At 52.8% G+C, this 57671-nt stretch carries 36 protein-coding genes (2 of these 36 running past the window's edge); 5 read left to right on the top strand and 31 right to left on the bottom strand.

Annotation, left to right across the window (positions count from 1 at the left end):
* Together HMPREF9156_RS0105435 and dnaB are read right to left on the bottom strand one after the other, a co-directional pair.
* Nucleotides 1–1332, bottom strand: partial view of a Mur ligase family protein gene (locus HMPREF9156_RS0105435; RefSeq protein WP_007147767.1) — the 5' portion only. Its footprint begins 27 nt before the window's first position; 1332 of the gene's 1359 nt are visible here — the first part of the coding sequence; the start codon lies at nt 1330–1332; the stop codon falls past the left edge of the window.
* A gap of 5 nt (nt 1333–1337) precedes the next feature.
* Nucleotides 1338–2771, bottom strand: a complete 1434-nt coding sequence (gene dnaB / locus HMPREF9156_RS0105440; protein WP_007147768.1) for a replicative DNA helicase — start codon at nt 2769–2771, stop codon at nt 1338–1340.
* Nucleotides 2772–3291: 520 nt separating this feature from the next.
* Between dnaB and HMPREF9156_RS0105445 the strand changes: the two genes are divergently transcribed.
* Nucleotides 3292–6099 (top strand): phosphoenolpyruvate carboxylase, encoded by a 2808-nt coding sequence (locus tag HMPREF9156_RS0105445; protein ID WP_007147770.1) that lies wholly within the window; start codon nt 3292–3294, stop codon nt 6097–6099.
* 71 nt (nt 6100–6170) lie between these two features.
* Here the strand turns inward: HMPREF9156_RS0105445 and HMPREF9156_RS0105450 are convergent, their stop codons facing one another.
* From HMPREF9156_RS0105450 to HMPREF9156_RS0105505, 12 genes are all read right to left on the bottom strand, one after another.
* Nucleotides 6171–7337, bottom strand: a complete 1167-nt coding sequence (locus HMPREF9156_RS0105450; protein WP_231198074.1) for an arginase family protein — start codon at nt 7335–7337, stop codon at nt 6171–6173.
* 64 nt (nt 7338–7401) lie between these two features.
* Complete coding sequence (locus HMPREF9156_RS0105455) at nt 7402–9156, bottom strand: ABC transporter ATP-binding protein (RefSeq protein WP_007147772.1); 1755 nt, start codon at nt 9154–9156, stop codon at nt 7402–7404.
* Complete coding sequence (locus tag HMPREF9156_RS0105460; RefSeq protein WP_007147773.1) at nt 9153–10817, bottom strand: ABC transporter transmembrane domain-containing protein; 1665 nt, start codon at nt 10815–10817, stop codon at nt 9153–9155. Before HMPREF9156_RS0105460 ends, HMPREF9156_RS0105455 begins: the two co-directional genes overlap by 4 nt.
* Nucleotides 10818–10829: 12 nt before the next feature.
* Nucleotides 10830–12242: a PLP-dependent aminotransferase family protein gene (locus HMPREF9156_RS0105465; protein ID WP_007147774.1), complete on the bottom strand. Its 1413-nt coding sequence runs from the start codon at nt 12240–12242 to the stop codon at nt 10830–10832.
* On the bottom strand, nt 12235–13470 hold the full coding sequence (locus tag HMPREF9156_RS0105470; protein WP_007147775.1) for a type III PLP-dependent enzyme domain-containing protein: 1236 nt from the start codon (nt 13468–13470) through the stop codon (nt 12235–12237). Before HMPREF9156_RS0105470 ends, HMPREF9156_RS0105465 begins: the two co-directional genes overlap by 8 nt.
* 44 nt (nt 13471–13514) lie before the next feature.
* Nucleotides 13515–13712 (bottom strand): hypothetical protein, encoded by a 198-nt coding sequence (locus HMPREF9156_RS0105475; protein ID WP_007147776.1) that lies wholly within the window; start codon nt 13710–13712, stop codon nt 13515–13517.
* Nucleotides 13713–13785: 73 nt separating this feature from the next.
* Entirely contained in the window at nt 13786–16029 is a 2244-nt protein-coding gene (locus HMPREF9156_RS0105480) for a sortase B protein-sorting domain-containing protein (RefSeq protein WP_231198075.1), read from the bottom strand.
* A gap of 81 nt (nt 16030–16110) precedes the next feature.
* A complete protein-coding gene (locus tag HMPREF9156_RS0105485; protein ID WP_007147778.1) occupies nt 16111–18186 on the bottom strand; it encodes a glycosyltransferase in 2076 nt (691 codons plus the stop codon).
* 63 nt (nt 18187–18249) lie between these two features.
* Nucleotides 18250–19545, bottom strand: coding sequence for an ABC transporter ATP-binding protein (locus HMPREF9156_RS0105490; RefSeq protein ID WP_029246383.1), 1296 nt, complete (start codon nt 19543–19545; stop codon nt 18250–18252).
* A gap of 98 nt (nt 19546–19643) precedes the next feature.
* Nucleotides 19644–20492: an ABC transporter permease gene (locus tag HMPREF9156_RS0105495; protein ID WP_007147780.1), complete on the bottom strand. Its 849-nt coding sequence runs from the start codon at nt 20490–20492 to the stop codon at nt 19644–19646.
* Between the two features lie 87 nt (nt 20493–20579).
* Nucleotides 20580–22451, bottom strand: a complete 1872-nt coding sequence (locus HMPREF9156_RS0105500; RefSeq protein ID WP_007147781.1) for a glycosyltransferase family protein — start codon at nt 22449–22451, stop codon at nt 20580–20582.
* An 80-nt stretch (nt 22452–22531) separates the two neighbouring features.
* Nucleotides 22532–25441: an RICIN domain-containing protein gene (locus HMPREF9156_RS0105505; RefSeq protein ID WP_007147782.1), complete on the bottom strand. Its 2910-nt coding sequence runs from the start codon at nt 25439–25441 to the stop codon at nt 22532–22534.
* Between the two features lie 599 nt (nt 25442–26040).
* On the opposite strand from HMPREF9156_RS0105505, the gene HMPREF9156_RS0105520 reads away from it, so the two are divergent.
* Together HMPREF9156_RS0105520 and HMPREF9156_RS0105525 are read left to right on the top strand one after the other, a co-directional pair.
* A complete protein-coding gene (locus tag HMPREF9156_RS0105520; protein ID WP_007147784.1) occupies nt 26041–27939 on the top strand; it encodes a hypothetical protein in 1899 nt (632 codons plus the stop codon).
* Nucleotides 27940–28078: 139 nt separating this feature from the next.
* The gene (locus HMPREF9156_RS0105525; RefSeq protein ID WP_007147785.1) at nt 28079–29707 is read left to right on the top strand and encodes an amino acid permease; all 1629 of its coding nucleotides are present in this window, start codon (nt 28079–28081) and stop codon (nt 29705–29707) included.
* Here the strand turns inward: HMPREF9156_RS0105525 and HMPREF9156_RS0105530 are convergent.
* From HMPREF9156_RS0105530 to HMPREF9156_RS0105560, 7 genes are all read right to left on the bottom strand, one after another.
* Complete coding sequence (locus HMPREF9156_RS0105530; RefSeq protein ID WP_007147786.1) at nt 29683–30213, bottom strand: FMN-binding protein; 531 nt, start codon at nt 30211–30213, stop codon at nt 29683–29685. The two genes, HMPREF9156_RS0105525 and HMPREF9156_RS0105530, sit on opposite strands and share 25 nt — an antisense overlap.
* Nucleotides 30194–31039, bottom strand: coding sequence for an ABC transporter ATP-binding protein (locus HMPREF9156_RS06940; RefSeq protein ID WP_231198095.1), 846 nt, complete (start codon nt 31037–31039; stop codon nt 30194–30196). Before HMPREF9156_RS06940 ends, HMPREF9156_RS0105530 begins: the two co-directional genes overlap by 20 nt.
* Before the next feature lie 43 nt (nt 31040–31082).
* Nucleotides 31083–32282, bottom strand: coding sequence for an ABC transporter permease (locus HMPREF9156_RS0105540; RefSeq protein WP_193378064.1), 1200 nt, complete (start codon nt 32280–32282; stop codon nt 31083–31085).
* A gap of 93 nt (nt 32283–32375) precedes the next feature.
* Nucleotides 32376–33692 carry an ABC transporter permease gene (locus tag HMPREF9156_RS0105545; RefSeq protein WP_007147789.1) on the bottom strand — a complete coding sequence of 439 codons (1317 nt, stop codon included), beginning with the start codon at nt 33690–33692 and terminating at the stop codon, nt 32376–32378.
* A 17-nt stretch (nt 33693–33709) separates the two neighbouring features.
* The gene (locus tag HMPREF9156_RS0105550; RefSeq protein ID WP_007147790.1) at nt 33710–35083 is read right to left on the bottom strand and encodes a DUF2318 domain-containing protein; all 1374 of its coding nucleotides are present in this window, start codon (nt 35081–35083) and stop codon (nt 33710–33712) included.
* Nucleotides 35084–35125: 42 nt separating this feature from the next.
* Nucleotides 35126–35761 (bottom strand): iron transporter, encoded by a 636-nt coding sequence (locus HMPREF9156_RS0105555; protein WP_007147791.1) that lies wholly within the window; start codon nt 35759–35761, stop codon nt 35126–35128.
* Between the two features lie 39 nt (nt 35762–35800).
* On the bottom strand, nt 35801–37693 hold the full coding sequence (locus tag HMPREF9156_RS0105560) for an FTR1 family iron permease (RefSeq protein ID WP_017147555.1): 1893 nt from the start codon (nt 37691–37693) through the stop codon (nt 35801–35803).
* A 237-nt stretch (nt 37694–37930) separates the two neighbouring features.
* On the opposite strand from HMPREF9156_RS0105560, the gene HMPREF9156_RS0105565 reads away from it, so the two are divergent.
* A complete protein-coding gene (locus HMPREF9156_RS0105565; protein WP_007147793.1) occupies nt 37931–39193 on the top strand; it encodes an FAD:protein FMN transferase in 1263 nt (420 codons plus the stop codon).
* A gap of 28 nt (nt 39194–39221) precedes the next feature.
* Here HMPREF9156_RS0105565 and HMPREF9156_RS0105570 read toward each other — a convergent pair whose 3' ends face one another.
* From HMPREF9156_RS0105570 to HMPREF9156_RS0105585, 4 genes are all read right to left on the bottom strand, one after another.
* Entirely contained in the window at nt 39222–40730 is a 1509-nt protein-coding gene (locus HMPREF9156_RS0105570) for an amino acid permease (protein WP_007147794.1), read from the bottom strand.
* A 389-nt stretch (nt 40731–41119) separates the two neighbouring features.
* Nucleotides 41120–42718, bottom strand: coding sequence for an MFS transporter (locus tag HMPREF9156_RS0105575; protein ID WP_007147795.1), 1599 nt, complete (start codon nt 42716–42718; stop codon nt 41120–41122).
* A 34-nt stretch (nt 42719–42752) separates the two neighbouring features.
* A complete protein-coding gene (gtfA, locus tag HMPREF9156_RS0105580) occupies nt 42753–44264 on the bottom strand; it encodes a sucrose phosphorylase (RefSeq protein WP_007147796.1) in 1512 nt (503 codons plus the stop codon).
* A 337-nt stretch (nt 44265–44601) separates the two neighbouring features.
* A complete protein-coding gene (locus tag HMPREF9156_RS0105585; protein WP_007147797.1) occupies nt 44602–50367 on the bottom strand; it encodes a S8 family serine peptidase in 5766 nt (1921 codons plus the stop codon).
* 336 nt (nt 50368–50703) lie between these two features.
* On the opposite strand from HMPREF9156_RS0105585, the gene HMPREF9156_RS0105595 reads away from it, so the two are divergent.
* The gene (locus HMPREF9156_RS0105595) at nt 50704–51612 is read left to right on the top strand and encodes a peptidylprolyl isomerase PrsA (RefSeq protein WP_007147798.1); all 909 of its coding nucleotides are present in this window, start codon (nt 50704–50706) and stop codon (nt 51610–51612) included.
* Nucleotides 51613–51631: 19 nt separating this feature from the next.
* Here the strand turns inward: HMPREF9156_RS0105595 and HMPREF9156_RS0105600 are convergent, their stop codons facing one another.
* The 6 genes from HMPREF9156_RS0105600 to HMPREF9156_RS0105625 all read right to left on the bottom strand — a co-directional run.
* Nucleotides 51632–52099, bottom strand: a complete 468-nt coding sequence (locus HMPREF9156_RS0105600) for a hypothetical protein (RefSeq protein WP_017147557.1) — start codon at nt 52097–52099, stop codon at nt 51632–51634.
* Nucleotides 52100–52500: 401 nt separating this feature from the next.
* Complete coding sequence (locus tag HMPREF9156_RS0105605) at nt 52501–52941, bottom strand: SRPBCC family protein (protein WP_231198076.1); 441 nt, start codon at nt 52939–52941, stop codon at nt 52501–52503.
* 168 nt (nt 52942–53109) lie between these two features.
* On the bottom strand, nt 53110–54189 hold the full coding sequence (locus HMPREF9156_RS0105610; RefSeq protein WP_007147802.1) for a glycosyltransferase: 1080 nt from the start codon (nt 54187–54189) through the stop codon (nt 53110–53112).
* A 114-nt stretch (nt 54190–54303) separates the two neighbouring features.
* Nucleotides 54304–56160 (bottom strand): alpha-glucosidase, encoded by a 1857-nt coding sequence (locus tag HMPREF9156_RS0105615; RefSeq protein ID WP_007147803.1) that lies wholly within the window; start codon nt 56158–56160, stop codon nt 54304–54306.
* Between the two features lie 102 nt (nt 56161–56262).
* The gene (locus HMPREF9156_RS0105620; RefSeq protein ID WP_007147804.1) at nt 56263–57216 is read right to left on the bottom strand and encodes a carbohydrate ABC transporter permease; all 954 of its coding nucleotides are present in this window, start codon (nt 57214–57216) and stop codon (nt 56263–56265) included.
* On the bottom strand, nt 57216–57671 hold the final stretch of the coding sequence (locus tag HMPREF9156_RS0105625; protein WP_007147805.1) for a carbohydrate ABC transporter permease. The gene runs 495 nt beyond the window's last position; the window shows 456 of its 951 coding nt (coding positions 496–951); its start codon lies beyond the right edge, outside the window — the gene reads right to left on this strand; it ends in the stop codon at nt 57216–57218. The genes HMPREF9156_RS0105620 and HMPREF9156_RS0105625 overlap by 1 nt, the downstream gene beginning before the upstream one ends.

A 57671-nucleotide genomic window follows, 5' to 3' on the forward strand; every position in this document is an offset into this window, starting at 1 on the left:
GATCTGCGACAGCACTTTACGCGCGGCAAGCATGGCGGTATAGGTACAGTATATGTGGTGCGGCTTTTCAGGATCGGTTTTCACAAAATTGCGGACAGCACGGCTGATGGAACTGTCTGCCGGTGCGCTTGGCACCGAATCGTATGCCAGCCTCAGAGCCATATCATCGGCGCGGACTCCGGAAACTGCCGCAACACCGGTTTCCGCAAGGCTCGTAAAATCAACATCCCACAGCCAGCTCATATCACGCCCGTCCGCATACTCATCATTGATAATGATCATCGTCGCACTGCCTTCAGCAGGGAATGACTTAAGCGCAAGCCTGAAGCCCATAGGGTTCTTTACCAGGATCATTTCAACAGGCGTACTGCCGATATATACAGTCTCACCGCGGCCAAAAGCAGGGGTGACTGCAGCGAGTGCGTCCAGCATCTGCCCGCTGCCTGTATGGCTGCCGCGCAGCCGGTCAACATCAGACATCACAGCACGGGCCACTCCCAGCGCAGCGGCAGCATTATACAGGTTATACACACCTTCCAGCCGCAGCGTCCGTGTATACAAAACGTCCCCAATGGTATACGAGGCAGTATGGCCGTCTACTCCGGTGAGCACGACATCAGCCGGCAGGCTGTGCGCTGCGGGATAATGCTGCTGTACAGGATGTGCAGGCTCCGTATCCCCTGTATCGCCGGCACTGCGGCTGTCGCTGTCATGCATATCATCATCGCTGGGGAAAAAACCGGTAAGCGTATCAGACAGGCCAAAATAACTGATGCGGGTGCCGGAGGGAGCCTTTTCAGCAAGCGCAGAGATACGCGAATCTTCACGGTTCAGCACCAGGACCCTGCCTGTAGCACCGGCAGCATGGGCGAGCAGCCGTGCCGTAGTATCGATCTCCCCGAACCTGTCAAGCTGGTCCCGCATAACGTTCAGCAAAAGCGTATACTGCGGTTTTACCTGCTCAACGAAATGCACCGCATACGCTTCGTCCAGCTCAAGCACGGCAATATCGGCATTGACCTTCCCGCGCAGATCCACCCGGTCTATAAGGGCAGAAGCCACCCCCCGGGTAAAATTCGATCCTGTAGGGTTGGTGAAAACCTTAAGGCCCAAGTCCTTCAGCATAGAAGAGATGATACGGGTAGTTGTGGTTTTGCCGTTTGTCCCTGAAACAAGGACCACTCCGAAAGGCAGCTGTCCAAGCGTCCTGCGCAGGAAACCACGGTCTATCGACTCAATGACCTTACCGGGGAATGCGGTGCCGCCGCCGCGGAGGCGGGTCAGCGCCCGTACTGCTTTGCCGATAAGGGGGGTCAGGATCGTAACAGCCATCGTATTTACACCCCCTGCTGGTAATCCTTCGGCATATCATTGAATTTTGCATTCGCTCCCAGAAAAGCCAGCTGGAAAGTCCCGGTAGGGCCGTTACGGTGCTTCGCCATAATAATATCTGCTTCGCCCGGGCGGTCTTCCTTATTATAGAAATCCGGACGGTGGACGAGGAAAACCACATCGGCATCCTGTTCAATAGAGCCGGATTCACGCAGGTCAGCCAGCTGGGGGATCTTGTCCTGCCGCATTTCAGACCCGCGGTTGAGCTGGGAGAGGGCAACAACAGGCACACCCAGCTCTTTGGCTAGGAGCTTCAGCGCACGGGAGAACTCAGACACTTCCTGCTGCCTTGATTCGACCTTTTTCCCGGAACTCATAAGCTGGAGGTAATCGATAACAACAAGCTTGAGGTCTTCTGTCTGCTTGAGGCGCCGGCATTTAGCGCGGATCTCCATAAGGGACATATTAGGCGAATCATCAATGAACAGCGGCGCATCATGGAGTTTGTCAAAAGTGCTGTTGAGGGCCCCCCACCGTTCCGGCGTGATCTCGTCCGGCTTGCGCAAAGCGCTCAGGGGGATATTTGTTTCCGCAGAAAGGATACGCTGTGCGAGTTCGATCGAATTCATTTCAAGGGAGAATATTATAGTTGTCAGCCCCTGGCGCAGAGCCGCCGACCTGGCGAAATCAACCCCAAGCGTGGACTTGCCCATTGCAGGACGGCCGGCGACTACTATCATCTGCCCCGGCTGAAGCCCCTGGGTCAGATCGTCGATATCCCTGAACCCTGTTTTGACGCCCAGCGGGATATTCCCCTGCTGGATATCATCAAGCTGCTTGAGCGTTTCATCTGCAACACTGATAAATGACCTGTAATCCTGCCGGACATTGCCGTTGCCAAGCTCATATGCCTGGGCCTGGGCCAGGTTGACGATGTCTTCCGCCTGGGACCCGTCAGCAGAATATCCCAGCTGAGTGATCCTGGTACCGGCCTGGATAACTTCCCTCAGGATCGCCTGTTCGTGGATGATATTCGCGTAGAATGATGCGTTCGCTGCAGTAGGGACAGATTCAACCAGCTGGTGCACATACTCCGAGCCGCCGACCTTCTCTATCTCCCCATTGCGCGTAAGCTCATTGACTGTCGTAATGACATCAGCCGGCTGAGAGGAGCTGTATAGCTTGATAACAGTGTCAAAAATCATCTGGTTCTTAGGATCATAAAAATCCGAAGATACGATAAGCTCGCTGACTTCGCCGACCGCCTCCTTGCTCATCAGCATGCCGCCGAGCACCGCCATCTCTGCTGCAGGATCATGCGGAGGGACACGGTCAAAAAGGGAACTGCCGCTATCCCCTGGCGCATTAAAGCCGCCAGCCTGCGAGGCCTGCGCTGTGCGCGAAGCTGGGTAACTGGCATAATCCGGATTCTGAGACATATCTTGATTGTAATCGGAACATAGTAATTATAGAGGCCCTAGATATCCACATGTCCTTTTTGCCTGTGGAAACACACGTGGAATACATTCTTACTTATCCACATTCTGTGCGTTTCCCGGTGAATGAAATTAAGAGTTTTCCACATTTCGTGGATAACCAGGTGGAAAACCTGTTAACGACACGAAATTATTTCGGCGCGAAACCCGGTACAGCTATTTTCCTGTCCAGAGGTACATTAAACACCTATATGCATTATTTACGAGCTATGGGATACAAGGGGGATCCTCAGGGGATATTAAGGGATCACAGGGACGCATACTGAGACAGCGCCCAGGAAACGTAAGCCTCACCTCCTACAATAAGACCTAGCTATTCAGATCTAACAGTCGCTTTTACGGGCTTTGGGCCTGGGACGGCCGGCATGGTCCATGGCCATGGCACAGGAGCGCCGCAGCCCGCACACATGACGTGTGCACGCTGGCAGACAGGCAACCCGGAAAAGGCGTGAAAGGGGCCATTATGGCAGGATCAGATATCAGCACGAACGGGACAGATACAGGCGCAGATGCGCTGCGCAATGCAGATGAGCAGAGCCCTACCCGCCAGTTCGTTGCCGTTAATGCGCAGCTCGCGAGCGAGGAAGGATCGCTCCCCCCTGGGCTCCGCGAAGATATGGATCTCGTCCTCGATATGCTGCGGACTATTTTAGGCGAATACAACCCGCATATCCTTAAGATGTTTGATGCCCTGAGGGAAGATGTTATAGTGGCGAACGAGGAGCGCTTCCACAATGCTGCAGATTCCCCTGACTTCCATGATGCAGCGGTGCGGGGTATGAAAGAAGCTGTCTCCCTGATCGACGGCAGTTCTATGGAAGAGGCTCAGGCACTGGCACGGGCTTTCACCACATACTTCCACCTGGCGAACCTGTGCGAAGAGAACTACCGCGTCTCCGTACTGCTTACGCGCGAAAACACTGTTGAAACAGGGTCCCCCACCGACCCCATGAATGCCCTGTCGGTTGCATATAAACAGCTTATTGACGAAGTGGGCCCCGCCGGGGCAGGCGAGCTCCTGGAAAAGCTGGAATTCCATCCAGTCTTCACCGCCCACCCGACCGAGGCGCGCCGCAAGGCCGTAGAGGGGAAGATCCGCCGCATATCGAACCTTCTGGCGGTCCGCAGGCATACAGGCGGCTCCCTTCGCACAGAAAACGACCGTGAAATATACAGCGAAATCGATTCACTGTTCCGCACTTCCCCGATAGCTGCAAAAAAGCCGACCCCCGTAGAAGAAGCCGATACCATCCTTGATATTTTCGATAACACTTTGTTTGCTATGATCCCCAGAGTCTACCGCCGGTTTGACAACTGGATGCTCGGCAAGAAAGCAGGCACAGTCGCCTCCGTATGCCCCGCTTTCTTCCACCCCGGAAGCTGGATAGGCTCAGACCGCGACGGCAACCCCAATGTAACAGCAAAAGTCAGCCGGAAAGTTGCCGACAAATTCTACGGTCATATGGTGGAAACCCTTGCCGAGGCAACGTACACAGTGGGCCGGAACCTGACGCTCGAATCCCGGACCACACCGGCAAACGCACAGCTCCTTGCACTATGGAGCAGGCAAAAGGAGCTGAGTGAAAAACTGACCAGCCACGCAGAGCTTATCTCAAGCCGCGAGCCGCACCGAGCCTGCCTTTTTGTTATGGCCGACCGTCTGCGGGCAACCAAAGACCGCAATGCCGACCTTATGTACACAGGTTATGAGGAGTTCCTTGACGACCTGAAAACCGTGCAGAAATCCCTCGCCGAAGCCGGGGCAGTACGCAGCGCTTACGGACCGGTCCAAACACTTATCTGGCAGGTCGAAACCTTCGGATTCCATATGGTCGAAATGGAATTCCGCCAGCATTCCATTGTGCATACACGGGCCCTGGAGGATATCCGCGAGCACGGGCTGCACGGCGAGCGGGGGACGCTTGAGCCTATGACCCAGGAAGTGCTGAGCACATTCCGCGCACTGGGGGCGATCCAGAAACATAACGGCAGGAAAGCTGCCGGACGGTACATCATATCTTTCTGCAAAACTGCGCAGCATGTCAAAGATGTCTACGAGCTCAACCGCCTGGCTTTCGCCGACCCCAAGAATGCGCCGACCCTTGATGTTATCCCCCTGTTCGAGCAGCTGGAAGACCTGGAGAATTCCGTAGATGTACTCGAAGAGATCATCAGGATACCTGAAGTCAAAGCACGGCTGAAGGCGACAGACAACCGTATGGAAGTCATGCTCGGGTACTCGGATTCGTCAAAAGACGCCGGACCTACTTCAGCGACCCTTGCGCTCCACCGCGCGCAGGGGCGGATAGCCGAATGGGCAAAGGGCCACGGCATTGATATAACGCTTTTCCACGGGCGCGGCGGCGCTGTCGGGCGCGGCGGCGGGCCTGCGAACCGCGCAGTCCTTGCACAGCCGGCAGGCTCTGTAAACTGCCGGTTCAAAGTCACAGAACAGGGCGAAGTCATTTTTGCACGCTACGGGAACCCGATACTGGCAGCCCGGCACGTTGAGGCCATCGCATCAGCAACGCTTCTGCAGTCAGCCCCCAGCACCGAAAAGACCAATACTGACATGACCGGGAAATACGCCGGGATGGCGGACACCTTGGACCGTGCATCGCGTAAAAAATACGTAGGGCTGCTGAACTCGCAGGATTTCACACCATGGTTCTCCACTGTGACACCGCTGACCGAGATTGGCCTTCTCCCCATAGGCTCACGCCCTGCAAAACGCGGCCTCGGGGCCAAATCGCTTGACGACCTGCGCACGATCCCATGGGTGTTCTCATGGGCACAGGCACGCATCAACCTTGCCGCATGGTACGGGCTGGGGACGGCATGCGAGCGTTTCGGCAACCTCAGCGAGCTCCGCGAAGCCTACCGGCAGTGGCCGCTGTTCAGCACATTCATCGACAACATCGAAATGTCCCTTGCCAAGACAGACAGCCATATTGCGCATATGTATCTTGACCTGGGCGAACGCGAAGACCTGAAAAAAGAAGTCCTGGACGAAATGAGGCTGACACGGGAATGGGTGCTGCGTATTACGGGCGACGACTGGCCGCTGGAGCACCGGCATATCCTTGGGCAGGCCATCCGTATCCGCTCGCCGTATGTAGACGCCCTGTCCCTTGCACAGGTACGGGCCTTAAGGTCCCTGCGCCGCCAGGACAGTAAATCTGAGCTTAACGAATCCCAGACAGCAGATTATATATACCTGATCCTGTGCACAGTATCAGGCGTGGCGGCAGGGCTGCAGAACACGGGGTGATAATTGGCGAAAGTTAACTTTATTATCGCAGATAAATCATATTTATATAATCAATTATTTATATAGTACTCTTAGATATCGCTTCTTGCGGCGATATCCATTTCCCGGAGTAGGATATCCGCAGCAGCTAGAGCAGACAGCTCGTGATTATCTCCTATAAGCTCGACGATATCTACGCCAATGATTTTTCTGCCTAAACATACTCGTTGAAGGAGCTCTTCAAGCTCATTAATCGTTAAACCTCCTGGTAGAGGGGTGCCAGTTCCAGGAACTACCGATGGATCAAGAACGTCAACATCAACTGTAATATGCCATGGGATATCAAAATCAAGTTCACTTTGATACTGTTCTGCGGATAGATCTAGGCCACTTTTACCAGCCCATAAACGAATTTTTGAAGTCTCTTCAGGGTCTTCATCAATCATCTGCCGTACTCCAAATTGAGCTATTGTTTTTATCTCCTTTCTGCCAGCAATCCAGCTCATTACATTTCCATGATGCAAGTATGTCCGCCAGTCACCATCAAATATTGCGGATAAATAGTCGCTATGGGCATCAAAGTGTATGATTCCGAATTTATCATACCCACTTTCTATATACCCTTGAACAATCGCCCAAGTTATTGAATGATCTCCACCAAGTATAACCGGCTTCTTACCCTCTTTACATAAAGAAGAAACTATGGTCTTTAACCGATCAAAGACCTTCCCATTCCGAGTCTGTATCTGATCTCCAATATTACCAATATCAGCAACCCGTGTGTTCTCCAGAATCCTTCTTTTCTGAACAGGATCCCACATACCGTCCTTATCGTCATTCAATTTAAAGATACTTGTAGCTACTTTTCGTATCGTATCCGGAGCTGTTTTTGCGCCTTCCCGATTCGATACACCGGCATCATATTCAACGCCTAACGCAACCATATCTATAGATTCATCTTCAAGCACCTCACTAAAAGATTTAATCGGTGCATTAAAAAGACCTCTCATAAGGAAATCTTTTTCATACTTCTTATTACAATTAGCTAAAACGATAAGGGAAGATTCTATAAAAGAATGAACTACCGATTCAACAGTATCGCGTCGCTCTGGCTTTACTGATAACAACAATTTTTTAATTGAAATTGGAAAAGCAAATTGCGTAAGGATTGAATAAGCACCATGTCCTATGGTTATTTGTAACCCACTTTCGGGATTCCACAATATTACACGATTGTTATTAGTATCATTCTCGCGCACAATGAAGTCTGTATTAATACAATATAACTCTGAAGAATTCATTAATATCTTTCTCTAACTTTACTTACTGTTTGATATACTTCGCAAAATCACTGTCAGATGCCAATAATTCATAAGGGGAGCCTTGCTCAACAATATGATGATGGTCAAGGAGTACTATCCTATTACATCTCATCGCCGTCTGAAGGCGATGGGCAATCATGATCACAGTTTTCCCTTTCAGAACCTTCCTAAACATAGTTTCAGTACGTGCCATCTCCTCATAGGAAAACGTTGACATCGCTTCATCAAGAACGACAAAATCAGGATTTTCTAGTACGACACGTGCCAAGGCTATCTTCTGTTTATCTACAGAACCCAAGTCAAGATCATTTACATTATCATCCAAATGACTGCTATATTCTGAAGCATCCACGAGCATAAGCGCATTTCGTATTGCCACGTCATCTGCAGAGGAATTGATAAGATGTAAATTGAATCGCAGTGTTCCGCTAAAAATGTGTGATTCTTGTGCTACGAACATCACACGAGGCTGTCTCCCATATAGCTTTGGCGATAAATACGAAATCGAAATATAGCCACCGGCTGGGGGTATCAAGCCGCATAACGCCAAGGCTAACGTAGTTTTTCCAGCTCCCGATGGACCAACCAATGCTATACTCTCACCAGGCATTATTCGTATGCTGACATCTTTTATCACAGGATTACCTTTCTCATATTCAACATACAAGCTATCCACAGTAACCATACACCCGTCTGAAGTATCCTGAATACAATTCTCGGTATCCTCTGAACCATCTAAACTAATAGCACTCTTTGTTGTAGAAACGCCAGCCATACGGCGCATTGCAGCCCAAGCCAACTGAAGCTGGTCAGTCCAGTATAGAAGGTCATCCATAGGATCTACTACCAGCTGTGTGTTCATCGCTATCGCAACTACGATACCGATATTAGCTTGACCGTTAAGAACCATAGCTCCCCCAACTATTGCTACGAGCGCAAAAGGTAAGTAATAGCCAAGTTGTACCGCGGGAAACCACCACTGCTGAAGAGAGAGTGTATAGCGTTCAGCCTTAGAAACATTATGGGCACCCTCCCCCAAGGCATCCATAATACGTTTTGAATCATTAAGTAAATCAACTGTACGAGCAGATTCAATTGACTCGCTGGAAATGGAATCGAACCGTCCATGGTTGCGAAGCTCCTCCTCATAGGCATGCTGCGAACGCTTTACATACCACCTCGTTACCAGGAACAGAAGGGGCAGCCCTGCAAGTGAAATAAACGCAATCCGCCAATCCAGGAGGAATGAGGATGCTGCAGCAAACATCAAATACAGAACCGCGACTAAACTCTCCGGAAGTCCGATACGAACTGCTTCGGATACCGCATCAATATCATTTGTAGTACGGGCTATAACATCACCACGACCAGCCTGCTCAACCACTATTAGAGGAAGCCGTGTTACTCCATCAATAACATCATTACGCAGCCGCATAAAAATATTTTCTCCGAATCTCCATGAAGTACGTTGAGCGCACCAGGTCAGGAATGCCTGCATCGCCAATACCACACATAATATTGAGAACAGTACCCAAACATTTAACCTTACGGGTACTGCTACGTCGGTAAGAGTATCAATCAGCCACCCGAATAATATTGGCGAAAATACTCCTGCCCCAATAGCGAAAACATGAAGTACCACAAGTGCAGCAAGCCCGCCTTTATGCTCTTTCATTATTTTCAGTACATATCGCCATGTTTCTTGAGCACTGGCAACAGGTAACTGATGGCTGCGCACATTGTCATTAATACTCATATTTCCTCCAAATTTATAAACATCTCCCTATACTGCGGGTTTTTCATCAACTCCTGATGAGATCCGCTCATGAACAATGCATTATCACGTATCCAAAGCACTGTATCCGAATGCTGTATGTGAGCCGGACTATGGGTAGCCACAACTGTAATAGCATCCTTACGTTCGTTGTACAGCTGTTCTATAATATTCTTTTCTGTAACTGTATCTAAAGCACTGGTAGGCTCGACTAAAACAAGCACAGCAGGATTCGGCACCAAAGCTTTTGCAAGTAATAATCGCTGACGCTGTCCACCGGACAGGTTCCGCCCACCGTCAGTAATATAGTGGTCCAGCCCATCACTAAAACTGTCCATCAGTTCTCCCAGAGAGGAATTCTGCAAAACCCGAATTTTAACAGCATCAGGATATTCAGACCCTCCTAATATCTCGGACAAAGTCCCACTAACTAAGCTAGCATCGGTATCCAGCAAAGTTGCCTGTTCCCTGATCGCCTTCTCTGAATAAACGGAGTATGAAACACCATTTATCAAACCTCTACCCTCATTATCAGCTCCAGCTAGCCGCTCAGCAATACCGCTCATTTCAGACAATGCATCTGCGAAAAGTACAGTGTACCCAGGTGTTATGCGGATTCCAGTCTGAGGATCCATAACCGTTTTTACCTCAGGAATAACTGATACCCCTCTGTGCGGCTCCCGCCCCGAAGACAAAACACGCTGCTCACGCTCTAGGCCAACAGCCGCTGGAACAAACTGCTGCAAAGACGAAATTAACGCTGTCACAGGCTGCAGCAGATACGTGGCTAAACCATAGAACGATACAATCTGGCCAACATTCATCCAGCCATACTGCCACTGTAGCAAAGCTATACCAAGGACTGCCAGCAGTACTGATGCGGGGATAAGTTCACGCAGCCCGTCAATTAATGCCCTCGTATTAGCAACGTTAAGGCCTTTGCGCTTCATCTCTGTAGATAAATTATGATAGCTGGCGAGAAATACCTTGCGTCCATGCGTACCCAACAATACCCTGTGCCCGGTTGCAGCGTCTATAGCCATAGAAGTCATTGCTCCGGCAGTTTTTCTGTACTCGGCGAGGTGCTTACGCAGTTTATGAAGTACTTTGGGCAAGAACAGACATAGTATAGGGACTGCTATAAGAATAGATACCCCTACACGCCACGACTGCGTAAGTAGATAAACGCCCGCAACAGCATAAGTCCCAAGTCCGACAATAACAAACTCAATCGCGGAAAAACCGCTGGCTATCGCACTTATATCATCCTCAGCTACCTCAACAACGTCACCAGTGTTCAATCCCTTATCAAAAACACCTCTATACGAAATAACATGTTTAGTGACTCTCTCTTTATGCTGAGTCCTGATATCGATACCAATGCGCGTATCAAGGATATGCGCGCTTATAGAGGCCGTTATCCTTATCAGAACAGCAGCAACAAGAAAGGTACTTACCGAAATAAGCCCAACAGTATTATGCTCATTAACTGTATTAACAAGAATACCAAGCCCTACTGGAAGTGATGCCTCAGCCAATGATTGTATAAGAGACAGAAGAGTCAGCACAGAAAGAAGTATGCGGCGGCCTTTAGTGATCCCGACCAATTGCCTTAGTACTGCTGTAAATGAAAGATGCTCCATTATGTAAACTTCCTACAACTCTAGTTCTACCGGTTTAACCATTCGATAGTTTTCACGTAATCCTTGCATAGACTCAAAACTTGAAATCTCCTGAATCAAATTAATTATCTCGCGAAGAAAAACTCCCGCTCGTGAGCCTATAGCAATTTTCATAATGCATCTCAAATCTCTTTTAAATGGAATTACCGCATCATACCTATGTCCACGGAAACCAAAACTCCCACCAAACGTAAACTCAATATTACGTTGATGAGCCTCATAATAAAGTACACCAAGCAAAAACATATAATCCTCATAACCGTCATTCTGTAGCTTAAGGACAGAAAAAGGCGCATGATTGATACTTGCTGACTTCAAAAGAGCCGGGTGTGCTATAGATCGGAAAATGCCCTTCCCACAAAGGGGAGCTAAGGCCTCTGCAAACAATGAATTATTTTTAGCAACTAAAGCAACGTGAGTATTCAACCACTCCCTATTAAGGAAGAAAGAATTATCTAATATCACACACTCAAAAGGTGATAGCGCAGTACCATATATCGCCCTTACTTTTCTCAGATCTCCAGAAAAATCCCCTTTATCATGTAACTGATATACCTCAACTATACCGACATTGGCAAGTTCTAGACCAAACTGATCTTGTTTTAATCCTGAACGTACATCGCAAAGTATTCCCACTCCATACTCTCTGGCTTTTTTAAGTATTTTATATTTCCCCCATGACTCGGGAGTTAAAGTCGAATCTACTATAACATATGATGGGGCTCCAACTTCTCTCCAGAACGAAAGCAACGCACTATAATCAGTTCCTTCAAGTCCCCAGTTATAATGTATAGGTTCTATTAGTAAAATATCAATAGGTGAGTTTGGTATATCAGTTATAGAACTATAATGGGATACTTTCGCCTGATAATTTGATAAAAGCTCTCCGATCATTAATGTCTCAAAATAATCACCAACAATAGCTACCGCTGGAGATCGTTGATGAATTTGGCTAAAATTATAAACCATCAGATGTAGTAATGCATTGATAGCAGCGGTACCGCTGCTAAAAAGGATGCCGTCGCACAGTTCATCCGTCTGTGTACAATAATTTGTAGCAATTTTTTCCTCTAAAAATGCACAAGTAGCACTTCGAGCATAACTATAAGTTAGCTTCTGCCCCGATGGCAAGATAATAGCTTTCTCATCACTCGGTGTTTGCATATGCCCGCGAACACGTCTCTCTGAATCAATGTAAAATGCAGTACGTAGCTGAGCTGTTTGGCGAGAAAGAAAACTTTCATACTTTTTTGGTTGTCGTGTATCTTCGAAATCCATAAGTGTATTCTCTATATGTTCAAAAAGCTTGGGATCCCTATCCTTATTCTGCTGAATCACACGAAGCAGCAGATCATGTTCTAAAGCAAGTCCTATTTCATCACCCATTATACTTTCCTAAATCTGATAACCCATTACTACTTAGCGTAACTTCTTCCCCTGTATATAGATATACTGGTAAATCCCCAAGCATATTAAAATCTCTTTTATTTGTTAAAGTATACGCACCAAAATTTGTTACTACCAGCTTATCGCCGATACTAGTTTCTTCAGGAATATCAAGTGTCGGTGTGCGTAACACATTCTCGCCGCCGAAAAAATCATTCTCATATAAAGTATTACCTGCTAGAATAGCTGGTCGTGTGGGGTTGTCTTTAACTGATTGCCGTATCTTATCTAAACTGAATACTTTAGGAACATGCCATGGTGAAAAATTCCAAGCGGAGGAATCTACCTGTACTATGTCATATCCATAATACTTATGAGAATGCTCTATTGATTGAATAGTAGTTACTAAATAACCATGAGGTCCTGAGATAGCAGCACCGGGCTCAAATCTAAATTTGATTGAACGATTAATGTTATATGCTTTAACCAGCTCACTCACCTGTTTAAAAACGTAGCGAGCTTTTGCACGATTTACATATAAATCATAAAAGCCACCGCCAAAATCTATATACTGAATTGTACTGATTGATTTTGCTACCATAAGTGCATATTGTAACTCATATAAAAATCGAGGAGGCGCAAGCTGCCCAATATGAAAATGAATCCTAGTTACGGTTAAACTCCCTTGTTCGAGGAGTGAGTGTAAACGCGTATCTGCTACGTTAACGCCGAATCTACTATTATTGGCAAAAGTATCGTTCCCATCTAGCTCTTTAGGTAATTCCAGCCTCAATCGTAACCCAATATTTGATCCTGGAAAATTATTTACGATAAACTGTAGTTGATCTAATGAGCAAACATCCAGATCAGTTCCTTCTTCAAACATGGTAGAGATCTGGCTAACAACTGAGAAGCTAGGACCCGTGGCGGATATCTCTCTAAAATCATTCTTTCTTGCATAATCGTATTCTTTTGGAGAAGCAGTATCCGCCCCCAATCCCGCATCTACAAAAACCTTTAAAACCTCAGGAACATAGCAAGCTTTCAAAGCACAGTTCAACTTCGCATTTGGAATTAATGAAACATCTAGTTTATACTGTTCAATAGTATGTTTTATACCAGGTAAATCATAAATAAGAAACGGAGTTGGTAAAGAGTCCATAAATTGAAACATCTTTACTTTCGGCGGTGCAATGATTGGAACTTGCATACCATATTCTTCTTTCATATATCTCGTCATACATATCTAAAGATATGTATGACGAGATGGTTCTAATCTCCGAAATCTCCCATTCGACGTGGACGACTTCCACCCATAGCAGCAAAATCAGTTCTGATATCAACTGTACTTTCAGAGATAACGGCAAAATCACTTTCGATTTCCGAACTAAACTCTTCAAAAGTCAAAGTATCACTGGCTTTCAACTCTGCTAAAGCTGATTCCAGCTCTTTAACTGCATTCGGTGTCATTATACCCTCCTTTCTTAGTTTAGCTTTGCAACAAAGCTTAATACATTCGCGCGACAAATAAAATAAACGAATATTATTTCCGCTGCCTGCCGCTTTTATCGAAAATCAGCCCCGCGAATGCAGGCAGCACGAAATAGAGCGGAACGGGGTACCAGTACAGGGCAGCGGGCGATGCGATAAGCTGGAGCACAAACATAAGCAGGAACACCCATGCCGCCAGCGCCAGCCAGCGCCTGCGCGTCAGCAGGTACAGCCCTGCTGCCAGCGGGATCAGCGTTACATACAGCCCCATAGAACTGAAGAAAATATCGATCTGCTGCAGCACCCTGTCAGACAGCGCCTCGGGCTGTTTCTCAAGCGGCACATCGCACTGGCTCCCCTGGGCCTGGCATTCCAGAAGCCGTGCCCTGGCTTCATCAGAACTTTCAGCACGGTTTTTGAAATACTTCCCCGCGCAAAGCTGCCATTCACGTTTTGCGTCTGAAGCTCCCCGGTCGCCGTCCCTAAGCGGGGCAAGCGCGCGCTCGGCGAGCCCGGGATCATGCACTTCCCTCCCCCACTGGGCCATATATGCTTCATCGAACAGATATGCAGATGATGAAGGGTATACGAACGGTTTCTGGGTAGAGAACCATGGCTGCCACACGAATGCGTATGCTTTGGCGTATTCCTTGAAATTCCGCTTGTCCTTAAGCCCGATCCTGAGCCACAGTTTGATGAAATCCGCCCTGTGCTGCGAAACAATTTTGTATTTTATAGTGTACATCGTCTCATCTTCACGGGAAGGGTTATAAAACTCCACCGCATCAGACAGCTTCATATACGTATTGATCTCCCGGCGGTCGGAATCCGTCAGGCCGGCTGGGTTATACCTCCCTACCCTGGCAATCGGCTGGGAGAAAAAGCCGTACAGTTCCAGCGGCGGCCACTGGGCTGCCCCCGCCAGTTTCGCTGAGGCCGGATCCCAGATGCCAAGCACCGCAGCCATTGGGATAACCAGTGCGCACAAGGTTTGTATGATAGCACGGCGGGGGCGGCGTGGACGCAGTGCGCCTGCTGCAGCAACAGCATATCCGGGTTTGGCCTGCGCGGAGGCTGATGCATGGCTGTTGTTCTCTGCTGAGTTTCCGCTGCCTGCCGCTTTTACCCTGCGGCCGGGAGCCAGCACTGCAGCAATCAGAAAGATACCGGAAACTGCAAGTATTTCAATCCCTGTACGCTTGATCGCCAGGAAGAAAGCAGCGAGGATCATAAAAGATACCAGTACCGGCCAGCGCCTGAGCACCTGCCCGCGTGTCAGGCATGCTTCGATAAATATCAGCGCCAGCGGAGCCATAACGATCGCCCACAACGAATCTTTGCTCATAGTCGGTACGACCCCGGCAACGACATATCCTGTGGTGAAAAACACCATAGTGAGCCACAGTACGGCAGCAGGGACACCGCGCTTGCGCATGTAGCACAGCACCAGTGCGCATGCCAGGGAAAGGAAGGCTGTCTGGATTATGGTATACACCATCAGGCCATAAAAGACATTCCCCATCGCCTGGCCTATCCGCCAGAACAGGCCGAAGATAAAGGTCCCCATAAGAGGGTGGCGGGTATAATAGCCGTGGTACCCCTGCGACTGGAAATACTGCGCAAGCGTATCGTCGCGGAGGGCGCCCGGCCAATAGACCATAAGCCAGGGGATCCAGCTGACGGCTATTGCTGTCCAGAAAATAAGCAGATATTTTTTAGCGGCTGCGCCGAACGTTACAGGCTGCATACGTCCAAAAACATGTGCGGTAAACCGTGACAGCCGGCTCCCGCTATCCGGGAAGCTGCCGCCCCGGAGGTTGCTAACGCTATCGCTGCTGGTACCGCTGCTGGTACCGCCGCTGATGCCGGTGCTGCGGGTACCGCTGCCGCGGCGCTTCGTCCAATCCGCCCAGCGGAAAATAACCAGTGTCACCAGATACGCCGCGATACCGAAAACGACTCCGCGCTCAACCGCGACAGTCCTCAAATATGGCGCCGAAGAGCCCTCAAACTGTGCAAGGCCGTCAACTACGCAGCTCAGGCAGGCAAGACCGCCGGCAATAACACCGAAAACCAGCGCAGCCGGATCCGCAAGGAACCTGACCGTGCTGCCCAGTACGTTCAGTGCACGGCGGGTACCCAGTGCCGGTCCGGAGGCAGAAGCAGAGGGAGGGACGCAAGCAGCAGGGGCAGCATCAGCAGCCTGCACCTGTATATCCTGCCTGGTATCGCTGCCCTGCATTGCGGCTTCCGCGCGGCCCCCGACGGCCTGCCGGCTGGTGTGCTCAGTTTCCATAATTGCCTTAACCTGCTTTATTTCTTCCGTATCCTTCGACCCCTTCAGCCTCCCGGGCCCGCGCATCCCTGCCGGCTCCCGCTACTCCTGCTCAAAAATATGTTCCCATGAACTCAGAGACGCCATATCATAATCAGCATACTCCCGGGCAAGCTTTTTCCAGTTTTTCAGGATAGTGCGAGTAAGGCGGGCATTCTCCAGCATCCCCTGACGTGCACGCCTGTCATCGCGCCTGACCCACGCCACGGTATTGCCGTCAGGGGCTGTCAGAAGTGCCGAATCAAGGTCGCGCAGTGCTATGCCTGCCCAGGAAGCATCTTTTGCTGGGACGGCAATATCAGGACGGGAAGGATGCCCCTGCTTCCGCTTCGCACCGCCTGCAAACCCCGCTGCGGCACAGCGCCCGAGAAGCCCCAGGACAGCCTTATAATAATCCTTCATAGTCAGGCTTTCACGGCGTTTGCCGTGCGAAGCCATCTCCCCTGCCGGCTCAGGGAAATCCTCAAAACTGCTTTTCACCTGCGCATCATCAAACTGCGCACGCAGGGATTTCACCTCGTCAAGCTTCACAGGCAGGCTCCGGACAATATATTCCGGTCCTTTAAGGATATCTTTCAGGCCCATTGTATGCAGTGCGAGGGCAGAGTAGAGGAACCGCAGGCTGACGCTTGCATCCCACCGCAGATTCTCCAGAAGCATGCGCGGAGGATGGTCCGGGAAGCACAGCAGCGCAGATATCCACCGGTTACGCTGGATGAAATATTCTTCCCAGCCGCGCGTAGGGTCTTTATCGTGCCACGCCTGATGCCAGACTGCCACGCCGGGAAGGCATACAGTCGGGCAGCCGTGGCGCCTGGCCCGCAGGCAGAACTCGATATCATCAAATTTGATGAAGAACGGCTGGGACAGGCCGATCTCCCTAAGGACAGCTACAGGGATAAGGCACATCCACCATCCGTTATAATCGCTGTCCACCCGCTGATGCCGTTCAGGGGCGTCACGGAGAGGGCTGGCCGCAAAATCAAAATTATAATCAAGCCCGGCAGACGGCATATTCCACATGCGCGAAGAGTTGATGCGCTCACCCTGGGTATACAGTACGGTGCGGTTATCAAGATGGAACATCGCGCCGCCAACAAGCAGCGGCTTTACCGCGTAATCTTCAAACTGTACGGCGCGGAGGATAGATTCAGGCTCGCTGACGGCATCATCATCGGGAAGGAGCACATAATCGCTCCGGCCTGCTTTCACAGTTTCATACATGCCGCGCGAATAGCCGCCTGAACCGCCCAGGTTACGCTGGCAGATATAGGAGAGCTGGCCGCCCAGCTCAGCCGACACCTGCTCAAAACCGGGCTGGCTTTCCACACGGTCCGTCCCCTGGTCGACACAGTACACAGTGTCGATACGCCGGCGCAGTTCAGGGGCATTGGCAAGCGTCCGCAGCTGGTTAAGGCAGTATGGGGCGCGGTTGAAAGTCGTTATGGCGACTGACAGCGTCGTCTCGGCCTTTCCTCCCGACGGATGCACAGTTTTTGCCCCGCGTGGCACGGACCATCGAGCATCTGCTATGCTCACCGGGCTGTCTGAAGCCTCAACATCAAACCAGAAGTAGCCGCCGTCCATAAGCCCGGTCAGGGGTATCTCGGCGCTGATGTCACGGAAACCGTCGGCGGCATCAACAGCTATCTCCTCTGCAGCCGCATAGATAAGCCCGCGGCCGGTAGACTTGAACAGCCGGATGGTCCCGCTGCCCTGTACCCGAGCGGAAAAACGCACTTCCCGCACAGGCGTCCACCGGCGCCAGTATGCAGCAGGGAATGCATTGAAGAAAGTGCACAGTGAAGCATGCCCGCGCCGGCGTACGGTTATCTGCGTACGGCTGTTGACAGTGAAGGAATCGCATGTTACAGAATCGCCAATACCGCTGGTGCGCACAAGTTCCTGGAACTTACCCCGGGTCATGGCGCCCATATCCAGCTTCGGGAGCACGCCGGACGTTGCCAGCGCAGCTTCATTTATGCGGGGACGCGTGAAATCAATAGCGTAAAGGGGCATGACCTGCTGCCCGTCCTCAACAGGGAAGACTACACGGGATACTGCTTCCCAGCTGCCGCCTTTACTGCCGGCAGTTTTACCGCGCTTTCTGCGTACCATATTTCCACCTTACACCATCTGCCCATCCTGCGATGGGAATTACCCTCTTACTGAGTTGCTGAGTCACTGACGCTGGATATATTCGATCTGCGAAGGGTCTTCCGGGGTTATCCTCAGCACCCGGTCGCTCAGCAGCGCATAGTCGCTGTTCCGCTTATCACGGACCACAAAATCGCAGGCATTATCATCGATCGCCACGGCAACGAATTCCGCGGTATCAGGATCCTCCGCGCTGCCTTTCCACAGCGAAGTCACAAGCCTGAATTCGCCGTTGTTGAAAAGGTCCAGAGGCAGTTCGAACCGTACCGTATGATGCCCGTGCTGCAGGGCTTTCAGATTATGGTTGCCCGTATCATATGTTATGCCTCCGCGCCTTATATCATGCAGGGCGATAGCCAGGTAGAAATCACCGGGCTCGTCAAAACTGTATTCCACATCAAACCGGAAGATATCCGAGCTGCTGTTGACCATTGATGATACAGCAGAAGTCTTCAGGATGGGGCACCGCTCATTGAGCCCGTTCGCATACCCGCCGTTTTCCTTCCGCCTGCGACTGGCCTCAGCTTTTTCCGCCTCCAGGTTGGCAAGGGTATACTGCTTTGATACCGACTCCGGATCCCCAATCGACCTGACGGTACCATCAGAAATCATCATGGCACGGGTGCAGTATTTTGTTACCGAACCCATATCATGGGTCACCAGGATAACCGTTTTGCCCGGGTCCCGCTTGATCTCCGTAAAGAAATCGTCGCATTTGCGCTGGAATGCCTCGTCCCCCACAGCAAGCACCTCGTCAAGCACAAGGATATCCCCCTGGGCTTTGATGGCAACAGAGAACGCAAGCCTTACCTGCATGCCTGAAGAATAATTTTTAAGCTTCTGATCCATGAATTCTTCAAGCTCGGCGAATTCAACGATATCATCGTACATACGGTCAACTTCCCGGCGCGTGAAGCCCAGCAGCGCACCGTTCAGATATACATTTTCGCGTCCCGTCAGCTCAGGGTTGAAACCGACGCCAAGCTCAATGAACGGCACGAGTTTACCCGAAACCGAGACCTCACCCTTTTCCGGATAGTATATCTGGGAAATGATCTTAAGGAGCGTCGATTTCCCGCCGCCGTTACGCCCGACGATGCCGAAGAACTCGCCCTGGTGGACATCAAAACTGATATCTTTAAGGACTTCCTGCCGTGTATAGCCTTTGATGCCTTTTGTCCAGTTGATGAACGCCTGCTTGATGCCGGTCGCCTGCTCAGTAGGCAGTTTGAAAGATTTGGACACATGCTGTGCGGAAAGCACGACAGGAGCAGCCATATAGTCGCGCCTGGAAGCAGCTTCCCTGCTCTGCCCGTGCATATCCTTTTCCCCGGAACCTGCGGAATCCTGCTTATTATCAGCGGCCTCACTCTGGGCCGGCGGCACATGGAGGCCCTGCGGCTTACCCGGTTTACCCATTACATCACCTCCGCGAACTTGCGGCTGTTGCGCCTGAAAAGCCAGACAGCGAACCACAGCAGGACAGCTGTGAACACCAGGGGGAAGAATTTCCCGCACCAGCCGATAGCTGAATTGCCGTACATCGTCCATATTGTCTGCTGGTTCTCAGCATCTATGAGGTTATGCCTGATATCCTGTATCGACTGGGCAATAGGGTTCAGCAGTTCCAGTTTCGCAAAAACCTTCATTACCCCCCCCCTCTCCGAGACGAGGCTTAACGGGTAGATAATAGGCATGGCATAGAAAATAAGCTGCTGGAGCACTTCCCAGATATGCGCGATATCGCGGAAATAGGCATACATGGTCGCCATGATAAGCGTCATTGCCAGGGTCACAGCATACAGCTCGATAATATTCAGCGGCAGCAATAAAGCCCACCACGTAAAATTGACACGCAGCGCCACGGCAAAGACAAGCACGACAAGGAGGTTGATCGCATAGCTGATCAATGCCCCGACAGTTGCAGAAACCACCACAATATAGTTGGGGAAATGGATCTTCCGCAGGAGGTCCCCTCTGTCAACAATGGACCGCAGGCCAGTATTGACGGATTCCGTCACGAACTGCCATGAACTGATACCGGCCAGGAGGACTACCGGATAAGTAGGCGTGCCGTCAGTCATGCGCAGGAAACGCGCGAAAACGAAATACATGACTACGAACAGCAGCAGCGGCTTGAGCACTGACCACAGCACGCCGAGGAAGGACCCCTGGTACCGCAGTTTGAAATCAGTCTTGACAAGCCCTTTAAGGACAGTCCACGCATAACCGTAGCGCTTCTTCAATCGGTTTTCCACTTGGTTCATCTCATTCCTCTGCCTGCGGTGCGCGGCGTCCAATCACATCATGCATGCACACCTGTGACCGGCTGCTGACCCATAGGCAGATAAAGGTTAGTCCATTTTAAGATAGTGCTTCCAGTACCCGACAGACGTTATTGTTGCACGCGCCGCTTCATATTCATGGCGCAGGCGTGCAGCATGGGTCTTATAGTAGCGCATATCGCGCCTGTAGCGTTTCATGATCTCATTGTACCGGGCCGGGTCTTTCTCGCGTACAGCACCCTTACGGTTGAACCAGTCAATGGCGACAAGCTTCTTCTTGCCGCGTATAACGCCGGCCGGATAAGCCCATCCGATCAGCGGAATCACAGCGTACCCCCGGCCTTCGCGCTTAATGACATGCTGCCAGTTGTCAGTAGTAAAATCTACTGCACGGTTGAAGAAAGTACGCGGCTTATCCCCGTCTATCAGCTGCCGGTCAATATCCGAGATCTGGAGGCCTTCAACATCAGGGTCTGCATCAAGCTGTTCCTGAAGGGTTTCAAAATCAACAAGTTTTTCTTTATCTTTATTAGCTTTCATAAAAGTAGCTTCAGCGATCCCCGGCTTGCTGATAAAATCAGGGCCTTTCAGGAAATCTTCGAAGGCATCAAGGCAGAGCTCGGCATCATCATAAGCGAATTTTTTCAGTTCAAGCCGAATATCACGGTACATTTCACGGAGGGAGTCGGCTTCCGGAGCGATACCGGTGGTAGCCTGGGCAATCAGGATATTACGGATACTCTGATACCGTTCAACTGCCGCGTTATACCGCTTGTTAAATGACATATGCCAGACGCACAGGCTGTTCATGGTGATAAACGGAGTTTTGCAGCGCACTCCAAATTCAACATCATCGCAGCGGACAAAGTAAGGGAGCGGCAGTCCGTTCTTTTCGATCACCGAAACAGGGATACAACAATACCACCAGGCGGCATACAGATCCTTTTTCATTTTCTTTGTCGGCTCGAATTTTTCGTTATACACAAGATCTTCGAACAGCGTAACCCGCAGAGGGGGTTTGCATGCCATGAAATACCCTTCTTGTGTCACATGCCCAATGTCTTCCCACTGGTCTTCGCCGACCTCGTAGTTGAGCATCGCGCCGCTGATCATGGCCTCTTCATACTCAGGCTTGAGAAGACGCAGCACATTATACGTGCGTTTGATGCTTTCAGGGGAAACAGCCACATCGTCATCCATAAGGATGATATTGGTGGCTTTCGGCTTCTGCTCCATAGCAGTGATCATTGCCCTGGTAAAGCCGCCCGCACCGCCAACATTATCGTTAGGGGTAACAGTGATCCGTTCGCTGCTCAGGGCCGGGGCATCCAAAGTGCGCCCGTTGTCTATAACATACATATGGAAATGCCGGGAAATATCCTCATCAGTATCAATAATATTTTTCCTGATCAGATCAATATTCCCGGTAATATAATTTTCCTTTTTGAACGTTGTCGTGCCGACGGCAAGCTCAATATCGCGCAGCTGCCCGCTGTAGCCGACCTCATAATAGCTGTTGCGGATAGCCACCTGGCCTTCAGTCTTAATGACGAAACCGGCAAGTACCATATCATCTGTAACTGCCAGGGGCATATCAACAGCCTGCCAGCTGTCGCCCGCAGCCACTGTACGCTCAGACCCTTCAACAATTTCAGGCTCTGCGCTGAAGGCCCCGCCGTAGTTCTGGCGGACTGTACACGCTGCACCTTTAAGCTCCAGATGCAGGCTGAAACTGTCTGCGACAGTATATTTCCGCAGCTTCATGACTGACAGCGAATTGAAATATGTGGCGAAATCATAGGTCCCTGCTGAATACATTTCCCACTCGCCTGTGCCGGGATCCCGGACCACCGGCTGGTCTGAACGGCAGTACAGGCCCGGATATGCCACAGAACGCGGGTTTGACTCCAGCAGGATATTGGCAAACTTCATAGTTGACATAATATATACCTCGATAAAACTCCACTAGATAAAGTCAGACATCTATATTTTAGCAATTCCCATGAAACAATGCCGTGAAGCTATTTCCTGTAAGCCCTCCATTGCTGCGCCGGCGCACCGTTCGTTTCCCATATCTGCACATTAGCATAATTACGGGCTATGCCGTTAGGGATATCCAGAGTGCGGGAAGTGTCCAAAGCGGAAATAAAAGTATATGTCCCGTTGCTGTTGCGCACCGCTACCCATTTCTGCGCTGCGGCACCGTTCAGCGGCCACTGCTGGACATTCGCCCCGCGCTGTGTGGAACTCCCCGCAACATCAAGAGCCTTACCCGATGCCACGCTTGTAAAAGTTATGAAACCCTCAGCGTCATGGGTTATTCTCCAGTCCTGGGCCGTGACCCCGTTCGCCTGCCACAGCTGGATATTAGTGCCATCCACGGGGGAACCGCCGTTGAGGTCAAGCCTGTAGTAGGGGTTCGCTGCTGCTCCGAATGTATATACACCGTCGGCAAGGTCGTTGCGGTGCTGGTATGCCAGAGCCGCAGGGCTGTCTGCATGGGCGACTTCCCACTGCTGAGCCGTGGCCTTAGTATCCTGCCATATCTGGAGCTTTGTCCCCAGCGCCGTATTACCGGCAGGGTCGTCAAGGAATTTGCCTGATCCTGAGCCGATAAAGCCATACCTGTTTCCGCCAAGCCACCGTGCATGCCAATGCTGGGCTTCGTTGCCGTTGGACTGGTACTGCTGGACTACAGACCCGTTGGCAGACCTGTTTTTATCAACGTCGATAAGCTTCCCCGAGTTCAGGTTCGCAATAGTGTACACGCTGTTGCCCACCTGCCGGAAAGTAAAAAGCTGGGCTGACCCGCCGTTCCATGTATACAGCTGCGGCCGCGCAAAATTGTCGCGGGAACCTGAGGGGATATCCATAACAAGCCTGGAACTTATGCCGCTCGATATGCGCATGGCAGTGCCCGTTGATATCGGGTTGACCGATGCGATCTGGAATTTCTGTGCTTCAAGCCCATTAGGCGTATACAGTTTGACCGGCGTGAAATTGGCACTTGACCCGTTTGTCATATCAAGCACCCAATTGCCTAAAGCAGACTGGAGGTAATAGCCGTTCCCCGCGTCACGGATAAACCATTTCTGCGCTGCTGCGCCGTTCACTTCCCACTGCTGTATCTTCGCATTGTTATAAGTCCGGGAACCGCTTACATCAATAGCTTTGCCGGAGTTCACGTTGGTGATCACATAGCTGCCGTCATTCTGGCAGGTGAAGCGGAACTGCTGGGCGGTAGCATTGTTCCAGTGGTACAGCTGGAGCGCCTGGCCGTTGCTGAGGCTGCCTTTATTGATATCAACAGACATCGTGTCATTCTGGCGGACATTGATGTAGTACAGGCCGTTAGGTACGGTGACCTGCGGGAGCCGCGTCACATCAAGGCCGGTACTGGCAGGCCTGACCGCATCTTTATACCCGAACGCGTTAATATCCACATTCCCGCTGATCCCATTGATCCTGCCGTCAGATGCGTACTGCCAGCCGCGGAAGTTTGAGGAAAGCCCCGTAAAAGTCATAGTGCTTCCGTACTGGGCGACCCATGATGTTTTCTGATGGATGGACGGGCGGTTCAGTGCGCTGTTGAGATAGCTCGTGTATGAATATACGCTCAATTTGTTCCCGTAGCCTGCAGCGCCCATAGCTGAATACCATGAGCTGACGATCTTCTCATAAACGGCAGGATCGGTGGATCGGGTATGTCCTTTCCACGTCCACGCTTCAAGGTCATAGTAGATCGGATAACTGAGGTCACGCTCGGAAACGCCGAACCTTTTCAGCAGGTTCGCGGTAGACGCCCCCTCATTGTAGGCAAAACCGGAATCCGACGCATATGAATATATATAGACCCCGAAAGGTATGCCTAAGCGCTTGCATTCTGAAATATTGTACTGGGCTTTTTTATCGGCATTCCCTACTCCGTACCCGATACGGATAATAGCACCTTCGACACCGGCACGTTTGGCGGCTGCCCAGTCGATATTTTTCTGCCATTCGGATACATCGATCACGCCTTTAGCCTGCTGCGCGAAAAGGTACCCGTTACGGCTGAAGAATGCGGGGGTCCCGTTATACTGCCCCCAGTGCGCCCCGTAACTGTTGTTCTGGAGGGCAGCAGGAAGGGCCTTATCCGGGAGGGGTGCAGTTGAAAGGACTGACCGCAGCAACGGGACCGCAGCAGCGGCATCCTGGGATTTCAGGGAGACAGATGCTGCCGCAGGAGCAATGCTGCCCTGCTGATGCCCTGAAGAAAGTTCCGCCGGGGCATCCGATCCCACCTTGTCCCGGATATCTTCCACAGGGACGGGCAGAAATGACTTCCCGCCAGTTTTTGCCAGCGGATCGGCAGGGGCCGTATCCGTACCAAAATAACGTGAATACTGCCCGGGGTCCTGTGAGCCTGAAACTGTTGCCCCGGTTGCGATATCGTACACTGTGCCGTCAGGCGTTGCAGCCATGCTCCTGGATATGACGACAGCATTGCCGGGGATGGAACTGGCGACACGGGATGGAGTATCCTGCGGATGGGAGCCGGAATTATTATTCCCCTTAAGGCTGCCCCCGCTGCCTTGGGTGCTGCCGGCAGTACCGCCGGAACGCCCGCCCTGCCCCGGGCTGCCTGAAGGCCGGGAGCCGTCCTGAGCCCCCCGCTGTGCAGCACCCGTATCCCCGGAAGCGCCCCTGCGCGCAGCCGTGATGGACGCCATATCTTTCCCCCGCGCGGAAAAGTCAAAAGAACCGGTAAGGAAACCGGCTGCCGCAATCGTTGCAGATACTGTTACAAGGGTTATAGCTGCCGTCGCGGCTACAGTGATACGGCGCTTCCTGGCTTCATGCCGCGCTGTGCCTGCGGAGCCGAGCAACCCCCCGGAGGGGTTCCCTGAAGGGCCTGCTGCAGAAGGATCATTCTTACCCAGTTTCCTCATATAACCGTACCTTTCCAACCTGCGGTCCTGCACGCTGTATACGTTTCCATCTTTCCGATTCCCGGCCAGCCTTTAAATGCCCGTATCGCGTTTCCTGTTCCTGCTGTTATTCCGGGCGCACTGAAGCCGCTGCCCTGTCCACACTAAAGGAAAAGCCTTAAGATCACAGATCTTATCAGCAATAAGCACAATTCCTTGTAATTTAGGCTGTATTTTCCACGTTCCCTTCACAAACGGGGCTGCAGGCCATGCATAAAAGACAGAAACTGCCTGTATAAAAGGGACTGCCGATATCTGCTACCCTTCGCTTTCAGAAATATACCGGGTCAGTATCTCTACAGTCTTATCCGAATAGATTTCCCGCTTATCAACATGGTTATGGCTATGGATATCCTGCATGTAACATTCCAATCCTACAGTTCAGTGAGCTTGTAGCACAGATTACCCGGACAGCCGCACGCAGCCGCTGCAGGCCGCGCATATATGCTGCATTCCGCACCGCCTGACTGCGGGCAGGCCTGCAGCAGATCGCGCGCATTCCTTGGGACACGGTAAAATATGAGGCACAGTCATTTGTGGTCATATGCGAAGGACGGGTTATGACGATTTACCGCAAAAGCGACAGGCCTGATATGGACAGCGACGGGAATACTGCTGACGCTGCAGCTGAGGCAGGCAGTGCGGATAGTGCTGCTGATATCCAGTCCACGCAGTCTATCCCGCCGATAGAAGACCCGGTGCTGATCACTGATGAAGATGCGCGCAGCCATTCTTCACATCCTGAAAGCCCGGAAACCTCCCATTCCTATACGATGCCCGACACGCTGGAGGATCCTGTACTGCATATGCAAGGGCAGCAGGCAGGAAGCCCTGCCGGGGATGCCGCCGGCACTACCGGCATAATCCTGGGTGCCGGGGGAGCAGCCGGTGCAGAAGACAGACCTCTTGAAGAAACACAGACTTTCAATCCCCTTCTTGATGATGACAGCGGTCCGGACAGCTGGCAAGGCGTAGGGTTCCACACGCTCAGGGCTGAAGATATGCCAGCAGGCGGCGGCACAGGTACTATGGCTGATGCCGGCACACCTGCCGGGACTACGGAAACTGCCGGAGGTACGGGTGCCGGCGCCGCCAGTACAGGCGATGCGGAAACCGCTATAGTTACTGCCCCGGTTGCTCCGGCTGCCTCATCTGCAGGGGATCCTGCGAACAGGCCGAATGTCCTCCCTGCCCCCGACTTTGACACATCAACACTTATCTTTCCACCAGCCGGTACCCCTGCGGCGGCAGGGACTGCCCAAAATGGCCCGGCGGATACTGCGGTGCTCGGCAGCGCGGCAGCCCCCGCCGCAGAGCCGCCCGCTTCATCGGCTGCTGCAACTGTCCCGGCAATCCCTCCGGCTGCTGCAGCTGCCCCGGCAATCCCTCCGGCTCCGACAGCGGCGGTCCCTGTCCCCTCTTCTTCAGCAGCGCGGCGGGAGGCTGACCCATCTGCACAAGGCATTTTCTCCTCTGCCACACAGGTGTTCGCGGAATCTGAACCTGACCAGCTTGATCCGAATTTGGATCAGCTCGTTTCCAATTTCGGCGAAGACACAGCATCCTCCGGTATGCCCTTCGCAGGTGTCGGGACGCGCGGGACCGAAGCATCCGAAGAGCTTGGCGCGGGCGGAGTCAGTGCGGCGGCACGCAGAGAAGATGAAAACCAGCGTAAGCTTATCCGGGTAACTGTGATCACACTTATTGCCATCGTTGCAGTTATCGCCCTTGTTTACGGAGGCCTGGCGATCCGCCGGGCTATGCGCACCAGCGAATACAACACGGCCCTGTCGAGCTGCCAGGCGGCAACAGCAAAAATGCAGACTGCGTCCAGCGAATTGTCCGAACAGCTGTCGAAAGCCGAAAGCGTAACATCATCGGTAAGCGGATCAGATGTTGAAGACTCAGCAACGATCACGCAGCTGCGGACTACAGTATCCAACGCCCGCGATACGTCAAACAGCATCAACGCTGTAGAGTCCTGCAGCCCTTCGCTCGTCCGCGGCAAGCTTGAAGAGATCGCCCAGAAAAGCACCACCCTTACCGCAAACGCTAATAAACTTGTCCAGTCCCTGAAGAATGAAGTTTCTACAGTGCAGAAAAGCCAGGCGGCAAAGGCAAAATCCAATGCGCGCGAGAGCCTGGAAAGTGCGGTTTCCCGTGCACAGGCCCTGTATACGTCATCAAACGGCAGGGTCATGGATGACCAGGTACGCTCCGATCTGGAATCTGCCATCGACAGTGCCAGGACCCTTCTGAACAAAAGCGGTTCCTCAGTCACCGCCGACGAATACAGCGATGAGCAGAAGACCCTCGAATCTGCTATGGCGAACGTCACCAGCTCTGTCAACGCCAAGGCACAGGCAGACCGTGAGCAGGCCGAGCAGCAGCGGCGGGAGCAGGACGGCAACCCGGGGCAGGATGGCAATCCAGATAGCGAACAGGATTCCAACGAGTAGACAGAGACAGGTACCGTATCCGAAGCATCCGCGGCAGGCATCCGTCCACATCATAAAACAGCGTACCCCCTTTCCCGCTTCCCAGGGGCAGTACCGGGTATGGTAAGACTAAACCTGAAGCGACGGAAAGGCTATTTTTATGAAGGATACTGCCGGTACGGAAAGTGCGGGTACAGAACGCGGTACGGAGGCAAAGGGTACGGATGCAATAAGTGCGCATAACGGTATAGACCCTGAGAACGGGCTGCGCAAAAATCTGAAAAACCGCCATATCCAGCTGATCGCCCTCGGCGGCGCTATCGGCACAGGGCTGTTTTATGGATCCGCCGAATCCATAAAACTTGCCGGGCCCTCCATCCTGCTCGCTTATCTTATTGGCGGGCTGGTCATCTTCCTTATTCTGCGCGCGCTCGGCGAGATGAGTACTAACGACCCCCGGGCCGGCGCTTTCAGCTACTACGCTGCACGGTACTGGCATCCGCGTGCGGGTTTCATCTCCGGCTGGAATTACTGGGCAAACTACATACTCGTGTCAATGGTCGAGCTGAGCGTTGTAGGCACTTTTGTGCAGTACTGGTTCCCCCAGATACCTGCGTGGGTCAGTTCAGCTGTCTTCATGGTAGTTATCACCGCCGCGAACCTCCTGGGGGTACGCGCATTCGGCGAATTTGAATTCTGGTTCGCTATTATCAAAATCGCTGCTGTTATTGCGATGGTCATTGTGGGGCTGACCCTTATATTCCTGGCGGTACCCAATTCCAGCGGCATTATACCGGGATTCTCCAACCTGTTTACGCAGCAGGGGGGATTCTTCCCCCACGGTTTCCTCAGCGCGCAGGCGCTGCATCCTGCAGATGCCGCCCAGGCATCCGGCCCCTTCCCTTCCGGCCTTATTGGTTTCCTCAACAGCTTCCAGTTCTCCGGCATGCTTATGGCACTGGTTGTCGTTATGTTCAGCTTCGGCGGCACAGAGCTGATAGGCATTGCTGCAGCTGAAGCCGACGATCCCGGAAAGTCGATCCCGAAGGCAACGAATGAAGTAGTATGGAGGATACTGGCATTTTATATAGCCGCACCTGCCGTGATTATGGCTGTTGTGCCGTGGCAGGAGATCGGCAGGCCTGATGCCCGGGGTGTTGTCGTAAGCCCGTTCGTCCAGATATTCAATACTGCAGGATTTTCGATTGCTGCCGACATCCTCAATTTTGTATGCCTCACCGCCGTGATCAGCGTTTACAACTCAGGCCTGTATTCCAACTCCCGTATGCTGTATTCGCTCTCCAGGCAGGGCAACGCGCCGAATTATCTGGGACATGTCAATAAACGGGGCGTACCTGTAGCCGGTGTGCTTACCTCTGCCGCTATTACCGCCATAGCGGTAGTCGTTGTTTTCCTGTGGCCAAACTTCGCATTCACCTATCTGCTTGCTATCGCCACTTTCGCCGCGATCATCAACTGGTCGATGATCGCTGTCACACAGATGAAATTCCGCAGATATATAGGTGCCCGCGAAGCCCGGAAACTCACGTTCAAACTCCCTCTGGCACGCATAACGCCGTGGATCATTATTAGTTTTATGGTCCTGCTCTATGTCCTGATGTGGCTTAACCCGAGCTACCGGGCGGCAGCCATTATCGGGCCGGTATGGGCAGCTGTGCTTTTTATCGCCTCGCTTATTACGCATCCGAAAAGACGGGATGCCACTGGCCCAGCCGGTAAAGATGCCGATCCGGTGCACAGCCCTCAGCTTGAAACAGAAGCTTCCTGACGGACGACATCGAGCGCCTTATTGAAAGCATCTGACGTCCAGCTTGCCCCGGCAACCTTGTCTACCTTAAGGCTTTTCAGCGGCCTGCCCGCTACCGCAGATTTGATCTGCCTAACAAACCCGTCCTGATATTTTTTCGAGACAGGGGTTGCCGGATGCGGCGTTATCTTCACATCGGAAACCTGCTGATTGGCAACAGTCACAGCAACATCGATCGAGTCCTCGCTGACCGGGCCGTATGTGGCAACTGACGTAAAGGTGCCGTCTGCATATGTTCCGGTATCCGGCCCCAGCGTCCGCGGGCCGCCCCTGCCCGGATCCGCAGAAGGTTTGGAAGCCTTTGATGACGGGCTGCCGGAAGACGGTGCCGAAGATTCCTCGCTCCCGCCTGCATAACTGTCATCCGCCGGGACGGCACGGGTCTGCCCGCAGCCGGCAAGCAGCACACCGGAAGCAAGGATCCCCAGCGCTGCCAGCGATACGCTTTTACCGGTTTTTTTCTTCATGATCCGCCTCTGTTCCGTTGCGGTCCCCATCCGCAGAGCCGGTATGGTCTGCTGTATCCACTTTAGCAGCTTTCGCAGGGGAACTGTATGCTGCCGCTGCGGGTGAATTCGGATCGCCGCTCACCGCAGCACGCCCTCCGGCGGCTATAAAACGCTGATGCGCCTGTTCGTCATTCCACTTTTCCCCTGCAACCTGCCCATGGTTAAGCATGATCTCGCGCTGTGCACACGATGCAACAAGCGCATCATGGGTGACGACAATAACAGTCGTACCCTGTGCGTTGAGCTTGCGGAAAAGCTCCAGCACGATCTTTTCGTTAGCCTCGTCCAGATTTCCTGTAGGCTCGTCGGCAAGGATCAGCTCCGGATCATTGATCAGCGCACGGGCAATACACACCCGCTGCTGCTCCCCTCCCGACAGCTCCCGCGGCAGGTGGTGCGCGCGCTCTTTAAGGCCTACCCTTTCCAGAGCTTCCATGGCCTGCTTCTCATCAACCACGGAATGGTAATACTGCGCAACCATAACATTTTCCACAGCTGTCAGGTGCGGGACAAGATAAAACTTCTGGAAGACCAGGCCGATCACATTTTTACGGACATCGGCAAGCTGGGACTGGTTAAAGTCTTCAAGGCTGCGCCCGTCCAGGGCAACTGACCCTTCAGATGGGCTGTCGAGGCAGCCGATAATATTCATAAGCGTTGTTTTCCCCGACCCCGAGGAGCCGACGATTGCCAGCCACTGGCCGCGCGGAACGCTGAGGCTGATATCATCTACGGCATGCAGGTCACCGTATATTTTGGAAATATGGCTAAGGTCGAGGAGCATGTCCTGTTCCCCGTCATTAATTTTTTCATCATTGATATTGTTATTATTCATCACTGAGCACCACCGCCGGATCGATTTTTACAGCTGTACGGATGGGTATCCACGAAGCGGCTATTGCCGCTGCCACGCTTACTGCCAGGCACAGGAGCGCAAGCGCCCAGCTGAATGAAGCGCTCCGCTGGAATACGGTATCAGTGAGGGCAGCCGAAACGCCGTATCCCACGCCGATCCCCAGGATACCCCCGACAAAACCGTAGATCGCGGATTCTGCCTGGAACTCGGCCGATATGCCTGCGGACGTAGCCCCCAGGGCCTTCCTCAGGCCGATCTCGCTTCTGCGCTGGGAAACTATGGAAGCCATCGTTGTTGATACCCCGACAATAGTCAGGGCAAGGATAACCAGGGAGATTATCCAGAAAAGCGTTGTGAGCATGGTGATAATGGATGCATTCGCTGCGGAGATTTTCGCAACTTTCTGCGCTGTTACATTCATGCTCGTCATATCGTTGATATTCCTGACAAGCCTGTCGAGATCCTGCCCCTGGGCGGCTGAGGCATATTCTATAACGTCAGCCCCGCGTTTCCTGCCTGTAAGGCTTTCCAGCGCAGGGTTCGTCATATAGATCATGGAGTCCTCGGCTCCCCCAGTATCGACGATTCCGCAGATACTGAACGGTTTCCCCCCGGTATCAAGGATATCAGATACAGAATCGCGTCCGGGCTGCGCCTTATCGGATGATGCTGCGCCGCCCCGGCTGTCTGAGGCGCGATAGCCGATCTTTATAGTATTACCGACTGATACACTGAGAGCGCGCGCCACATCGGAACCGATAAGTATCTGGTTTTTGCCCTGCGGCATAGACCCCTGCAGACTCCAGAATGTGTTGATCCTGCGGGTCCGCACGGGATCAATGCCCGCAACCTGGTATGGCGCTGAATGTATACGCACATTTTCATAGCGGTACGCAGCCCATGATGCCTGCTGGCCGTATGCCGTAACCATATCGGTCGTGTGGTCGATCATCGCCTGCTGGATACCGTCCGCCGTTTTCCCGGTACCGTTAGATTTCACAATGAGGTTAGCGCCGTAAGACTGCATCTCCTCAGCCATCTGCCGGGGGACGATCACGCATACTGAAATAAGGCAGAACAATGTTGCCGAACCTACCAGCGATGCGATAACAGCCATGGCTGCGCGCGAACGGCGGCGGAAAACTGCGCCAGCCAGCATTATCCAGAACATGCGGATATTGCTGTCTGAATACTGCCTTCCCCCCGGCTTATGCCCCCTGCCGTGGGAGCGTCCGGAATCCTTATCAGCCATTATGCCTCCTTCCTACCGTCCATGCAGCACCTGGGCGGGCTGCAGTTTCAGTATCTGCCTGACTGCTGAAATAGATGCCGTAAGTACGGTTATGGACAGCAGCACAGCGACGAGGACGAAAACCATAGGCCGCATGGTAATAGCCGAATGGAAAACGGCATGGCCTACAAGCTGCGACAGCCCGGCGCCGGCAGCTGCGCCGGCCACTGCACCTGCTAATGCTATCCCGGCCGTTTCAGCAATAATAAGCCTTGAAACTTCACTGTTTTTGGCGCCGATCGCCTTCAGAAGCGCCAGCTGGGAAGCCCGCTCCACCATCGCAGCGGACATAAGGTTGGCAACGGCGATCGTTGCGGCGATAAGTGTCAGCGCGGTCATCACGATCATAACTGCGCGGGTCTTCTGAAGGACATTGCCTTCAAGCGCCGCCACCTGACGTACCTGCTTAGCCACAGCCCCGGGGAGGGCCTCCTCGATCTGATACGCGATAGACGACGGGTATGCGGTGCAATACCACGTTTCCCATTCTTCCTGCGATAATGCGTCCGGATTTTTCGCCGCTTTGCGCGCCAGGTCATTTTCAGGTGTTGTCAGCGCTTTCACTTCCACATAATCCACAGAATCCGGCAGTCCGCTCAGATCCTGCACAAGTGCTGTTGATGTGTAAAGGGCGTTGTCGTCATCATCGCCGGAAGTATACACGCCTGTTACTGTCAGCTGCCGTGTATGCGAGCCTTTGGAGAGGGTAACCGTATCGCCCGCAGATATCCCGAGCCTGTCTGCCAGTGCGGAACCGGCCATGGCCTGGTCCGCCGAATCTTTAGCCCACGACCCTGCCAGCTTCCACCATGGACGCATGCGCTGTACCCCAAGCACGCTTGTTTCCCCGGTCGAAGCATGCAGGGTTTTGTTGAACCATGTGCCGACTACAGGGACATTGCCCACTTTCTGTGCAGTCTTCCCGCTTTGTACCGACATGCGGATATTGAGCTGCGGAGCAAAATCGGTAATATTATATGCCCAGAAAATTGTTTTGATCTTCTGAAGGTCAGATTCCCTGATGAAACTGGTCGGGTCTGCCGGCGACGAGCTGGGGGTATTCGAAGAGCTTGACCCGTACAGTTCGGCCGCAACAGCATCCGACTTAGGGCGGACGGTAATGTTGGACCCGTACGTTGACAGTTCAGCGGTAAGTTTATCGCCGACATCATAGACGATACCGAGCATAGCCACACTTACTGCGGCGGCAAGCGCTACGGTTATGCAGATAAGCACGCGCCGGCGGAACTGCCGGGCCACTGATCTGCTGATCATCCTCAGAAAAAACATATGAGCCTTCTTCCATCCTACAGCGTTTTGAAGTGGCTCGAAAGGGCATCCAGATCGGCTGTTTTGATAGTGATCTTCCCATGCGCCGATTCATATGCGACCGGAATGGGGTTGCACCCTCCCTTAAAACCAATGGTCGCAAGGTTTATAGCAACATCACACTTTTTGCAGACAATCTTCCCGTCTTTTTCGTAATACCCTGCCGGACCGCAGTTTTCGCATGCATCCAGCCCGACACCATACGCGCCGCCAGATTTTTTGATAATGATGAACCGCATAACAGTGCCGTCTTTCGCCGTGTACTGGAACCGGTGGAGATGGCCGTCAGAAAGCTGGCCGTAAGAGACTGAGGCGACGCCATTCTTCAGCTCATATTTCTCAGGGGCAGACAGGACGATCTCCTGGTTAGTGCGGGCAACGCCATAGGTAAGTGCTGTGCCGACGAAAAGGACCGCTGCCAGGGACCATGCTGCCGCAGCGCATGCATGTCTGCGGAATTTCCGCGCGATACGGCCCTGCGCCTGGGAATGGCCTGATCCCTGCACCTGGATACGCGCCTGCGGGCTGATGCGGATCCCTGCCGCCACCGAAACAGCAGCGGGGATAATGAATACAGCCGCCTGGGCAATAACAAGGTAAAGCTCGTGGTTGATGAGGAATACCAGTACGGAGAACAGGGCATCACTCAGCTCGATGTCAGCTGTATTCACCAGTATCTGCACCAGGGCCGTGCCCTGCTGAATAAGTACGGCAGCCATAAACAGCACGCCGGTTGCAGCAAAAACCCTGTGCGGTACGCTTGTCCGCATTGTTGAAAAAATGGCCGCAACAGCTACTGCTGCCCCTACGCCAAGGAAGAAGCCCGAAGCGCGCGCCAGCATAGCGGATGTGAACGCCGACTGGCCTGTTTCCACGAAGTTCGCCAGCTGGATGATAACGTCCGGAAGGCAGGTGAAAAATGCATCCGCAATAGCTGCGGCGCCCACGAGGTTAGCCAGGTCAAGCCATGTGAAGCGCCGTTTCACTGTTCCCCGGCCTGCTGCAGAGGGATCGGGGTCCCCCTGCCGGCTATGCTGCCGTGCGCACTGGCTGCGCCAGTTATTTATCAGCCAGCCTGACCCTGCGATTGCGGCGGTAACAGCGATATCTGCGATCACGCTCACGTAAAGGGCCGGTCGCAGCGCCGCCGTCTGCTGGCTTATCACTGCGAATGAGCGCAGGCCGGCAAAAACAACTGCCCCCGCAATGCCCGCAAGCATACCTATGAAACGCCAGGAGCTGCTCAGAGGTTTTGCTTTGCCCTCCCCCACGGTCAGGGTAACGTTTAACACCATATACAGTAATACCGGTGTCAGCGTTCCGGGCAATGCGGTGACAAACTGTTTAAGCACAAGAATCCTTTGCTGTTTCCCTGGTGAAATGCGCTCTGAAGGTTACCACTTATGCGGCGTGTAGTTCCAGTCGAAGCTGACTTTCAAAGGTGTGGTCCAGAACTCGCCTTTGACACCGGTCTCCTTGTCAACATGGAGCGCCCATCCTTTCTCAGCCGGCGAGTGGATCGACAGGTTGAGCTTATACTGGCCTGCCTTGTCGAGCTTCACGTTGGCGCCATAGTGCGGTCCGTCATTAGCATTCATCTGCATGAATGTCCCCGATGCTGCAGCCTGGCCGGTGGTTTTATCCACGATCTCATACTGTACAGTCAGATCAGGCACATACTCGCCTTTGGAATAGCCCAGGTCATTATTTGCCAGGGCATGGATATCGGCCTCCAGGTGGAAGCTGGCCTCAGCTGCCGACAGGCCCATGCCTGACGGCTTCATATCTACGGGCTGGAAATACACCATAGACACATTCAACGGCCCGACTTCCTGGTCATGCCCGATAGGGTACTCCTCAAAGCCTTTGCTGCCCTGTGAATCGCTGGATGTCTGCGATGTTTTCGCTTTAGTCGCTGCAGGTTTCTGCGAGCCGCAGCCCGAGAGCGAAACGGCCATAGCGCCCGCACAGAGCATGGCTATTGCGGCTGCGCATACTTTCTTCAGTTTTCCTGCATTATCTGTTGCCATCTGTATCTGCCTTTCTTTACAGGATCTGACACTGTGTGTTTAATCGTTGTGATTATGTGTACTGTTTGGATTATTTTTTTGCTGCCCCGTATGAGGCACATCTGCGTGGGGGCTTCCGGTATCCGGGCCGGACGCTCCGGTACCGTCCCCCTCCCCCTGAAGGGAAGCCTTCCTGGCCTTCCTCTGACTGATGATGGAAACCGCTGCCAGTATTATGACCGTTGCAGCCATGATTATCTGGAAAACAACAGTTTCTGTGTATGGGTATATCCCCAGGAAATCATTGGTGATCCAATCCGGGTGATACACGCCGTCGATCACATCAGCCTCAATCAGCTCATGGAGCCCGCTGCCCGCAAAAATCACGACCATGGCTGCCATAAGGGTACTGGTGGCTGCGAAAAATGGGCGGATAGGGATCCTGACTGATGTGAAGCGGATAAGCAGGAAGACAATAACAAGGATAACAGCTGCTGCAGCAGCCCCTCCGTACAGGGCGCTGTAATCGCTGTCTGACACCATTCCGGCCAGCGCCTGGTAAAACAGCACAGTTTCAGCCCCCTCACGGAATACTGCGAGGAACGACAGCGAGGCCAGGGAAAGCACGCTCCCTGTTGAAATACTTTTCTCAGTTTTGGAACGGATATATGTGTTCCATCCTGCAACCGACGATTTATTGAGCATCCAGTTGCTGGTGAACAGCAGCATCAGCATGGCAACAAGGGCGGTAAACCCTTCGATCATTTCCTGATGGGACCCGCTCGCGCCGAACAGCACATTCAGGATAACCGCCATGATCCCGGAAGCTATGATCCCGGCCAGGACACCCATGTAAATATAACGCAGCTTATCCTTATACCCTGCTTTCACAAGATAGGCAATAACAGCCGCAACTACGAGGATGGCTTCAAGCCCTTCACGGATCAGTATGATGAATGCCTGCCCGAACGAGGAGCTGAAGAACTGTGTGAACGGATTGATGTGTGCGGCAGACGAACCGCCGGAATTTGCGGCATCCAGTATCCCGGCATCCTTAGTGAGCATATCTTTCAACGCAGTTACATCTTTTTTGATGGTCTGCGCAGGTTTACCCGCAACCATATCTTTACGGGTCTGTTTGAACTGGTATTCTACCGCGGAGACACGGGCTCCGGAGATCGCGCTCATAACGGTTTTTTCAAAACCAAGCTTTTCGTAATACTTGTAGTACGCATCGTTGACGAGCTCTGCTGCCTTTTCACCGTTATGGCCGTCAACTGCGGTTGTATAAGCCTTGTCAAGGATAGCATTCATTTCACGGGCAACTGCAGTCCATGTGCGGTTTCCCCGGCCTTCATTCCTGTTGACGCTCTCAGCGTCCAGTTTGCGGCGTTCCTGCCTGATCTTGTCGTCAAGTTTTTTCCCGTATACCCGCGGGGAGCCCAGGGAGGTGTCGGCATCCAGCACCTGTGCCGAAGCCTTCAGCCGGTTTTTGAGCTGCTGTATGCGGGTTTTGAGGTCCTGGATATTCTGCGCGCTGGGCTGCTGGTATGTAAGCGATGTGACAGCCATAAAATCGCCGGCCTGGGACTGGGCCTCTGCAGATCCCTGGACCTGCTGCACAGCACTGGTCATATTTGTAGCAACGTAGCCTGTGTTGTATGCACGCTGCGATGAAGCTGCTGCCGTTGTAGTATCGCCTGATCCGTAAGAAGCCTCTGCAGAGTCAAGGTCCTGGGAGATCCTAGAAACGACTGCATCCCATGAAGCATAATCCGTTGCCGCATCTGCCGCATACGCCCGGGGCACAGTGGCACCTGATATGGCGCTTATGCATATCACAAAAGCAGCGCACAGGAACACACATACACGCAGGGCATGCCGCAGCAATGTACGATGTACATTAAGCCCGCCATGCTGTTTACAGCGCGTAAACGGCAGGGCCTGAAGCATGTGTATAAACGGATATGGATACTGTTTCACGGTTCTCCTTAGGACGAACTCTTTTACTAACGTAAAATATCAGGGCCGATTTGTAAAGAGTTTTAATGAAACTTATTGGAAAATTTTTGATATCTGTTCCTGTATCTGCGATCACGCCTGTGCGCGCTGCGGCCTGCAGGCTGCAAAACCGTTGGCCATACCATAGCGCCTGCATTGCCGCCCGCACCTGCAAGGTATAATGGCACAATGCGAATATCCGATACAGGCGCCGCCTTTGCTGCAGAACGGCATATCTGCGCTTTCCCCGGCGTACTGGGTACGGGCATGATCATCACCAGCGAAAAAGGGATCCCGCAGGATGCGCAGGACAGCCTCCGCCGATCCATCTCCGGATATGAAGCTGCCCTGTCCCGGTTCCTGCCCTATTCGCTTGTGCGCGCTATGGGCGATCCGCAGGGCATAGCCGAGCATAACGGTATTTTTGAATTCCCCGAATACTGCAGGCCGCTTTTTGATATTTACGATTCCCTGTATGAGGCAACTGACGGCCGTATAGACCCCTGCATTGGGGAAAGCCTGATACAGCTGGGCTACAGCGTGCCTTTCGACCTTATCGGCGATGGCCCTGCTTCCGGCGGCCCTATGGACACCGCTCCAGGCAAGTCCCGCAGCATATCCGCAGGAACCACTCCTGCAGGATTCCATACCGCAGGCTGGCGGTCTATCCGCAGGGAGGGGACAACGCTGTACACCGGGACACCCGTCAGCCTTGATTTCGGTGCTGCTGGGAAAGGGTTCTGCGTTGACCTTTTATCCGCGCAGCTGGAGGCACTGGGCTGCGGAGCGTTCACCATCGATGCGGGCGGAGACCTCTACTTTTCAGCAGCCCGTTCACAGTACAGCCAAGACAGTCAGCACAGCCATGAAGCCGGAGATGTCCGGGACCCGCACAGACCCCATAAATCCCATACAGTGCAGGCAGGTACAAGAATCACACGGGTTGCGCTCGAAGACCCAAGCGACTCCGATACCGCCATAGGCATCTGCACCATCGGCCGCAGTACACGCGAACCCGGCATGCGCGGGACCGCCCTGTGCGCTTCAGCGCCGGGCAGGCGCACATGGACCGTCCACCGGCCTGATTCCTCACTTATCCAGGCCCATCACATCCTTGATGCACTGACGGGGAAGCCGGCCCGGGGTGTTGAGGCAACGTGGGTATATGTACCGCACACATCATCCGGTATGGAGTATCCAACAGCATGGGCCGACGGGCTGGCAACGGCATTATTCGTCTGCGACCCGCAGCATCTGTATAACGGCACTCCGCCGGAAATCAACTTTGAGTTCCTCCGCCTGCTCAGCAGGCATCCAAAGAGGCGCACAACTGCAGCCGGGCACTCAGCAGAGAATGCGTCCAAAGACGCAGCAGGGCATCCAGGCGCCCACGAAGCCCGATACACAGCCCAGCATTCGCCCGGGTTCCCAGCAGAGATTTTTATAGAATAAATATAAATCCCCGCAAAAATCCGGTGCCTTACAGAGAGGCTGTATGCCGCTCCTGCATGCGGCGCACACGGAAATGGGACCACACACCGAAGACCGTAAACCATACAAGGCCGCCCACCGCAAGCCATACTGTGTCTGCCGCCATAAAAAGCGAAATATAGATAAGGATGAAAAAAGCAATGGCAAGGGCATCGAAAATTTTATAAGCAGGCATCAGGAAACCGTCAGCCGAAAAATCGGCGCTCCTTCGGTATTTCCAGTGTGCAATGACCGTCAAAATGTAGATGCCGATAATAACGGCACTCGACGCGCTGGAAAACCATGTGAATGCCTGTGTCACCGCCGGGAACAGGCTTACTGCCGGCGACAGCAGGATAAACAGCCCGGACATCAGAATGGCACGGGCAGGGACTTTATGGCCTGATACCTGTTCAAGGCTGAAGAAGCGCAAAACAGAGCCTTGCCGGGACTCGTTTGCCACCTGGTAAAGATGGCGTCCGGCAGAGAACAGGAGGGAGTTCAGCGACGAGCTCGCTGCTGTGATCACCACAAAGAATACGAGCGCTGCTGCCCAGTCGATCCCTGCGTATTTGAATACCATAATAAACGGGGAAACGAATTCGCCTGTCTTATCAGGCACGAAATTGCGCCAGGGGACAATAGTCATGATGGCGATAAGCGCGCCGACGTAAAAGATCAGGATGCGGTAAATGATCTGGTTTGTAGCTTTTTTAAGTACCGGACGCGGATTCTTGGTTTCCGATACTGTTACACCGACGAATTCAATCAGCTGATACGCAAAAAATACCATGGGGAATGCGATGGCAAAGTTGTACCAGCCGTGAGGGGCAATCGAAAACCCGCGGAAAATATTGGCAAGCGAAACTTCCCCTGCCGGCGAGCTGATAACCGAATTTGTTGTCCTTATGCTTACTGCCGGATAACGGTAATGGATAATAAGCATAACGATTGCGGTAACGATCATGCCTATGATCAGGGTGATCTTGATCATGGCAAACCAGAATTCTGCCTCCCCAAAAGCCTTGACAGCAATAAGGTTGATGAGGACGAGGACAGCCAGGAACGCTATCTCTATCAGCCATTTCCACGACGACAGGTCAATATTGTACGTCCGGAAAAACTCTACGAAATACTTGGAAACTGCGGTAAGTTCAGTCATACCGATAAGGACGAGCACGATCCAGTACGACCATTGCGCGAAGTATCCCCAGCCTTTGCCCACATATTTCGTAATAAAGTTGATAAACGTGTGCTGGCTTGGATCATTATACATAAGTTCGCCGATAGCGCGCATCAGGATGAACATTACCAGCCCCACCACAATATACACGAGGACGATCGACGGGCCGGTGAGCGCTATCGATTTGCCGGAACCGAGGAAAAGCCCGGTACCGATGGTGCCGCCAATCGCAATAAACTGGACATGACGGTTGCTCAGGCCGCGCTCCATCTTGTTATGGGTATCAAGCTGCTCCACAGAATCCAGCGAATTGTCTGTTGGACTGCCGCTCACCATATTATCCACCCCTTGCTGCGTATCTGCCTTACTGCACACTAAAACTTCATCTGACGCTAGTAGTCTCCAATACTACTGTCTGCCGTAGCCTTGCAGCATGCATCATCTCAATATCCGCCAAGTCGGCACATAAAGCACATATCCGGAGCAGGCGCAAAAACCGTATCGGGGCAGGCTGTAAATCTCTGCAAAAACGCCCCGCGGCACGAAGCCTCATCGCGGCAGAGGCTGGCATTCACTAAATTTGAACAGGATCTTACAAATAACTGAGGCCTCAAGATAAGTTTATGGGGCAGGAGTCAGAGCCCCTGCCCCACGAATACAGCCGTTCTGCTGCGTTCTGAGATAAGCCATCCTGCCGTGCCTATCTGAAACGCACAGCCCCGGCATTACCTGACTTTCTTGATCCTCATGATGAGGTACGCAGCCACAAGCACAAGGATAATAGCTACAATAAACACCCATACGTATGCGTAGCCCGGGACTTTCCCTGAGTGGGTCATCCCTCTGACCAGTCCTAGAATGACGGAGGTAAATACAGAACCTATAACCGTAGATAAGGTATTTGCAAGGTTCAAAATCCCCAGATCTTTACCGGCTTCCTCGGGGTTTGGCAGTACTGCAACATTAAGCGCCTGATCAATAGCGTTGTATATCCCATAACCCAGGCCTGCTATACCCGCGAACAGATACATCCCAAGCGGGCTATGGAAAAGCAGAGGCATTGCAGCGCCTACGGCGAATAAGCATGATGCCAGCGCCACAGGGATTTTACGCATGTGGATCCTGTCAGTAATCGGTCCGGCAGTCACAGCAGCAAAAAGCGAAACTCCCAAGGTAATCAGTGACATGGTAGCGATAACTGCAGCTGCCTTCTTGACTGCGTCAGGCTGGTCGCTAAAAATATAATCCTGGCAGATGTACAGCTGGTAAGAGTTGATCATCCAGTATCCGCCCATCATAAGCGTCCTGCCGCTAAGGGCATAGTAGAAATCCGGGGCATGCAGAGGAGGCCGGAAAGAGCGCAGGATCATCATGACACTGAACTTATCGCGCGGCTGATCTACATTAGATTTGTCCGCAGGCCATATAGCTACTGTAATAATGCCGATAAGGGAAAATACGCCAAGCCCCATCATCCAGCCGGCGAAAATCCCGGAAGCCCCCTGTTTGATCAAACTGGCGCCTACATAATTTCCGAGGGTCTGCCCGACAGCTATACCTGCACCGTAAAAACCTGAAATTGTACCGCGGACCTTGTCCGGGACGCGGTCAGACATAGTTGCCACAAATGGTGCAAGCATAATGTTATAACCCAGCTGGGCCATTGACCACAGGAGGACGATCAGTCCAAAATTCCGCGTAACACTAATTAACCCTACGCTGACACCTGCTATGACCCCTCCTGTGATGATCCACCAGAAACGTTTGCCGCGCTTCGAACGGGTCAGGTCAGATAATGTGCCGAATATGACGTTAGCCAGCAGTGCTACAACTGCACCTACAGCGTTCACTATCCCAAGCATGGCAGTTTTCTGATTATTATTGATCTGCCCCAGCACCGCCGGAAGGATAATAGTATTCAGCGCCACCCACGGGATAGCACATGCAACAGCACTTACCGTGAAACCTATACCAAGCCGGATCAGTTCGCCGCGTGAAGGCACGCGCCCTGATGCGTCTGCCATGGGATCGCGCATATCATTCAACGCGGATTCAGGGTTCAGCGGCTCCGATTCAGCAACTTCAGCGATGGCAACTGCCGGCGCTGCCTCAGTCATGCGCACAGCCTGCACATCGGTATTCTGCAGTGTTTCCGGTGTTGCGGGCCGTGCTTCCATGATCGGCTTGCTCAGCTTGTCTACACTTTCTTTCTGCTCGGGAGTAAGCGCATTATCATAATCCGGCCTGTCATCAATGCCGGGGCGCACAAAGCTGTCATCCGAAGGCTGATGCTCCCAATTCTTCTGATCATCTGGCGATGTCATAAAGACCTCCTCAATAGTTCTTAAATTTTAATTTTTACTGTGCTGCTGCCGGCGGGTTTGCGATAATATCATCGGTGACATGCTCACCGGAAGCATCCTTCCATGCAATAGTGCACACAGGGACCCCGCTGCTGCCAGCGCCCTTGCCGGGAGCAAAAGTAAGGGTTGTGCTTGTAGACTGCCCTGTCCATGTCATAGCCAGGGATCCGCCGTTTTCAGTAAAACTGAAATCGCCGTCAAACGCCTCAAGGGTATTGCGGAAACGTCCGAGGGCATTAAGCGCCTGGACCACCGGACGCCTGAGGTTCTCGTCGATCTCCGCAACGGTGTAGTAATGGCGGTTGATATCGCGCCCCACGTTCGTGCGTTTGAGGAGCTCCATATCATTCTTCCCGGCAAGCGCACCTACGTAGTAGACCTGCGGCACACCAGGCATATAGAACTGGACAGCGCGGGATGCGATATACTTCTGGTCATCGCAGCCGAGTGCGGAGTAGTATGTGCAGTTGACCTGGTACAGGTCCAGGTTGGAGGCTGCTGCCCCTGTGGCTTCTGCGGATTCACCGTGCGAGTTTTCTTTGATAGTCTCGACAAGCTGGTCAACCTCATCATCGGGCACCAGGCCTTTCAGGGACCTGTCCATCTGATCGGACCCTACGTCGATCACACCAATACCGTCATGGGTATCAAGGACATTTACCGCATTCACAGGACGCACCCCAAGCCAGTGCGCCAGGGGGCCGGTTTTACCCGTGCTCAAGGCATGGAGCAGCAGCGCCGGGATTGCAAAGTCATACACGCGGTCAACCTTATTCGCGATCTCCACCTGCTTTTTGTAATAGGAGTGGACTTCAATCAGCGTTTCCATACCGCGCCTGGCAGATTCTTCCTTGATCCTACTGATCAAGTCAAAAGTATCCGGCGTCATAAAGCAGCTGGTCTTCGCCCGCTTGGCACCGTATCCCACGGCGTCAAGGCGGATGAACGACACATGCGATTTCGACATCTGGTCCAGGATAGACATGAGGTATGCCCACCCTTCATCGGAAGCAGTATCAATATCTACCTGCTGAGGTGTGAAGGTCGTCCAGACAAGGCGCGTTTTGCCGCCCCATGTATAGTGTGTGAAAGGCAGGCCCGGGCGCGGGCGGTATATTCCGGCAAGGTCTTCCTCAGTAGCACCCTCCGGGAATACGGCAGACATGGTGAGGAACATCGGGTAATACTCTGAACCCTCGCCTTTCTTCATAACATCCTGGAACTGCTCCGACTGCCATGACATATGGTTGACAATAGCGTCAACCATGATGTCGTGGGTTTTGGACAGTTCAGCCACATCATCCCAGCTCCCCAGGCGGGGATCAACTTTCGTATGGTCAATAGGGTCAAAACCGGCGTCTGCCCCATCAAAAGGGGTAAAGAACGGGAGTATGTGCACGCCTTCATACACGCCATCGAACCGGGTGCGCAGAACATCTGTCAGCGAAGCGAGAGTACCTTCGCCAAGCCTGTCGGCATAAGTAATAAGCTGTACCTTGTTTTTCATCAGACCTCCTTGCCTGAGGGTACCTCCGCTTCTGAGGTGCTGGCCTCAGCGCAGGCACACTTAATAGCTACATACAGGTATACAGTTTTGACAGTCTATGCCGGGCAAGCCTTCTGTTTCCGCAGTACATAAATAATGGGACCCGGGAAGGACCGGATACCGTGAGACTCACCGCGACACGCATTGTGCTACTTGCATTCTAGCACAGAATCCCGCACGCCATGCCATTTTCCGGGCCGTAAAAAGCTGCATCCGCAGCCATATACGGTGCGGATGCAGCTATGGGATTATTTATGGAGCCGCTGGTATACCAACCGCCAGTTTCCGGTTCCGAGTATCAGGACCCATTGCCTGAATACTGCACCTGGGCCTTATGAGCCGCCCGGGCTGCCCGGATTGCCCGGCTTTTCTTCGCGAAAGCGAATGCACCGAGTACAGCCAGTATGGTGACAGCACTGAGGCCAAGCAAGGTATGGGCTTCATCCCCAGTATACGCCAGGGAAGACGGCCTGGCTGACCTGTATGGGGCCTGCGCCAGTATGCCGGTTGTACCGCTGCCCGAGACCTGCGCACCTTGCGGCGCGGATGCCGCAGGGCCGGACGCCCCGGCAGGATTATGTGTACCAGCTGCAGACGGCTGCTGTCCGGCTGAGGCCGAAGTGCCCTGGGCTGTATCCTCAGGATGGAAAGCCTTTTCCCCAGCGCCCTTAGCATTCTTAGTGCTATCCGTCTTAGCGGCTTGACCCGCTGCAGCAGCTTTAGCTGAATCCCCGGCTGCAGCAGCGGCGACACTCTCCCGCAGGCTTTTCAGCTTCTGCAGATAGGACAGCTTTGTGCCAACATCACCGGAAGACTTCGCCACGGTACGGGCGGTATCGGCCGCAGCAGACCAGCTGCTCCCGCCCGCGGGGCCGGAGACACTCTCCGCCGCTGCAGGCGCAGCTTTTATATCTGCAGAGATCCGCTCAACAGCCGAGTCCAGCAGCCCGCCCAGTTTTGCCTCACCCTGGCTGGCTGTGACTTTCCCGGACTGCACCAGGGCTGCCAGCGCATCACAGTCCGCTGCGAAAGACCTCCCGGTAACGGTATTGGCCTGAGCAGCCAGTTCCGGGCCAAGGGCCTCCCTGACGGTATGGATCCTGTTCAGCAGCGCCGTCTGTTCAGATTCAGACAGCATGGCCTGCCCGGCAGCCGTACCTGGGCCGGCACCGGCAGCATCAGCATTCTGGCCGGTCCCGCCCTGCGCATTGGCACCGTTATTATCCCGGATGTTGTTCACGATGTACGATACAACCGCGGATTCGTTGCCGTACCGGTCAACCGACTTGAAGCTGAACAGCCCGTTGGCCGTAACAACCACCCCGCCGGCGGGGACATCCTGATAGGTTGCCCCGTCAGTGCTGTACCGGACTGTTTCATCAGCCGAGGCGGCTTTGGCAGTCAGCGTTACCGACGCTGCCGGCCCAGTCGTGCTTGGGGTGATCACCGGCGAAGCCAGGGTTTTCCTCGGCTCATAGTATACCGTGATTCTTTTGGTGACAGTATTATTCCCGGAATCGGTGACAGCCACAGTAAGGATATTCCTGCCCTTCACCAGCCTGGCAGTATAGTTGATATCCATCCTCCCGGGCTTGCCGCTATTGATATCGACATCCTCGTACTGGGTGGCAACATTGCTGCCGTTGATCATCAGCTTGAGGTAATCGACATTGTCGGTTGCCGTACCGGTGATCCTGTAAGCCGGATCATTCGTGTACGCCGGCCTATCTGTCGGATTATCAAGCGCCAGTGCGGGAGGGACGGTATCCAGCACAAAGGTCAGGACCTCCTGGAAAGACCTGTCCTGGGTGGTATCCCCGACTATCACGCTGAAGGGCTTCTGCCCGGCGGTGCCCAGGTTCAATGTGAACTTGAACGTCAGGTCGTCGTTGATTGGTACATCCTTGCCGTCAACTTTCAGCGTGGTGGTAGGATGCTTGACTTTACCGGTAATCGTTGCCATGCCGGTTTTCGCATCGTAATACCTCGACCTGCGGGCTGTGACCTCATTGGTGCCGAATGTAATGCCATTATTGAATGTAACGGCATTTTTGAGTACTTCAGCATCATATGACGATGTGACCATCTTGTAGGTGCTTGCAGTATTCCCGTCAGCATCCTCAAGCTGGACAGTGATCCTGTTGGAACCATATGAAACAGGGACATCAGCACTGAACTTGTGCCCGGCCTCGATCTGCGCCTTTATCGGCGTGCCCGAAGTAGAAGTTGAGATAGTGACGCTTTCGGTATCATCACTGACCGTCCCTGAAACTTCAACAGAGGATTCCGAAGTCTGCCTCTCGCCGCCATTGATCTTCACATCAGTGAAGCTTGGGGCCTTCAGCCTTACATCAGTCCCAAAGCTCTGCACCAGCTGCGTGCGGGCAGCATTATTGTACAGATTGACCGTGCTATGGTAATCCTCCGCAGTCAGAGGCAGGCTGCCTTTGAAATTGCGGGTCACTGAGTTGTAGGCGATATCCATGCTATGGGTCTTGCCCTGTGAATCCGTATACGTACCGTAGACCTTCCCCGGATAGGTGCCGGAGAACGTATAGGTACCGGTGCCGTCATCGAAGGGGCTTTCCTCATAGCCGTCTGTTGGCTGGGATATCTTCTGCGGGATGCCGCCCTTGTCTATGATAAGGCCGTACATAACATCGCCGGGCTTCTGCACCCTTTCTTCTGCGCTGACACCATTCCCGGCATTATCAGTCAGATATGCGCCGATCCTGTTGTCGCCGGCAGCAAGCGCATCTGCCTGCTGCTGGGTCAGTACCGCTCTGATCTGCGAATAGCCGTCGGGCGTTGTGCCGGTCACCGTATACGAGCCGTAAGGGTTGCTGATGCCGTTCACAGACACTTCAATATTATGCGAGATGCTGAGCCCGCTGAAATCATCCTTAGCCTCTGCCGACAGATAATACACAGTCTTGCCCTGCTTCTGCTCCTGAGCCAGCGAGACATTCCGGACTACAGGCGCCTTAGAATCAAGCTTGAACAGCACATCATAGGCCTGCCTCCTGTCCCCGCCGGACGGTACAGCAGAGATCCGGTACACATACTGCCCGTCCTTCGCATGTTTTACAACGCCGTCGCTCTGGTCGTAATACGTACCGTCCCAGGTAGGCGGATAGTAATAGGAATACCTGCCTGCAGAAGGCCTGTAAATAGTCTTGATCTGGTTGGCAGACGAGCTTAATGTTGTAACAACATTGCCGCTGCTGTCGAGTATCTCGACTTTAACATCCCTGGCATTCCTCAGCATGTAGTACTGCATGCCTATACCGTTATACAGGGCGGAGGAGGAAGTGGAGAATGCAACAGCATCCGTATTTACCTTCCGGCTGCCCTGCGCATCAATATACAGCCCGCCGTAATACTGGTCCCCTGAATCCTGGTTGAGCATCAGCGGCACAGTGCCGTAATTGCCGGTTGCCGGGCTGGCTGTAATGCCGTTGATGGCATCAACGATTTTCCCGCTGTTCCAGTCCCCGAAGAACCCCATATAGGGTATATTCAGGCGCGTGCCGTCGTTCCCCCTGAAGTTCAGGAACCCTTCCACGAACTGCTGAGTGCTGAACGATTCCGGCAAAACCAGCTGGAATTCCACCCGGGCTGTTCCGCCGGCAGGGACATCGATAGTACTACCGGACTTGATGGAAGCCCCGTCTATCTTTGTGTCATACAGTACGCCGGTGGCGGGGTCAGTTGCAGATGTGTAGACGGCATTGGTGCTGTCGTTGGAATCTATGGTATATACCATATCCTGGCCTGTCGGGTTCGTGAAAGTGAGCCTGAACGTTGTGGTCCTCCCATTGAAGCTTTTAAGCTCAACGGCAGGGTATCCGTTTTCCGAAACGACCGTTGACGGATTGTTCTCCAAAGCATCGATAGCTGCCTTGACGTCGATCATTCCGGCACCCTGGCGCCTTGGCGACACTATGGCGTTGCCATGGCCTGTGTCTTTGACCGGCTGCGCGGTATTCATTTCCACAGTCTTGAGCAGGTCGGTGATCTGGGTCCCCTTAAGCTTCTGATAGTAGGCATAGAACTTATTATTTTTATTATTCATCGCCTGTTTGAGGAGCGCCTGGGAGCCCGCAACGAACGGGGAAGCCATTGATGTACCCGACATATTCGTGTACCCGTTATTATTCTGCGTAGACCAGATATTCCCGCCCGGAGCTGTGATATCAGGTTTGAAGGACAGGTCGGAAGCCGGGCCGTATGATGTGAATGTAGACATCCGGTCAGTAAGGTAGCTCTGATTCGGCAGAGGCATCAGGGCAATCTTTACAGTAAGCGCCGTACCCTTATGCTGGTCCACCCAGTCAATAAGCTTGTGCCCGGTAACATTAGACAGGCCAAAAGCCGGGAAATCAGAGGACAGGGCAATACCTGTAAAGGGGGATGCGCTGCCTGTCTGGTTATTGACAATAACCACACCTGCTGCGCCCGCCTGCTGCGCATATTTCTGCTTGTCTGTAAAAGTCATGCTCCCGCGGTTGACAATAGCGATCTTGCCTTTTGCCTCAGCTGTGTAATCGCCCGGGTCGCCTGTACTGAGTTCGCCGTTGGCCTTCCGCACTACATAAAACTGTTTCTTGTTGAAACTGCCTGCAAAACTGTCCGCTGAAAGCCTGACAGACTCGGGGCCGAGCTCGAAACCGTCAGCGCCCGAGAACGTTACCGCCTGGCTGATGACCTGCGAATTTTCGCCTGAAGCAACGGTGGTGGCGCCTCGTGACGCCCCCGGCGTACCTACTGTTTCAAGGTCGCTGAGTCCGTAGAAATCTTTGTTGACGCCTTCAGAGGCAGAGGCCGAGGTCCCCGAATTCCCCGCAGAAATTACTGCGGCAGTACCGGCTTCGTTGGCATTCTGCACTGCAGCCTGCTCAGGGTCCTGCAGTGTCTGGTCGCCTGAAGCGGCCCCAAGCGACATATTCAGCACATCAGCGCCGAGCTTTGAGGAATCTTCCACTGCAGCCACTATAGTGACCGTTCCCGTTGTGGACGATGTACTTGAGTTGGAAAATACTTTCATTGCCAGGAGCTGCGCCTCAGGGGCAACACCGGCCACGGAGCGTGCAGGGTCTGTGCCCGTGCCGTTCGCCCCGATGATGCCGGCCACATGCATCCCATGCTGGCTGTCCTCGCTGTTGTCAGTGATTATGGTGTTATTGTCAGCATAATTGTAGCCGTAAGGGACTTTAGGCGTGAAGTATTTGCCATGCTTTGCCTTGCTGATGAAATTGCTGACATCCGACCGGGTCAGTTTGACGTCCCGCTCATTGCTGAGCCTCATATCTTTATGGTTCGGGTCGATCCCGGTGTCGATAACGGCAACAACGGTATGCTCGCCTTTATATTTGTAGCTCGACCACACTGCCTGCACATTTGCCATGGAATTGGCGTTAGCCTCGGAAGGGTAATAGACCTTCGCAGGCGTGACGCTTTTCACACCGGCGATCTGCCTGAGCCTGCCGATATCACTGGCTTTGGCTTTAGTTGTGAAACCGTTGAAAACATAGCCGTAGCTTCTGCCCGGTTCCTGCCCGGTCACCTGCTCGGCTGCTTTTTTAACGCTCGCCTGGGCGGCTATTACGGTATCGGTTTCCCGCTGGATCTCAGCGGTGCTGGAATAGTCAGCACGCAAAGTACCGTTTTTCGATGCCGGCGCTGCAGACATCTGGACTATTACATCAACGTAAACGTTATCCTGCTGCGTATGGCTGAGTTTGCTGTAACTGATATTTTTTACGGCCAGCTGATCAGCGATCGCCTGCTCGGCAGTTACTGTATCCGTACCCGTACCGGTATCTGCCCTGTTTTCTGCGGTATAGGCCTGTGCCTTGCCGGCAGATGCCGGATCGGCTGCAGTGCCTGCACTGTTATGCGACTGCTGGTCTTTTGCTGCAGCGGCTGTCGGAGGCCTGCCCGGCTGGGCCGTTGGCGCAGGTGCAGTATCCGCCAGGACTGTGCCGGACGGAAGCGCTGCGAAAACCCCGAAAGTAACAGCAGCAGCTAAAAGAAAAGTTACCCCTTTCTTTTTTGCTTGCATGATGCCCTCCAATTCTCGTATATTTAGGTGGATCACGGTTAAAAATACCGTGATATGGTTAGGGGCTATTGTACTCAGATCTGAGATTTTCCAAGGGAAAAGTATTCATTATCTGCCTGGTCTGTTTATAATGCAGGAATATTTTATAAATTTATACATAACATCCTTGGAAAATAAGGGATTAAGAAAGTTTTCATATCTGTCCACTATGTGGAACCCTGCATACGGGCGTGTGCCTACTAAAATAAGCCAGTACAAGACAAAACAGCCAGGCTATGGCTGATCCGCAACAGCACATATTATTTATCCATTGATGATACGCGAAGGAGAACAACGATGAAGAGGAAAACAGGAGTTCGGGCCCTGCTGGCAGGGATATCAGCGGCAGCACTGCTGGCCGCCGGCCTTGGGGGATGCGGGCGAGATCCTGCTGTCGCCACATATGACGGCGGTGAAGTATCCCAGCAGGAGCTTTATAATGAGCTTAAGCGCTCCCCCTCCGGGAAGACCGTCCTTGCAAACCTGCTGATCTATAAGGCGCTGGACAGGGAATACGGCAGTTCAGTAAGCGCAAAAAGCGTTGACGATGCTTATGCAGACTATAAAAAACAGTACGGGGATAATTTCAGCTCCTATCTGAGCCAGAACGGTTTTACCAGGGAATCTTTCAGGCAGAGCCTGCGCACAAACCTTCTGAGCGAAGTGGCACTAAAACGGCTTAAGAAGGTGTCTGAAGACCAGCTCAGGGAAGCCTGGGAAACATACCGGCCGCGGGTCACCGTACAGCATATCCTGGTAGGGGATGAAAGCACTGCCAGGCGCGTTATAGCAGAACTGAAAGCCGGCGGCGATTTCAGTACGCTTGCCGGCACATACTCGATCGATACCTCAAGCAAGGACCAGGGCGGCACGGTGACCTTTGAGGCGGATGACAGGAATTTCGACTCGACTTTCAAAGACGCCGCGTATGCGCTGAAAGATGGGGAATACACCCGGGATCCGGTGCAGGTCACTAATGGGTATGAAATTATCAAAATGGTAAAAAATCCGGGTAAAGGCGAATTCAAAGATAAAAAGAAAGAGCTTACAGAAACCGTATACTCAAAGTGGCTGCGCGATACGAACATAATGCGGCAGGTCATCAGCCAGGTCCTGAAAAATGAACATGTCACCATCAAAGATAAAGACCTGGCTGACGCGCTTGATACCTACAAGGCAGCTATGCCATCACTCCAGAAGAAGTGAGCGGAGGAGGAGGGGCCGGTCAGCCCCTCTCAGTGATGCTCCTGCGCAGCTTACGGAATATTATGCCGATGCCGGCGCCTATGGCGTATGCTGCTACTGAGCACAGTATAACCGCACTTTCATAGGGGAGCGCCAATGCCCCTAAAAGCTGAGAAGTGCTGTCCTCAGAGTACTCAACTAAATGCCAACGGATCACGTCATAAAGGAAAAACGCGAGTGCGCTTATTATATCAAGCCCGGCAACAATCAGTATCTGCGGGACCGCTACTTCCCACTTGGGGAATGCAATACCCGTGATAAGCATAATAATCGCCATAGGAATGGTAGAAAGCATAACACCTATGATCACCAACCAGTCGAAGTCCCCTTCAACAATACCGTAGCCCCAGAATACCGCAGGGCTAAAAAGTATGATCACTGCACTCAGAACAGTGACAACTGCAAACTGGACGCGGGTTATATGCTTGAACATCCGTGAGAACATCATTATCCTCCATCCCGGCCATACCAAAAACTCTAAACCATAAAGATAACATCTATATTATCCAGCAAAAGGGCTTCTTGATATAGCCTTATAATCCTGACGGTTTTATTCTAGCAAACCCGAAAAAGTACTTGCAGAAAACCGATAAAACACCTGTCGGTGCATCATTCCCATAAGGCTATAATAGAATCACATTCTGTATCAGATTAGGGGACAAGCCATATCGACAAGGTGGCCATATGAAGGGTAAAACGGGTGCATGCCCATTGCGCATGGCAGCCAGCATCACGGCCCTCTGCAGTATTATGCTTTCCGGCTGCGGACCCAACGCTACAAAAGTTACTGGTTTCTCCCGGATAAAGCTGAGCCAGTATGACTACGCTTTACATGCGGGCTCTCAACGTTCAGACAGGCATATGGGAAATACCGCTTACACCATTTTTATTGATAAATACTTTCTTTAAATCCATAACAAATTGTGATTGTTGTTTTCTTAAATATGATTTTACAAAGGGTTTCATAATTATTCTTTTTACTATTACACATTCTGTAAAATCTATTTGAGTTTTATTTCCTTTAGAAGTAAAAATGCCAGTCCAATGTCCTTTTATATTACTGTTTTCCATATCAAACTCCCAACGCTCATACGGTTTTACAACAGTAATAGTAAAGGTGGTAGGAAAGCCATCTTTGGCATATTCAACAAATTGTTTTTTATTTATTACTTCCGTTTTACTTAAATCACTCCGCCATTGACTGTATTTTTCAACCGCTAAAACAGTTTCCCAAACCTTATGAATATCACTATCAATACTTTCTTTTATATTTGAAGTTGTTTTTTTCATATCCATATTACAACGGTTCCATATATCCACTACAACGATAATCTAATTATACAGACTATTTTTGCTGTCCCTGTGGGTTGTGGCTCCGCTGATTGCCCTTATTCTCCAACACAATGTCGTCCGCCTTGATATATCAGTCCACATCAGCCCCTCGATATCTGCCTCCGCTCAGTTCCCTGCACTTTCAGGCGGCACAGGCATCGGTTTCCAGTCCGGATCATGGAGGATGCGGTGCTCTGCGGCCCACCCTTTGCATATCTGGATGAACCCCGAGCGCAGGCTTTTCCTGTCTACAGTAAACAGGCGGATAAGCTCCTTGCAGAAAGTGATGGCGTTGCCCAGTGCAAACGCGGCCGGATAGTAATCGCCATGCGCCATATAGTAGCGGGCCAGGAAACCGCGGTTGCGCATAAGATAGAAACGTTTGACGTCTGACATGGAATTGATCTGCGGAAGCCCTGCAATATCAATATTTGCGAGCGTACGTGTGCGGCGCAGCACCTTATCTCTGATAATGATGGGCTCGGTAACCTTGCTGGCAAGATATCCGAAATTGGCATCATCCCAGGCAATGAAGAAACGGGGATCAGGGAAACCGGCCTTATCGACTACCGACCTTTTGAACAGCCCGCCTTCAAAACACATAGAATTCATGGGGCGGAAACCGGAAGCGCCGAACTCCGGCGGGGAGAACGGGTTGGGGATGCCCAGCGGGACTATAGTCTGATACTGCCAGTAAAAATCTCCGCCGTCAAAATCGTAGCGGCCGCCCTGTATGGCTTCAAAATTTTTCATCCATGGGGACAGCTTTTCCAGCGCATCGGGGAGGGCGGCTACGTCATCATCCATCACCCAGAACCATTCACTGCCGCGGTCGTAGGCTTCTTTCACGCCACGGTAGAAACCTCCTGCGCCGCCGGTGTTTTCCTTCATAGGGATATACACCACACGGTCAGTCCCACCTTTCGCATCTGCTGAAGGGGCGCTCCCCAAAGAAGGCCGCCGCTGACTGGCATGCCTGCCTCTGGGGACAGACAGCGCCTTCTCAAGCGCTTCAGCGATCCTCTGTGTGTCAGCGGAAGCTTCATTATCCACTATGATGACGCGCCACGGCTTAATGGTGAGGCCTTTAATGGAATCGCACAGTTCCTGGAGCAGCTCCTGGCGTTTATATGTCACAATGACCATTGAAAGCCGGTCAGTTACTGCGCGCGCCTGATGGGAATTCTGAACCGTCATGCTTTCCATAATAACAGCCTCACTGTTCTATACATATATTGGCAATGTTGCACGGCGGCAATACTGCGTCAGGACAGTGCGCCGGCCTGCAGCCTATATGCGTGTTGTATAAGCCAGTAATACCTACAGCCGGTATACGAAAGCCTCCCATGGGGAAAGCCTGCCGATAAGCAGTGAGGCCACAGTTTCCTCAGGCCTGTATGTTGAGACCAGTATCTGGTCTGCCCCGGCCCGCCCATTGACCAGAGCCGCTGTCTGGGGCGGCACTTTTGCGGGCTGTGACGATACATTAACGGCTACAAGCAGCTGATGCCCGTCCGCTTCCGGGATACCGCGGGCTTCATCAGCAGGCAGGCTGCGCGTAAAAGCATAGACCTGTTCGTCATCGGCATCCAGCAGATCCCACTTCCCCGCAGAAACGAGCACATTGTCATGCCGCAGGCGGATCAGCTCTTTATAAAAGGAATATACAGAATCCGGATCCCGTATTTCGTCATGCGCATTGACCGTATCTTTATTGGGGTTCACAGATATCCACGGTTCCGTCGGCGCGTATTCTGCTGTAAAGCCGGCGTACCCGGTGCTGTCCCACTGCATTGGGGTGCGCGAGTTGTCGCGGCTCATGGCTGCCAGCCCCGCAAGCATCTCTCCGTCTGTTGACACTTCGGCTTCATCTACACGCTGATGGTACATATTGATAGATTCCAGGTCGCGGTACTGGCCAAGCCGCGTAAAACCGGCATTCGTCATGCCCAGTTCTTCGCCCTGGTACACATACGGCGTACCGCGGTGCATATGCATAAGCAGGGCAAGGGCTTTAGCCGAGCGTATGCGGAGCCCGTCTGTACTCGTGTCACCCCAGCGCGATACCGAACGCGGCTGGTCATGGTTGTTGAAGAATAGCGTTGCCCACCCGGCTTTTTCGACTGCCTTCTGCTGGGCGCTCATAGCCCTTTTCAGCTCAGTGAGCCTCCATGGGGTTACCGTCCACTTGCCGTCAGCACCATGGTCAACATCGGTATGTTCAAACAGGAACAGCATATCAAGCTCACGATGCGCCGGATCGGTAATATATTCGTCCCGTTCAGGCGTGATCCCCGGAGATTCGCCGACAGTAAGGTACCCCTCCCTGCCGTCGAACACTTCCCTATGCATCTCAGCAAGGAATTCATCGAGCCGCGGGCCGTCCTGGCAGAACGGGGCGGGGCTCGAATACCCTTCCGGGCCGGCAGCACCCGCAGACATGGCAGAGCCCCCTACTCCAGGAAGCTCCCCGGCCTCATCTACTTTCTTGGAGATCAGGGTGATCACATCCATACGGAAACCATCGACGCCGCGGTCCATCCACCAGTTCATCATGGCATACACCGCCCGGCGCATGCTGGGGTTTTCCCAGTTCAGATCCGGCTGTTTCTTTGAAAACTGGTGAAAATAGTACTCTCCGCGGATTGGATCGAATTCCCATGCCGACCCGCCGAAATACGATCCCCACCCGTTGGGCTCTGCGCCCTTGGTACCGGGTTCGTGCCCTTCTTTAGCCGGGCGCCACCAGTACCAGTCAGCATGCGGATCGTTTTTATCACGCGATGCCTGGAACCATGCATGCTCGTCTGATGTATGGTTGACAACCAGATCCATCACGATTTTCAGCCCGTGCCTGTGCGCCTGCGCGATAAGCTCGTCCATATCGTCAAGCGTCCCGAACATCGGGTCTATATCCTGGTAATCCGCAATATCGTAGCCGTTATCATCCTGAGGCGACCTGTATACCGGGGACAGCCAGATAACATCTACGCCCAGATCAGCCAGGTAATCCAGGCGCGACGTGATCCCGCGCAAATCCCCTATGCCATCACCATTAGTATCCTGGAAAGACCGGGGATATATCTGATATACGACAGCATTAGACCACCACGGGTTGGGCGTATCGCCGTTAGTATGCACCTGCTGCGGGACTGCTTTGCGCCCGGAATCAGTCATAACTGCTCCTCAATATTTATTTATCGATATTGCCGATATTAGCTCGCCAGTTTCAGTTTACCGGTTTCAGTTTACTGCCGGATCACCGGGTTTCGCCTCTGCCTACTTTACAGCACCCCGCATCACGCCGGACACTACCCATCTCTGGGCAAAAATGTATACGATGAGGACGGGGGCCATAGCCATCAGATAGCTGGCGAACGCTACGGGATAGTTAGTATTGAACTGCGACGAGAACACGTACTGCGACAGCTGTATAGTCGAATCCTGCTGATTGGTAAGGATGATCAGCGGAAGCATGAAATCGTTCCACACCCACAGCACTGTCATAATGCCGATAGTCGCGTTTATAGGCCCCATCAGCGGAAAGACGATAGTCCAGAATACGCGCCACGTACTCGCTCCGTCGATCCGCGCAGCTTCTTCCAGGGACACAGGGATAGAGCGGATAAACCCGACCCCGATAAAAAGGTTCGTCCCCAGGCCAAGCACCGTGTACAGGACGATCAGCCCAAACTGGTTATCCAGATGCATCCACCCCATCTGACGGGCCAGAGGCAGCATGATCACTGTAAACGGCACGAACATGGCCGCAATAAAGAAGTAATAGAGGAATTTGAAGAACGGCCTGTCCATATTGCGGGCGATAGCATATGCTACGAACGTATTGCTCACCAGAGTAAGTGCCGTTGCGCACACAGTGATCAGAAGGGTCGTCCATGCCGCATGGGGGTAATTCACCATATTCCATGCCTGTGCGTAATTGCCCCAGTTCCATGTTTTCGGCAGCTCAAATCCGCCGATAGTAGCATTATCTTTCAGCGACGACACTACAGCGAAGTACAGCGGCACAAGGATAACCAGGGACAGCACTGCAGCCAGTATGGTCAGCGGCCAGTTCACGCGGTTCTGTTTAGACAGGCGCAGCTTGCCCCTGTTGGAATCATAGCGTTTCGCGGCACCGACATTACGCCCCTGGCGCCCCATGGAGCCGAGGCCCGGCTTTTTCTGCGGCGTCCCTGCAGCACCTGCAGTATTTGGATGTGCACTGCTCATCAGATCTGCTCCCTGTTTGAGAAGAACCGTAACTGTACGAAGGCGATAACAGCCAGCAGGATGAAGTACACGACTGCATCTGCTGTCTGATAGGCATATTCGCCGCCCGTCAGGCCGTTATTGTAGATCAGGTAAGAAACGGTTTCCGTTGCGGAATCAGGCCCGCCTCCGGTCAATGCTACGACCTGGTCGAACGCCCCGAGGGCATTTTTCAATGACAGCACCATATTTATGGTCACGAACGGGCCGAGAAGCGGGAAAGTGATCCGCCAGAAGCCCTGCCATGCATTTGCACCGTCTATCTCCGCCGCCTCATATACTTCCTGGTCAATAGTCTGCAGGCCGGCCAGGTACAGCAGTGTGTTGTACGCCACTGACTGCCACACCGTAAGGAAGACGATAGGTATCCAGGCCAGCTGCGCGCTGGTAATCATGGATGTGCTCAGCCAGTCGAT

It is taken from the genome of Scardovia wiggsiae F0424 (genome assembly GCF_000269605.1).
Lineage (GTDB): Bacteria > Actinomycetota > Actinomycetes > Actinomycetales > Bifidobacteriaceae > Scardovia > Scardovia wiggsiae.

What these genes read in the sequence shown, in the direction of transcription:
- dnaB (WP_007147768.1), bottom strand. Translation starts at nt 2,771, where the DNA reads ATGTCTCAGAATCCGGATTATGCCAGTTACCCAGCTTCGCGCACAGCG.
- HMPREF9156_RS0105445 (WP_007147770.1), top strand. Translation starts at nt 3,292, where the DNA reads ATGGCAGGATCAGATATCAGCACGAACGGGACAGATACAGGCGCAGAT.
- HMPREF9156_RS0105455 (WP_007147772.1), bottom strand. Translation starts at nt 9,156, where the DNA reads ATGAGTATTAATGACAATGTGCGCAGCCATCAGTTACCTGTTGCCAGT.
- HMPREF9156_RS0105460 (WP_007147773.1), bottom strand. Translation starts at nt 10,817, where the DNA reads ATGGAGCATCTTTCATTTACAGCAGTACTAAGGCAATTGGTCGGGATC.
- HMPREF9156_RS0105465 (WP_007147774.1), bottom strand. Translation starts at nt 12,242, where the DNA reads ATGGGTGATGAAATAGGACTTGCTTTAGAACATGATCTGCTGCTTCGT.
- HMPREF9156_RS0105470 (WP_007147775.1), bottom strand. Translation starts at nt 13,470, where the DNA reads ATGAAAGAAGAATATGGTATGCAAGTTCCAATCATTGCACCGCCGAAA.
- HMPREF9156_RS0105475 (WP_007147776.1), bottom strand. Translation starts at nt 13,712, where the DNA reads ATGACACCGAATGCAGTTAAAGAGCTGGAATCAGCTTTAGCAGAGTTG.
- HMPREF9156_RS0105480 (WP_231198075.1), bottom strand. Translation starts at nt 16,029, where the DNA reads ATGGAAACTGAGCACACCAGCCGGCAGGCCGTCGGGGGCCGCGCGGAA.
- HMPREF9156_RS0105485 (WP_007147778.1), bottom strand. Translation starts at nt 18,186, where the DNA reads ATGGTACGCAGAAAGCGCGGTAAAACTGCCGGCAGTAAAGGCGGCAGC.
- HMPREF9156_RS0105490 (WP_029246383.1), bottom strand. Translation starts at nt 19,545, where the DNA reads ATGCACGGGCAGAGCAGGGAAGCTGCTTCCAGGCGCGACTATATGGCT.
- HMPREF9156_RS0105495 (WP_007147780.1), bottom strand. Translation starts at nt 20,492, where the DNA reads ATGAACCAAGTGGAAAACCGATTGAAGAAGCGCTACGGTTATGCGTGG.
- HMPREF9156_RS0105500 (WP_007147781.1), bottom strand. Translation starts at nt 22,451, where the DNA reads ATGTCAACTATGAAGTTTGCCAATATCCTGCTGGAGTCAAACCCGCGT.
- HMPREF9156_RS0105505 (WP_007147782.1), bottom strand. Translation starts at nt 25,441, where the DNA reads ATGAGGAAACTGGGTAAGAATGATCCTTCTGCAGCAGGCCCTTCAGGG.
- HMPREF9156_RS0105520 (WP_007147784.1), top strand. Translation starts at nt 26,041, where the DNA reads ATGACGATTTACCGCAAAAGCGACAGGCCTGATATGGACAGCGACGGG.
- HMPREF9156_RS0105525 (WP_007147785.1), top strand. Translation starts at nt 28,079, where the DNA reads ATGAAGGATACTGCCGGTACGGAAAGTGCGGGTACAGAACGCGGTACG.
- HMPREF9156_RS0105530 (WP_007147786.1), bottom strand. Translation starts at nt 30,213, where the DNA reads ATGAAGAAAAAAACCGGTAAAAGCGTATCGCTGGCAGCGCTGGGGATC.
- HMPREF9156_RS06940 (WP_231198095.1), bottom strand. Translation starts at nt 31,039, where the DNA reads ATGCTCCTCGACCTTAGCCATATTTCCAAAATATACGGTGACCTGCAT.
- HMPREF9156_RS0105540 (WP_193378064.1), bottom strand. Translation starts at nt 32,282, where the DNA reads ATGTTCTGGATAATGCTGGCTGGCGCAGTTTTCCGCCGCCGTTCGCGC.
- HMPREF9156_RS0105545 (WP_007147789.1), bottom strand. Translation starts at nt 33,692, where the DNA reads ATGTTTTTTCTGAGGATGATCAGCAGATCAGTGGCCCGGCAGTTCCGC.
- HMPREF9156_RS0105555 (WP_007147791.1), bottom strand. Translation starts at nt 35,761, where the DNA reads ATGGCAACAGATAATGCAGGAAAACTGAAGAAAGTATGCGCAGCCGCA.
- HMPREF9156_RS0105560 (WP_017147555.1), bottom strand. Translation starts at nt 37,693, where the DNA reads ATGCTTCAGGCCCTGCCGTTTACGCGCTGTAAACAGCATGGCGGGCTT.
- HMPREF9156_RS0105565 (WP_007147793.1), top strand. Translation starts at nt 37,931, where the DNA reads ATGCGAATATCCGATACAGGCGCCGCCTTTGCTGCAGAACGGCATATC.
- HMPREF9156_RS0105570 (WP_007147794.1), bottom strand. Translation starts at nt 40,730, where the DNA reads ATGGTGAGCGGCAGTCCAACAGACAATTCGCTGGATTCTGTGGAGCAG.
- HMPREF9156_RS0105575 (WP_007147795.1), bottom strand. Translation starts at nt 42,718, where the DNA reads ATGACATCGCCAGATGATCAGAAGAATTGGGAGCATCAGCCTTCGGAT.
- gtfA (WP_007147796.1), bottom strand. Translation starts at nt 44,264, where the DNA reads ATGAAAAACAAGGTACAGCTTATTACTTATGCCGACAGGCTTGGCGAA.
- HMPREF9156_RS0105585 (WP_007147797.1), bottom strand. Translation starts at nt 50,367, where the DNA reads ATGCAAGCAAAAAAGAAAGGGGTAACTTTTCTTTTAGCTGCTGCTGTT.
- HMPREF9156_RS0105595 (WP_007147798.1), top strand. Translation starts at nt 50,704, where the DNA reads ATGAAGAGGAAAACAGGAGTTCGGGCCCTGCTGGCAGGGATATCAGCG.
- HMPREF9156_RS0105600 (WP_017147557.1), bottom strand. Translation starts at nt 52,099, where the DNA reads ATGATGTTCTCACGGATGTTCAAGCATATAACCCGCGTCCAGTTTGCA.
- HMPREF9156_RS0105605 (WP_231198076.1), bottom strand. Translation starts at nt 52,941, where the DNA reads ATGAAAAAAACAACTTCAAATATAAAAGAAAGTATTGATAGTGATATT.
- HMPREF9156_RS0105610 (WP_007147802.1), bottom strand. Translation starts at nt 54,189, where the DNA reads ATGGAAAGCATGACGGTTCAGAATTCCCATCAGGCGCGCGCAGTAACT.
- HMPREF9156_RS0105615 (WP_007147803.1), bottom strand. Translation starts at nt 56,160, where the DNA reads ATGACTGATTCCGGGCGCAAAGCAGTCCCGCAGCAGGTGCATACTAAC.
- HMPREF9156_RS0105620 (WP_007147804.1), bottom strand. Translation starts at nt 57,216, where the DNA reads ATGAGCAGTGCACATCCAAATACTGCAGGTGCTGCAGGGACGCCGCAG.